This window comes from Exiguobacterium sp. UBA6309 (genome assembly GCF_002439205.1).
Lineage (GTDB): Bacteria > Bacillota > Bacilli > Exiguobacteriales > Exiguobacteriaceae > Exiguobacterium_A.
In genome coordinates, this window is record NZ_DJTL01000037.1 from 1 (window position 1) to 56,314 (window position 56,314).

Consider the following 56,314-nt stretch of genomic DNA (forward strand, 5'->3'; position numbering starts at 1 on the left):
CCCCGATCAAGCCGACTGTTGCAATCGTTAAGTTAAGGATGAGTGAACCGAGTGCTTCCGGCAGAAGGAAGCGGAAAATCGTTTGGAATGGCGTCGCCCCCATCGCTTCTGCTGCCTCAAGGACACCTTTGTCGACTTCAAGTAAGGAACTCTCGATCAGCCGTGCCATATACGGGGCGGCATAAAAGACGAGTGGAACGATGGCGGCTTCTGTTCCGATCGACGTCTGGACGATCAACCGTGTCAACGGGATGATCGCAACAAGTAAGATGATGAACGGAATCGAGCGGAAAATATTGACGATACTGTTGAAGAACGTGAACAACGGAACATTTTCAAGTAACGCTCCTTTTCGCGTGACGACAAGCAGGATACCGAGTGGTAAGCCGATCAAGGTCGAGAACAAGAGCGAAACGGATACCATCGTCATCGTCTGCAAGAATGCTGTCCAGATATCACTGTAGTTAACTAGCATCAGCGAGCACCTCCTCAACGGTTACCTGCGCCTGATCGATGTACTGTAACGTTCGTTTCACTTCTGTCGTCTCACCGATCAGTTCAACGAGTAATGTGCCGAACGGCGTATCCTGCAACTCCGTGATGCTACCGTGCAGGATATTGACATCGACGTCGAAGCGTTTTGCGACTTGCGATAAGAGTGGTTGTCCGGTGTGATGTCCAAGGAAGTGAATCTTATAGATTGGATTCGCATTCCGGGACTCGATCAACTGACGAATCGACGCTGGAATCTCGTCATGCATGACGGAGCGAACGAAATTTTTCGCTGTCTCAGTCTGCGGGTTTGAAAAGACATCAAAGACCGTTCCTGACTCGATCAACTTTCCAGCTTCAATGACGGCGACCCGGTCGCAAATCTCCCGGATGACGCCCATCTCGTGGGTGATCAAGAGAATCGTTATCCCGTACTCGGCATTGATCCGTTTTAATAACTGAAGAATATGATGTGTCGTTTGGGGATCAAGTGCTGACGTCGCTTCGTCACATAAAAGGACGGAAGGTTGCGTCGCGAGTGCCCGGGCGATACCAACGCGCTGTTTCTGCCCACCCGACAATTGATCCGGATAATGATCTGCTTTGTCCGCGAGATCGACGAATTCGAGTAACTCCGTCACCCGGCGGCGAATTTCGTCTTTCTTGACGCCTGCGAGAACGAGTGGTTTCGCGACATTCGTAAAGACCGTGTTCGCATTCAACAGATTGAAGTGCTGAAAGATCATCCCGATCCGTTGTTTTGCTTGGCGTAACTTTTTCGGAGACAGTTGCGTTAAATCTTCCCCATCGACCGTCACCGTTCCTGACGTCGGTCGTTCTAACAGATTGACGCAGCGGAGCAGTGAACTTTTTCCGGCACCGCTAAAACCGATGACCCCAAAGATTTCACCTTTTTCGATCGTCAGGTCGACACCGTCGAGCGCTGCAATCGTCTGATCTTTCGTGACGTACGTTTTTTTGACTTGATGAAATGCAATCATTCCGTTTTCCCCCTTCGTTCAACAAAAAAGGCCCCTTCTTGAGAAACAAGAAGAGACCTGGATCCGCACAGTGGCAGAATCCACTCCACTCATCTCTCAGACATCTGTCTGATGGAATTGGCACAGTGCTCATAATGAGTCTGTTGCCGAGGTTTCGTAGGGCCAGTCCCTCCACCTCTCTGGATAAGTATTGCGGTATGAAATTCGTATGTGTGTTGTTGTGTTGTTGCTTATGTCGTAAAACTAATTTTTACATTACGGGTCGAACCTTTAAAAGTCAACCAACTTTTCAAAAATAATCCATTTGGCGCATATCGATGGATGAACAAGTTATGAGTTAGCTTACTGAACGGATCATGATTCGTCAAGAACGATTTGACAAGTCATTTTCGGTCGTGCTACCATCGTTTCAATGATTAATCCGACAATTCCAATATGATATTTATCAAGAGTGAACGAGAGACCTGGCTCTATGACTTCACGGCAACCTGCAATCTGTAAGGTGCTCCGACCAGCAAAGCGCGGCTTTGGATGATACGGTGAAAAACTCGTGGGCGTCCAAGCAGTGACGTCGACGAGTTTTTTTCATGAATGGAGGAAAAATAGTAATGATGAACTATCCTGTATTGACTGGTGCTGAAGCATTTTATCTTCAAGGTGGACCGATCGGCATTCTAATCTGTCATGGTTTTAACGCCACTCCGCAGAGTGTCCGGGACGTCGGTGAGGCATTTGCTGCCGAAGGTTTTACCGTCTATGCCCCGCGCTTACGTGGACATGGAACGAACGTCCGCGAGTTTGAACAATCGACTGCTCGATGTTGGAAGCAAAGCCTGCAAGACGGCTATGCACGTTTACAAGAAACATGCGATCAAGTCTTCGTCATCGGTCAATCAATGGGCGCGACGCTCGCACTATCGCTCGCCGCTGACGGGATTCCATTTTCAGGCATCATTACGATCAATGCCGCTCTCTCCGTTCCATCCTATGAAGCACTTTCGTTCGAGGACGGTCCACAGTACTTACCGGAAGGGGCACCGGACATTAAGCGAGCAGCCTTCGAAATCATTTATGACCTCGTTCCGATCCGTTGTGCGTTCGAACTCGTCCGTCTAATGGATGAGACAAAAGGACGCCTCGGATCCATTCTCCTGCCGACATTGATTCTCTACTCGGCGACCGATCACGTCGTTCCGCCGTCGAGCTCGGATTATCTGCACCAGCACATCGGGACGAATGATAAACGAATCTACTGTCTCCTCAACTCGTACCACGTCGCGACCCTCGATCATGATCAGGATTTGATCGTGCGTGAGACGATTCGTTTCATCGAACGCTCGAGTCGTTTCTCACAGGAAACGGGATAAAAAAAACAGCTATTCGTCTTCACTTAGAAGCGAACAGCTGTTACATCAAAGGACGACCATCATCGGTTCGTCTTTTTTGTTTATCCTTTTTGGTGTTGCATCGTTTGGAGCGGCTTCGGCTTTCCTGGCACTTCATGGCAGTGGCGGCACCGTGGCTCATACGATTCTGAAGCGCCGACTAAAATGATCGGATCATCATAGTTCGCTGGTTTTCCATCAATCAAACGTTGTGTCCGGGAAGCCGGATCGCCACATGAGAGACAGATCGCCTGAAGTTTCGTCACAAATTCTGCGCGCGCCAGTAATTCCGGCATCTTGCCAAATGGCTCTGCCCGGAAATCCTGATCGAGTCCTGCACAAATGACGCGTTTTCCGTCTTGCGCAAGTGCTTCGATGACTTGAACGATCTCATCATCAAAGAATTGAACTTCATCAATTCCGACAATTTGTGTTTCTTCCGCTACTGCTGCATAGAGATCACGACTCGTCGCCATTGGAATCGCCACGATGGAATTTCCGATGTGAGAGACGACATGCTCTTCATGGTACCGGTCGTCGATTGCCGGCTTGAATACTTGAACGGGCAGTTTGCCGTACTGTGCCCGTCTGACACGACGAATCAACTCTTCCGATTTCCCGGAAAACATACTACCACAAATTACTTCGATCCAGCCGTACTGATTTATTACATGCATCATCGTCCGACACCGTCCTCTAAAAATAGTCACTTTAACGAGTATAGCTCGAAACGGTATTGAGAAAAAGGGTTGACTTCCGGAAATCAAAATTCATTTTTTCTTTACCTAGAATTTTTGTCCTTTCATTCCAACCTTCATCCATTTCCTGTACACTAAAGAAGAAGATTCTCGCGAAAGAAGGTGTCCCCGATTCCTCATCTCTTACATGACATTCTGCACCAATATGGCGCCCTTGGTCTTTCCGTCCTTCTCGCAGGTGGTATCGTGGGATTGCCGGTTCCTGATGAGACCTTGCTCGTCCTGTCCGGTTTTTGGATGCATCAAGGCAATCTACCGCTGTTCGGTACGATTCTTGCCGCTTACGCTGGCAGTTGCATCGGAATGACGATTAGCTACGTGCTGGGCTTAAAACTCGGCATGCCCCTGTTGCATCGCGTCGGACCAAAGATGCGCATCTCAGAAAAACACATTCTCTCCGCTGAAGCCGGATTTCGTCGTTACGGCAAATCGGTCTTGATCATCGGTTACTACATACCTGGTCTTCGCCAACTCTCTGCCTTTTTTGCAGGTGTTTCAAAAATGCCGTTTCGCATTTTTGCGAGTTACGCGTATACAGGTGCTTTGATTTGGGTCAGTGTGTTCTTGGGCGCCGGCTACTTTGTTGGTCGTCATATCTCGTTCCACAAAGTCGTCGACTACATCTTGGCACATCCAGAAGCCATGCCGTACTTGATCGGGATTGTCGGCGGGATTGCTTTCTCGTTCGTCTTAAAGACGTACCTTACGTACCGTTCGCAATTCAGCCTATACAAAAACAGCCTGCTTCCGTAATGGAGGCAGGCTGCTTTTTAAGAACCGGCAAGTAATTACTTGCGGCCGTATTTTTTGTTGAAGCGATCGACACGACCATCTGCCGCGTTGAACTTTTGACGACCTGTATAGAATGGGTGCGAGTCTGAAGACACATCCACACGGATGAGTGGGTACTCGTTACCATCTTCCCAAGTGATCGTTTCGTTCGAAGAACGAGTAGAACCGCTTAAGAATTTGTACTCAGTCGTTGAATCCATAAATACTACTTTGTTGTAGTTAGGGTGAATTCCTTGTTTCATGGTTGATTTCTCTCCTTCCGCCCTGGTCCATTTGCTGAGCCAGAGTAAGTTACCTTCCTATACTAAACGATTTTTTTACGCGTCGCAATAGTTATTTTTCCGTCGTCGTTTCCTTCTTGACGGTACGCGGTTTAGCAGGTGCACGTCGGACCGTCTTCTTCTTTTCTTTCTCAAGTTCAGCAAAAAATTCTTCATTATTTTTCGTGTCGCGAATCTTACGCAGGAACGTATCGACGAACTCGTTCGACTCGTTCATCGTCCGACGAATCGTCCAGAGCGCATCGAGTTGCTCTTTCGGAAGCAAGAGTTCTTCCTTCCGCGTACCTGATTTGCGAATGTCGATTGCCGGGAAGATTCGGCGTTCCGACAGCTTACGATCGAGATGTAGCTCCATGTTTCCTGTTCCTTTGAATTCCTCATAGATGACGTCATCCATGCGGGATCCCGTCTCGACGAGTGCCGTCGCAAGAATCGTCAAACTGCCACCATGTTCGATGTTTCGCGCCGCACCAAAGAACCGTTTTGGTTTGTGGAACGCTGCTGGGTCAATCCCCCCTGAAAGCGTCCGTCCGCTTTGCGGCACTGTTAAGTTATACGCACGAGTCAAACGCGTGATCGAATCCATCAAGATGACGACATCTTTTTTATGTTCGACAAGTCGCATCGCCCGTTCAAGGACAAGTTCAGAAATCCGGACATGGTTGTCCGGTGTTTCGTCGAACGTTGAACTGACGACATCTGCTCCTGGAACCGAACGCTCGATGTCAGTTACTTCCTCTGGTCGCTCATCGATCAATAGAATGATCAGCTCGACATCCGGATGATTCTCTTGAATCGAGTTCGCGATTTCTTTGAGGAGTGACGTCTTTCCTGCTTTTGGTGGTGCGACGATCAAACCGCGTTGTCCAAACCCAACTGGTGCAATCATATCCATGACACGAACCGATAAATGACGCGGCTCTGTCTCAAGACGCATTAAACGATCCGGATAGATCGGTGTCAGCGCCGGGAAGAACAAACGGTTACGCGCTGTATCCGGTGCTTCGCCGTTGACGGCTTCCACACTAAGTAACCCTTGGAAACGTTCGTTTTCCTTCGGTGGGCGTACTTTACCTGTGACGACATCACCATTACGTAGATTGAAGCGTCGGATTTGAGAAGCGGCGATATAGATATCTTCAGAGGATTGGGAATAATTGATAGGGCGAAGGAAGCCGAAGCCACCATCGTTTTGCATTTGTGGATTACCAGGGATGACTTCAAGTACCCCTTCGAGGAAATAAAGACCTGTTGATTCCGCCTGTGCTTTTAGAATCTTGAACATCAACTCACGCTTACGGGCTTCTCGATATTGCGGGACATTCTTCGTCTTTGCGATTTCATACAATTCTTTTAATGTCAGCTGGCTCAATTGAGCCAAAGTATAGGAACGTTCAGGTTTATCTTTTTTATCAGTTGTTGGCATGTTTTTCACCTATTCTTTATAAATTCAACTGCATTCAGCATACTTCCATACATACATCAGGAGGTATGTAATTTCTTTCGTGAACTAAAGGTATCATATTTTTTAAAATTCGTCGTCAACAATCCTTTGCGTTTCTTACTTTGTAATATTCAAGGATATTATTTCAGTTATGTTACAAAAGCATCTATTTTGTCTTCTAACTGAAAAAACGTTTTTAAGGGCGCACATGCTAAGATATTCCTGCAGACAAAATTCTTACACAGTTGTAAGGTTCACTGCTTAATTACACACTTAATGATTTCATCATATAACTTACGGACGCAACACTACATTAAAACGGAGGAATTCTTAACATGAAACGTTTTCTAGCATCGATCGCGACAGCAGCCTTAGTGGTTTCAGGTTTTACATCAGTGGGTACAGGTAAAGTTGAAGCAGCAACAGTCACGAAAGTCAAGATCACGGACAACGGTCTTCGTGTTCGGACAGCTCCTTCTACGAAAGCAAGCATCGTCGGGAAAGTCAACGCTGGTCAAGTCTTTACATACAAAGGCAAATCAGGCAGCTGGACAAAAATCTCATACGGCGGTAAAACACGTTATGTCTTCTCACAATACACAAAGACATACAAATCATCTTCAAGCGCTAAAAAATCAACAAGCACATCTTCTAAACGGACGAAAATCCTGAACGAAGCAGCAAAACATAAAGGTACACCATACGTATGGGGCGGAACAACGACTCGTGGATTCGACTGCTCTGGTTTCACAAGCTACGTTTACAAGAAAGCGGCTGGTAAAACATTGCCACGTACGTCTTCTTCACAATATTCTTCTTCTAAGAAAGTCCGCGTTTCAAGCGTACAACCAGGAGATCTTGTCTTCTTCTCACACGGTAGCGGCATTCAACACGTCGGGATCGCAACAAGCAAGTCAAGCATGGTTAACTCAGAAACAGGTGGCGTTAAATACTCAAGCTTCAAATCAGGGTACTGGGGTTCACGCCTTGTCGGCGCAGGATCTTACCTATAATTCATCATCTCAAAGCGGTTGAGCATTGGCTCGATCGCTTTTTTTCATCTTATTCAATTCATAAGAAGGAAATAGGATACATGTCTTCATCATAGGTGCTTCAAGAGGTCTTAGTCGTGAATTCGCTTATCTTCATGCACGATCAGGAGATCACGTCCTGCTCGTCAAACGTGCGGCAATGCTCTTCAAAACGAAGTTTCATGTCGAGCGATTCGGAGGTGCTGCAATCTTCCCATACGAATTAACGAAGCGGAAAACGTTAGCACGTTTCCTTTTCCTCTAGGAGTTGAGGATGAACGTCTTGATTCCTAGAAACATAGCAAAAAGAGTTGGTGTTTCGGAAATTATCCGAAACACCAACTCTTTTTTATCGATCAAGTCCTCACGTATGAGTCCTTCTCTTTTACTTAATGACAAGCTTCGGTTTTTTCTTAAACGAGTGAATGCCTTCAACGAAACGAACCGTTCCGGATTTCGCACGCATGACGACAGAGTGTGTCTGACCGCCTTGTGCCGTGAACTGGACACCTTTCATCAACTCACTGTCCGTGACCCCTGTCGCAGCAAAGATACAGTCGTCTCCTGCGACGAGATCGTCCATCATGAGAATCTTCGATGGATCTTCGATGCCCATCTTCTTACAACGTTCAATCTCGGCATCGTCTGCTGGTAACAAGCGCCCTTGGAGCTCTCCACCGAGACACTTTAAGGCAACGGCAGCAAGAACGCCTTCCGGTGCGCCACCTGAACCAAGCAAGATATCAATCCCTGTATGCGGGAACGCCGTATTGATCGCACCAGCAACGTCACCGTCACCAATCAAGCGAATCCGTGCCCCTGTTGCCCGAATCCGTTGAATGATTTCTTCATGACGTTCGCGATCAAGGATCGAGACGACGACGTCTTCGATTTCCTTGTTCTTCGCTTTTGCGACTGCTGCGATGTTTTCTTCAATCGTCGCATCCAGACTGATGTGTCCTGCTGCTTCCGGACCAACTGCAATCTTATCCATGTACATGTCCGGTGCATGGAGTAAATCTCCCGCATCCGCAACAGCGAGGACAGCAAGTGCGCCCCATGTTCCTTTTGCGACGATATTCGTTCCTTCGAGCGGATCGACAGCGACGTCAAGTCGTGGTCCATACCCATTTCCTAGCTTTTCTCCAATGTAAAGCATCGGTGCTTCATCCATCTCGCCTTCCCCGATGACGACGGTTCCTTTCATCGGAATCGTATCGAAGACATCACGCATCGCGCTTGTTGCCGCATCATCCGCTTCATTCTTCAATCCTTTTCCCATCCAGCGTGCAGAGGCAAGTGCTGCCGCCTCCGTGACGCGTACAAGTTCCATTGATAGACTTCTCTCCATGTGTATGTCCCCTCTCCCTTGTTACAAATCGGTCAAATCGTTTCACGCCATACGAGGGCGCCTAGTTCCTTCAACTTCTGATCAAATCGTTCGTAACTCTGGTCAAGCACTTCCGCGTGGTGCAATGTCGTCTCCCCTGAAGCGAGAAGTCCCGCCAAGACAAGTGCTGCGCCACCGCGTGGATCTGGTGCCTCGATTTCCGTACCGAGTAAGGATTCGCCACCACGAATGATGATCGAAGCGTCTTCATGCGTGATTCGGGCGTTTAAGCGCCGCAACTCCTGTACATGTCGGAAACGTTGCGGGTACAACTTATCGACAACGATACTCGCTCCTTTCGCTTGCAACAACGCTGCCGAGATGACAGGTTGTAGATCGCTTGGGAATCCACCGTAGTGGAAGACACGAATATCGACCGGCTTCGCCTCATGAAATGTCGCCGTGACGGAATCATCTGTTACTTCGATCAACGCACCATACCGCTCGAGTTTTTGGATAACGCTCTCGAGATGGAGCGGAATGACGTTATCGACGGTGACGCGCCCAAGTGCCGCGCCCATCGTCAAAAACGTTCCTGCTTCCATCCGGTCTGGAATCAAGGTATGCCGGCAACCACTCAGGCGTGAGACACCTTTGATTCGAATCTCATCCGTTCCTGCCCCTTTGACATTTGCTCCCATGTTCGTCAGCATCGTACTGACGTCGATGACTTCTGGATCATAGGCAGCGTTTTCGATGACAGACGTTCCTTCAGCGAAGACAGCGACGAGTAAAGCACTGATCGTCGCTCCGAATGACGGAAGATCGAGATAGATTCGGTTTCCGACGAGACGGTCGACGCGCATGTAATGGACGCCCTGCTCGTTACGTACGGAAACACCGAGACGCTCCAGTGCTTTGATGTGTAAATCAATCGGTCGTGGTCCGATGGCATAACCCCCAGGCAGACCGACGACTCCTTGTTTGAATCTGGCCGCCAGAACGCTCATAAGGTAGATCGATCCGCGTAACTTGCGCGTCTCCGCACCAGTTAACGGCATCGATTCAACCCGACTTGGATCAATCGTCACCATATCGCCTTGACGTGTCACGACCGCGCCGAGCGTCTCCAAAATCTCGATCATTGTCGCGACGTCGCCAATTTCCGGCACGCCTTCTAGAACGACCATCTGATCCGTCAGTAGAGCTGCAGCAAGACACGGAATGGCGCTTTGCTTCGAACCACTGATTGATACGGTTCCTTCTAGGCGTTGTTGCCCTACGATATGCAAAATGTCCACGTTCCATCAACCTTTCTCTTCGCTACGATTATTGCTGCGTTTTTTCCCAGTCCGCGAGGAACTTTTCAATTCCTTGCGTCGTGAGTGGGTGGTGTGTGAGTGACTCGATGACCGAGAATGGAATCGTCGCGATGTCTGCGCCCGCAAGAGCAGCGTTCGTCACGTGAACCGGATTCCGGACCGATGCCGCAATGATTTGTGTCGGAATATCATGTACGACGAAAATTTGAGCAATCGTCTCGACGAGCCCCATTCCATCTTGACCGATGTCATCTAGACGACCGAGGAATGGTGATACGTATGTCGCACCAGCACGGGCTGCGAGTAATGCTTGGTTCGGATTGAAGATCAATGTGACGTTCGTCGTGATCTTCTCTTTTGAAAGTGCTGCGACCGCTTCGAGTCCGGCCGGAGTCATCGGAACCTTAACCGTAATGTTCGGTGCAATCTGGGCAAGTTCCTTCCCTTCGCGAATCATTCCTTCTGCATCAAGCGCGATGACTTCAGCGCTGACAGAGACATCTCCGACGATTTCACAGATTTCACGAAGTCTTGTATGGAAATCGACGCCCTCCTTAGCGACGAGCGATGGATTCGTCGTGACACCATCTAAAATCCCCATTTTATGTGCTTTCTTGATGTCCTCTACGTTTGCTGTGTCAATGAAAAATCTCATCTTTCTCGTTCCCCTTTCATCCCTTGAAATCGCTTACGACTCTATTATAGGTTTTTTTCACGAGAAGTCCTACTATTTTCCATCGAATACACGTTCATATGATATGAAAAAAGCACGGTAGACCGAAGTCTACCGCACTTTAAAGAGGAGTCGATTAAGCTTTGTTGCTTGAACCGAACTCACGCATCTTACCGATGACAGTTTGTTTGATTGCTTCACGACCTGGTGCGATGAATACGCGTGGGTCATATGCTTCTGGTTTCTCAGCTAACACTTCACGAACGACTTTCGCGAATGAGATTTGGTTCTCTGTGTTAACGTTGATTTTTGAAGTTCCGAGTGAGATCGCTTTTTCGATATCGTGTGTCGGAATTCCAGTTCCACCGTGAAGAACGAGTGGGAGGTTTGTAGCGTCACGGATTTCTTCCATCTCTTTGAATCCGAGGTTTGGTTCACCTTTGTATGGTCCGTGAACAGAACCGAGTGCAGGCGCAAGCGTGTCGATTCCTGTTTCTTTGACGATGCGTACACACTCGTCAAGTTTCGCGTACATGACATCACCGATGACGTCGTCTTCTTGTCCACCAACTGTACCAACTTCCGCTTCTACTGAAACGCCTTTAGCGTGAGCGTATTCAACGACTGCTTTTGTTGTTTCGATGTTTGTGTCGATCGGGCTGTGCGAATCATCGATCATGACAGATGTAAATCCAGCGTCGATCGCTTCTTTACATTTTTCAACGCTCGAACCGTGGTCGAGGTGGATTGCGACTGGAACTGTTATTTTCATGTCGTGTACGAGACCTTCAACCATTTTCACGACAGTGTAGAATCCGCCCATGTGGCGTGCTGCACCTTCAGATACTCCAAGGATGACTGGTGACTGCTCTTCTTGAGCCGCACCGAGAATCGCTTGTGTCCACTCGAGGTTGTTGATGTTGAATTGACCTACTGCATACTTACCTTCGAGAGCTTTGTTTAACATGTCTGTCATAGATACTAATGGCATAATGACATCCTCCTCTGTTTTGATCGCTGCTTACACGAACTCGTGCAATTTCAGACTGATTATAACATACTGATTCATCGGAACGTACAGCATTTCGCTTGGTTTTTTGGTTTGTGACGGCGACGTGAAGGATTAACCGCTTACATCGTGAGAAATTTGCACAGTCACTTCTTTTTTTAATTCGAAGATGTCAAATGGCTTCCCGAAGAAGGCGACGACCCCTAATCGTTTCGCTTCTTCCATCGCTTCTTTTTCACCGAGTGCCGTCATTAAAATCGTCCGGACACGTCGTCCGATCCGGTCCTGATGACGTAAAACCTCGATCCCGGTCCGCCCCGGCATGTTGACATCCATCAACAGCAAATCATATGCCGCTCCTTGTAAGTAGACGATCGCTTCCTCTCCATCGACGGCGACGTCCGTTTCATACCCTTCTGCCCGGAACAACTGTGCAAGCAAATTCCGGATTCCCGGCTCATCCTCGACGATCAACAATCTGCCTTTCATCTCTGCCACTCCCCCTCTAGTTATTTCCATTCTACACTAAAGCAAAACTTACTTTATACTGTCCTTGAGAGAAACATAGAAAGGATGAAGAAAATTGATGAAAATCTTAGCTACACAATTCAACGGAAAATTGCAAACACTCGCAAAACAGGAAGACGAACTATTCGATGTCGTCCGTCTGCTCGCACAGGCGCTCGTCGGGGAAGGTACGGTCTATGTCGACGCTTACGGTGAATGTGAAGGACTCTATCCAATGCTCTCAGAAGGTCCGGATCAGATGAAACGGGTTACGAAAATCAAGGATCGAAAGACACTGCACGCTGTCGATCGCGTCTTAATCTTTACGCCAGATACGGAACGCTCCGACCTTCTCGCTTCTCTTGCCCGCTATGACGCATGGCATACGCCTTATGCGATCGTCACACTCAGTGACGTGACAGAAACGCTCGAGCGTTCGATTGCACCGCTCGCATTGAAGTTTAATAAAGGATTGCTTCCGGCAGAGGACGGTTCACGTCACGGACTGCCGAGTCTTGCCCTTTGCGCGTTCCTCTTGACACATATCTTGACGCAACTACAAGAGATGACAGAAGAGTGGGATTGACGTTTTTCTTCTATAATATGTAGTTCTTAATTTAATCAATCAAAAAAAGACGCGGTGACCTTCAATGATGCTGAAGGTTACCGCGTCTTTGATTATCTTTCCTTTCATTCACCAAGTGAAGCTTGGATGAAGTCATGGAAGAGTGCTTGTGGACGTTCTGGACGTGAGATCAATTCTGGATGGAACTGACACGCGACGAACCATTTGTGTTCTGGAATCTCGATGATCTCAACGAGACGACCGTCTGGGCTCGTACCTGAGAAGACCATGCCGTTTGCTTCGAACTGCTCACGGAATTCGTTACCGAACTCATAACGGTGACGGTGACGTTCGTAGACGAGCTCGCTTGAATACGCGGCACGTGCTTTCGTTCCATCTTCGAGTTTACATGGGTAAAGTCCGAGACGGAGTGTACCACCGAGATCCTCGATGTCTTTTTGTTCCGGCAACAAGTCAATGATCGGGTATGGTGTCGCTGGGTCGATTTCCGCTGAGTGTGCGCCTTCAAGATTGAGGACGTTACGTGCGAATTCAACTGTCGCGAGTTGCATACCGAGACAGATACCGAAGAACGGTACGTTGTTTTCACGTGCAAAACGTGTCGCTTCGATTTTCCCTTCGATTCCGCGTTCTCCAAATCCACCCGGAACGAGGATTCCGTCTGCTGAACCGAGCAATTCGTTGACGTTTTCGCGCGTCACGTCTTCTGCGTTGATCCAGTCGATTTCGATATCACTGTTGAAGGCGAATCCAGCGTGTTTCAGTGCTTCTGCAACTGAGATGTACGCATCACGCAATTCGACGTATTTCCCGACGAGTGCAATCTTCGTCGTCTTCTCGAGGTGCGTCACTGTGTGGACGAGTTGTTTCCAAGCCGTCATGTCAGCAACTGGTGTGTCGAACTTGAAGTAGTCACAGACGAGTTGGTCCATGCCTTGACGTTGCAAGTTGAGCGGTACTTCGTAGAGCGTCGATGCATCTTGTGCTTCGATGACTGCTTCCGGACGTGTGTCACAGAAGAGAGCGATTTTATCTTTCATCTCTTGTGGGACTGGGTGCTCTGCACGTAAGACGATGATGTCTGGCTGGATACCATAGCTACGGAGTTCTTTGACACTGTGTTGTGTCGGTTTCGTCTTGAGCTCACCTGCTGCTGCAAGATACGGAACAAGCGTACAGTGGACGTACATGACGTTTTCTTTTCCGATATCGTTTTTCACTTGGCGAATGGCTTCGATGAACGGAAGCGACTCAATATCCCCTACTGTTCCACCAATCTCCGTGATGACGACGTCTGCGCCCGTTTCTTTTCCAGCACGGAAGACACGGTCTTTGATTTCGTTCGTGATGTGCGGAATGACTTGAACCGTTCCACCGTTGTAGTCGCCACGGCGTTCCTTCTTGAGGATCGTCGAGTAGATACGTCCAGACGTGACGTTCGCGTTCTGGCTCAAGTTGATGTCGATGAAACGCTCGTAATGACCAAGGTCAAGGTCCGTCTCTGCGCCATCATCCGTGACGAATACTTCCCCGTGTTGGTACGGGCTCATCGTACCCGGATCGATGTTGATGTATGGGTCGAATTTTTGGATCGTGACGTTGAGGCCACGGTTTTTCAAGAGACGAGCGAGCGATGCAGCGGTGATCCCTTTACCGAGTGACGATACGACGCCACCTGTTACGAAAATATACTTTGTCATGTTAAATATTGCTCCCTTCTCTAATTCACATCTCAACAAAACAGAGGTGGTAAAAACAAAAAAGCAAAAGTGCCCCCATAATTAGGAGACACTTTTGCTGAAATAAGCACGTTGCTTAAAGAAGCCCATGACTAACTTACGTCATTCGGAAAACTTCGTCAAGCCTAATTTTTCAGAGAAAAAATTTCGCGCTCGTTCGTCAGCCGTCAACGAAAAAACTGCCATTTCTATAGGGAAATAGCAGCTGTACAGTTGTAGTTGATCGTGCTTAGACTTCCTCTTCTTCTTCGAAGTCTTCTAAGTCTTCTTCGTCGAGATCGTCATCGAGATCATCGATGGCTGCGACTTTTTTGAACGTATCATCGTCTTCGCTGTCGTCAGCTGAATCATAGTCCGCTGTCTTCGCGAATGTATCGAGATCGTCTTCGATCGTCTCGAACTCATCTTCTTCTGCATCATAGTTGAACTCTTCTTCAAACTCATCGAGTTCTCCACGTTGACGCGCTTCGATGACGAGATCCTCATCCGACTTATCAAACGGATACCAAGCGCGGAGTGACCAACGGTTCGCTCCGACGTTAACGAAGTTTCCGTCGATGTTCATGTCTGTATAGAGTTGAGCAAGTTTCTCGAACTTGTCTTCTTCATCTGTAAACGTATGGTACTTTTCGATTTCTGACGTGATGTCATCGAACGTGATTGGCTGTTCGCCAGCTTCTTGCAACATTTCATTGACGAATTCGATCAGCGAAAGATCAGTAATCTCTTCTTTACTTAAACGGCTGAGGCTCATTGTGACGGCCACTTCCTTTCATTTGCGTTCAATCCATTACTTCTCATTATACGCAAAACGGCTTTTAAAAATCCAGTCTCTATTTAAAAAAAGCTCGAATTGATTCTCGATTCGTGTTTTTCCCGCTCCCGAAAAAGGAATATCCAAGGGAGAAGAAGGAGGAATGACAGATGGAGATGACAATCGAACGGGTCAACGATTTTGATGCCTTCAACTGGTTACCAATCTTATCAAAGAGTACACAGGAAGGCTATCCCTTCATCGAACGGATGCTACGCGAACGGCGAAATGAAACGTTCCAAGAGGATGGTGAGGCATTGTTCGTCGCTTTATCTCTTTCCGGACACGTCATCGCGTGCGGGGGGTATATGAAACAAACCGGCACGAATGACGTCGGTCGGATTCGTCATGTCTATGTCTTACCAGAAATACGACACCACGGTGTTGGTACGCAACTACTTGAGAAAATCATCCCGGAAGCACTTTTGACGTATTCCGAGCTCTGGCTCTATACGGACGATGCCAGTACCTTTTATGAACGATTCGGTTTTGAGCCGTATACAGCAACTAAAGTGACACATCGCCTTCTCAAGCATGCATTCGTTCAACCATAAGTGTCTTGAATTGACATATCGAGAATCATCGATTAGTTTAAGCGTATGACAAATCAAGTGGATCTATTCAAGGCATTATCGAACGAGGTACGTCTTGATATCTTACGCTGGCTCAAGGATCCCGAGACTCATTTCAATAAGCCGACGGCCCATCTCGCGACGAATTTGTCGGACAAGGGAGGCATTTGCGTCGGAGATATCCAAGAGAAGGCGAACTTATCTCAATCGACCGTCTCCCAATATCTTACGATGTTGCAAAAAGTCGGATTGCTCGAATCCGAACGTCACGGCAAATGGACGTATTACCGGCGAAATGAAGAAAAAATCCAGGAGCTTGCAGCGTACCTCAAAGGAGAACTTTGATCCGTTCTCCTCGCCTTACATATCGACATTTCTCGATATTTGGATTTGTGAAAGGATGAATTCTGTTGAAAATCGTGTATTACGCACTCGCGTTACTTGCGGGTATCGCTTTAAGTGTCGAAGGAGCAATCTATGGTGAGCTCGGGAACTTCGTCGGAAAACTCGAAAGTAGCTTTTATAATTTCTTCGCCGGTACGATCATCATCGGATTGATTGTCCTCTTCTTCGGAAGGGGTTCACTCGGCTATACATTCCGCGCACCGAAATGGACCTTGCTCGGTGGTCTACTCGGTAGCATCTACTTGACGATCCTGATCATCAGCATTCCACTCGTCGGGGTCGGTCTCGCCATGATCAGTGTCATTCTCGGTCAAATGGTCGCTAGTATGGTCATCGAACATAACGGTTGGCTTGGTAGTCCGAAACGTCCGATCAATCGCGACAAGCTAATGGCTTCTGCTCTGATGCTCGTCGCCCTATTTCTTATCTTTTAAGGAGGTTCGCTCGTGAATATTTTATTACTTGGTTTTACATTACTCGGTGGCGTCATGCTGAGCGCACAGTCGTCCATCAACGGTGCCTTCAGTCAAAAGGCAGGGGCTCTCGAAAGTACGTTTCTGATCTTCTTCACGGGGATGCTGATTCTCGCTTTAGCCATCCTCTTCTTCGGACAAGGAAACGTCTTGCTTTTGCTTGAAGCACCTCGTTGGCAACTAAGTGCTGTCCTGTTCGGCGTCAGTTATCTATTCCTGACGATTCTTGCCGTTCCGCAGATTGGTGTCACGGCAGCTAGTATCGCGACCGTCATCGGTCAACTCGCAGCAGGTATGGTCATCGACCACATCGGTGCGTTCGGTGGCGTCGTCGTCCCGCTCGACGGAAAACGTCTGCTTGGTTTGCTTGCGATGCTTGCTGCGCTTTACTTCGTCTATCGCGGGAACACACGCAAAGACGTGTCGGCTTCATCTGATTCGATTGCATCGTGACGATTGTCCTCACGATTTGTTCACGCGCTTTTTCCTGTAGCAATCGTGTGAACAACGGAGTCCTACCACTTCTCAGAATTCATCAAGGAAACAGAAAAAACCGGAATGCTGAAGTGAATTTACTTCAACATTTCGGTTTTTTCGTGTCGAACGATTCGTTGTTGAACGTGCAAGACGAAGACTCCTTCAGGAAAAGCAGAATAAGTGAGACCTCGTAGATGCGGTACTTATACTAGAAAAAATTGCACTTTTTTCAGTCGATTGGCTTATCAATAACGACTTTACCGTCCTTGTCTAACAACGGTGTCATTCCGTTCAAGCCAATCCCACTTGTCATTAAGTAATTTACACCTGTTTCCGTATCTACGACAATTTTGATAATACCACCACTTAGATGCTGTTTTGATTTAAGTATGAATCTTTTACTCATTGTTTCATATGACCTCTCGTTCTTTCCGACTTCCACACGACTCTTACAGAAAAAAGCACGATTCATCAGAGACACACAAGACCCGGATCGGCTGTCTGTGGCAGCCGAGACCAGTTTGTGTCTCGCCCAAGGAAAGCGAATGGAACATCGCAAGGACATCGAATGAATCTATATCACTGTTCCAGCTGTTGTCTCTTAAGTAAGCGCAACGCTTCCGTCGCAAGACGATGGTCTGCTTCCTGCGATAGACCGGAAACGGTGATCGTACCAACGACACCGACTCCTTCGATCCGGATCGGGAATGATCCGCCAGCATCGACATAATCGGCTGGAGAAACAGCATACATCGTATGATACGAGCGATGTTTGCTCTCATTATACCGACGCATGTACAGCGAGCTATAGCCATGTCGCAAGACGACGTTCGATTTCCGGCGAATCCACTCTTCTTGATCCGGTGCCGTACCATCGAGCGCCGCGTAATATAAACGCTGCCCATTCCGTTTGATTTCAACGGCAACCGACAAGTTCTCTTTCATCGCCCGTCCGATCAACTCATGTCCCATCCCGATCGCTTCCGTGTTCGTCAGTGACGTCAGGACGAGTTCTTCCTCTTCCGCGAGCAGCACTTTCAATTCTTCCATGCATCCCATTCCTTTCGTAAGAGGCGTCGTCCTTCATCACTGCTGATGCGCACTGCTTCAATCAAGCGCATTGTTTTTTCAGCGTCGCGTAAATCGACAGGTACCCGTCCACCGCGAAGCCCTTCCGCCAACTGTTCGTAAAACGTCGCATAACTGCCTGGAAGTGTCGCGAGGCGCTCGACTGGCTGATCGGCGATCTGGAGATATCCATAGGAGTCCACTTCATCTTCGCCGAGCTGTCCATCGACAGCATGACCTTTCGCAAGCCGTCCTTCTTGTGGATCCATTCCGTATTTGATGTAACTGCCGCGTGTCGCATGGAACTCAAAACGCGGTGTCGGTCCTTGGATGAAGGATGCCGAGCGAAGAATGACACGCCGCGTACCGTAATGTAGCGTGACATGGAAACCGTCATCGACAACAGCACCGTCACGTTGCAGGTAAACATCGCCCGTCAGAGCATCCGGTTCTCCAAACAAGGCAAGTGCTTGATCGAGTAAGTGTGAGCCGAGATCAAACAGGATGCCGGCACCATCACCCGTTTGTTCCCGCCAACGCTCTCGAACAACCGGGCGATAGCGATCAAAGCGTGACTCAATGACTTGCCAGTCCCCAATTTCATTCATTTCCATCAATTGTTCAAGTGTCAGGAAGTCCCCGTCAAAGCGACGGTTTTGATAGACGGCGACCTGCACCCCGTGTTGTTTTGCTAACGTTTGCAGCGCCAGTGCTTCTTCGATCGTCACGACGGCCGGCTTTTCGAGTAAGACGTGCTTTTTTGCTTCGATCGCTTGTTTTGCCATTTCGAAATGCAGTGCCGTTGGTGTCGTGATGACGACAAGTTCCGTACTCTCATCTTGCAAAGCTTCAGCGAGTGTCGCGACGACTGTCGCCTCACTGAAATGTTGTGCCACCTGCTCCGGTCGACTCGAGACGACTTGCGTCACTTCGAATGCCGGTAATGCCTGTAAGAACGGAACGTGAAACGTCACCGCTGAAAAACCAAATCCGACGAGCGTCGTTTGAATCGAGTTCATGTTGTTTCCTCCTCTGTCACGTCGAGATCGACATGATAATGATCTAGTCGTTCTTGCCACGTTGCGTCTGGTACTTGATCGGTGACGAGCATATCGATTTGTCCCCAGTCGCAGACCTTATGCAAAAAGCGTTTATTGAACTTCGTATGGTCTGCGAGGACGATGACACGGGTCGCACTTCGAATCATCGCTTTCTTTACGACCGCTTCTTCGAGTTGTTCCGCAAAAAGTCCTTCTTCCGTCAACCCACATGCTCCAAGAAAAACACAATCGACTTGATAATTCAGGATGTCGTCTGCCGTCTTGATCCCACTCAAGCTTCGCGCATGCCGGTCGAAACGCCCTCCCGTGACGTACAGCTCAATATCCCTCCGCGCTCCGACGTGATCGGCGATATCGAGTGAGTTCGTGATGACCTGTAGTGAATACGGTGGAAGTGCCCGTGCCATCTCAGATACCGTCGTTGCAGCGTCGAGCAATAAGCGATCATTCGCTTGGACGTGACGCGCTGCGCGCTGTCCGATCCGCCGTTTTTCTGGTTTCTCTGTCCGCTGTTCATATGCAAGCGTCCCACCAGCACGGACTAATCCATTCTTAACACGAATGATCTCCCCTTCTTGTTCGAGGACGATGACGTCACGACGTGCGGTATCTCGTGAAATCTGATACTCCTGCATCAGTTGATCCAGCGAAATTTCAGGACTCGTCTTGATCCATTCCCGCATCTGTTGCAGCCGTTCGATTTGCCCCATCGATTCCTACCTCCTTTTTTCTTTATATTAAGTTTTTTCATTACTATATGCAATTTTATTGCAAATAATTCGACGATAATTCGGGTAAATAATAGAAGACAACTACTTTCAGAACGGAGGAATTGATATGCAAACGATATTGATCACGGGCGCTTCTTCCGGTATCGGTCTGGCGACGGCGCAGCGGTTTGCGGAAGCCGGCTGGTCTGTCTACGCTGGTGTTCGGAGTCCGGGTGAGATGACTGTGTCGTTACCGACGCTCACCTTCTTGTCGCTCGATGTCACAGATGAAACAAGCGTGAAGGCAGCCATCCGGCAAATCGAACAAGAGGTCGATCACCTGGACGTTGTACTCTGCAACGCCGGTCACGGTTTACTGCGCGCACTCGGTCAAGCGACAAGTTATGAAATCAAGCAACTCTTCGAAACGAACGTCTTCGGTGTCATCCGAACGATTGAAGCCTGCCTCCCCTTACTCAAACAAGCACCGGAAGGTAGTCACTTGATCGCTACTTCAAGCGTCAGTGGTCTCGTCGGTCAACCGATGAATGAATTGTATTGTGCCAGTAAGTTTGCGATCGAAGGGCTGTTCGAAAGTCTTGCGACCTACTATAAACCGTACTTCAACATCGACGTCACCCTGATTGAACCGGCCGCCGTCGAGACGAACTTTACCGCAAATGTTCTCGATCAACTCGAACGGACGGGTGGCTTACACGAAGACGACTTCAAACCGATCATCACCGCTTATTTGCAGACGTACCGAACGCGACATACCGACCGCCAATCGGCAGAAGCTCTGGCTGAGGTGATCTTCGAGGTCGTCCACCGTGACGAACGTCCGTTACGAATCCGGACGACGGAAGCCGATGAACATTTCGTCGCCCATAAGACGCATCATGATCCGTCAGGACTCCAAGGTGTCGCTAAAATACGACGACTGACATTAAATCTCGAATGATTCCCCTTTTTTAAAAATTTCAATCCGCCTAAGCAATCTTCGCCTACTATACTGAGACTATCTACCTAAAAATTATCTCGAAGGGCGGAACGTATGCCGTCCTTATTTCTTTTTACGATCGTCTATCTGATTCCGACCTTCATCATGTTCTATATGTCGATTGATATATTTTTACGCAATCCATCACATCCGCAACACCAACTGCTTAGCTTATTCACGTTCACTTACTTATAGGATGTTCTTCCTCCATTCAAGAAAAATGCCTCTTCGCTTGAACTTACAGGTTGATCAGGTGATAGATGGTGTCAAACATGCCGGAAAGAATGATTATCTTATTCATGATACGATGGACTTGACGCACCGATCTTAAAGGAGAGATTCGATGATATCTGTACTGACGATTTTTTCACGCCTATTCAAGGGATTGCGCCGCGCCTTTCACTTGTCTTACTTCCGCGGACTACTGATTCTTTGTTTGTTGACACTCGTCTCTGGGACGATCTTCTACAGTACGGAAGAAAACCTTTCGGTCATCGATGCGCTTTACTTTTGCATCACGACACTGAGTACGGTCGGGCATCCGACATTCATCCCGACGACGACGCTCGGTAAGGTCTTCACGATGGCGTATATCACGATCGGCTGCGGGTTGTTCTTGACGTTAATTGCTACCTTGTCATACGTTTTGATTAAACAACCGGAAGAGGATTAAGGGGGAATCAAATATGCGTCAATCTGCCATCCAAAACAATTTCGATTGGTGTCGCCTTGTTTGTGAACAAGTCGGATGCCAGGTGACAGAAACCGAATCGACCTGGCTCGCTAAAGGAAGCGTTCCAAGTTATTATCCGGAACTGATGGTTCGCCTTCCTCATCAGCGAATTAATGCAACCGACGTGTACAGCATCAAGGACTGTACGGCGAGCTATGATTTCTCAAGCGCTGGTCTCAGTCACCTGTTCACAGCGGAATGGATGACCCGTTCCGCCATACTCGATCGTCGCGCTCTTCCCGTCGATTGGTCTGTCGTCACGGATGCCACGCAGTTTACTCGCTTCCAAGCAATCCAAGCGACACCGGAGTTACCGGAATCGTTATGGCAACATCCGGACGTCCGCTTTTTCTATTGCGAAGCACAACAGGCAAGTTGCATCGCCTACTCGAACCAAACGACGACCGGATTGATGTACGTTAGTTCCGACTATCTTGATGAACGCTTATGGGATGATATCGCACGCTTGTGCTCCGCACACTTCCCCGGTCAACCGCTCGTCGGATACGAATACGGTGATCACCTGATCACGGCGCTCGAAGCAGGCTTTGACGACGTCGGTCCACTGGCGGTCTGGATTCGCACGACGCATGAGAATGCATGAAAAAAACCGAACCAATTCCCTTTCTCTTGAAGAGAAGGCGAATCGGTTCGGTTTTTTTACATCAAGCGACTGATGAACGCGGTCGCGATCCCGAAGTAGACGAGGAGCGACAAGATATCGTTTAACGTCGTGATCAGCGGTCCGGACGCAATCGCCGGGTCGATCTTTAAGCGATGTAAGATGAGCGGAATGATCGTTCCAGCCAGTGTTCCAAAAATCAGCGTGATGACGAGTGAGCTGCCGACGACAAGACCTAAGACGGCACTTCCTTGCCAGACGTACGCAATGATAGCAATCAAGACGCCACAAATGACACCAATGATCAAACCAACCCAAAGTTCTCGTAGGATTAATCGCGTCGCGACCCGCTTATCGACTTCACGCGTGATCAATCCACGGACGACGACCGCGAGCGATTGGGTACCGGTATTTCCGGTCATCCCAGCAATCATTGGCATGAAAAAGGCGAGCGCGACAACTTTTGAAAGCGTCTCTTCGAACTGACTGATGATTGATCCGGAGACGAGCCCGATGAACAGTAACAAGACGAGCCATGGCAAGCGCCGGGTTGCAGCAATCCACGGCTTCGTCTCGAAATCAATTGATTTACCGGATGCTGAGAGTTTCTCGATGTCTTCATTCGCTTCTTCCCGTAAGACATCTAGTGCATCATCGACCGTAATCAATCCGACGAGAACATCGCCTTCGACGACCGGTAGCGAAACGAGATCGTAGCGTTCGAACAATTGCGCGACCTCTTCCTGATCGGTCTCTGCTGCGACCCGAATCACCTTCGTCTCCATGACATCGCTGATTCGTTCCGTATTTTCAGCTAAGATGACGTCCCGGTATGAGATGACACCGACGAGTTCACTGAGTTGATTGACGACGTACACGTAATTGATCGTCTCCGAGTATTCGATGTAGTCACGCATCTTCTCGACCGTCTCACCGACCGTGAAATCCTCTCCCACCCAGATGAACCGGTTCGTCATCAAACGCCCTGCCGTCTCCGGTGGATACGTCAAGAGATTGCGGACGATCAGTGCCTCGTCTGTCCGCATGCTACCAAGCAAACGGTCAGTTTCTTCTGGTCCCAGTTCCTCCAGTAAATCCGCGACATCATCGTTTTCCATTAAATCGAGGACATGCCCGGCGCGCTCGACGTCTAAACGACGCAAGACGGCAAGACGTTGCTCTCCTTCGAGCTCCTCAAGCACATCTGCCAATCGTTCGTGATCGAGATAATCGAGGAGTCGTGCCTGATCGTCTTCTCCTAATTCTTCATATACTTGCGCGATGTCATACGGATAGACTTCTTCGATGACTTGCTGTGCTTGCTCTCGCTTTTCCTTCGCAAGCGCATCGAGCAATAGCCACTTCCATTGTTGTTCTGCTGTCTGACGCAATCTCCTCACCCCCATACGATTCTGCCTTTTCATCTTAGCACGAGTTGATTCGCGATCGATATCGAAAAACAGTTGACAACTGTTTCTTACGGCTTTAAAGTTTGCCTTAAGGAAACATTATTAGTAGACCGAATCTTTCTCTAGTAATGAATGATCAAAAAATTTTAAGCTGTTTTTTGCCATAAGGAAACTTTCCTTCTCTACACCACAAAACCAAAGGAGTGAGCATTCATGTACGCCCTTGATGTTAACCGTCTCACGGTCTCCTATTTTGATACACATGCACTCGCCGATGTATCCGTCCGTCTTCCGGTCGCTTCGCTGATTGGTATCATCGGACCGAATGGTGCCGGTAAATCCACTTTCTTAAAAGCCATCCTCGGTCTGATTCCCGCTCGGATCGAGCAGTTACGCGTACTCGATCAACCACTCGAAGCTGTCCGGTCTCGTGTCGCCTATGTACCTCAGCGTAGCGCGATCGATTGGGATTTTCCTGTGCGTGTCCAAGATGTCGTACTGATGGGGTGTTATCCGAAGCTCGATCTGTTCAGACGTCCATCAAAGGAACAAAAGCAGTTCGCGATACATTGCCTTGAGCGCGTCGATATGGCCGATCATGCCAAACGGCAAATCGGTGAACTGTCAGGTGGACAACAACAACGGGTCTTTCTGGCGCGTGCCCTTGCCCAAGAAGCAGAACTACTGTTGCTGGACGAACCGTTCGTCGGTATCGATGTCGCCAGTGAGCAGATGATCATCGAACTCTTACGGACACTCCGAGCCGAAGGGCGGACGATTGTCGTCGTCCACCATGATCTGCATAAAGCAGAGGACTACTTCGACACGTTGATGCTGTTGAACAAACAACTAATCGCTGTCGGTCCTCCGTCTGATATCTTGACGCCGGAGTGGCTCGAACCAGCGTATGGCTTACCCCTATTCGAACGACGTAAGGAGGGACAAGGATGACGTTCATCGAGGCATTATTTCAGTATGAGTTCTTACAAAAAGCGATGATCACCGCCGTCATGGTCGGCATCATCTGCGGCGTGATCGGCTGTTTCATCATCTTACGCGGGATGTCGTTAATGGGTGATGCGATTTCGCACGCCGTTTTACCTGGTGTCGCGATTTCTTATCTACTCGGGATCAACTTCTTGATCGGTGCCATCGTCACAGGTCTCGTGACGGCACTGGGAATCGGCTTCGTCAGCCAAAACAGTCGCATCAAGAACGACACGGCGATCGGCATACTATTCACGTCCGCCTTCGCCCTCGGGATCATCTTGATTTCGTTCTTGCGCAGCAGTAGCGATCTCTATCACATTTTGTTCGGCAACGTCCTCGCGGTCCGTCCGAGCGATATGTGGATGACCGTCATTATCGGATTGATCGTCCTCGGGGGAATCTTCTTGTTCTACAAAGAGTTGCTGATCAGTTCCTTTGACCCGACAATGGCGCAAGCCTATGGACTATCGACACGCTGGATTCATTACGGACTGATGACGTTACTGACACTCGTCACCGTCGCTTCCCTTCAGACGGTCGGCATCATCCTCGTCGTTGCGATGCTGATCACACCAGCTGCGACAGCGTATTTACTGACGAATCGTCTCTCGCGGATGCTGTTCCTAGCAGCAGGTTTCGGTACGCTGTCCGCCATCGTCGGACTGTATTTCAGCTTCACCTACAATTTATCCTCTGGGGCATCGATCGTTCTTGTCGCGACGACGCTGTTCGCGCTCGTCTTCGTCTTTTCACCACGCCATGGTCTAATGCGTCACCGGAAACGAAAGGAGTCTACTGTATGAAATTAAAATTTTTTCTGTTCGTCCTCCTCAGCACGGTCTTGCTTGCTGCTTGTTCGACACCAGCAGAAGATAACGGAAAGCTGAAGGTCGTTGCGACGTATTCAATCCTCGCTGATCTCGCCCGCGAAGTTGGTCGTGAACACGTCGATGTTCACAGCATGGTCAAGATCGGGGCAAATCCGCATGAGTATGATCCACTTCCGGCAGACGTACAAGCGATGGCGGATGCGGATGTCGTTTTCTATAACGGTCTGAATCTTGAAGCCGGCGGTGCCTGGTTCGACAAACTTCGGGCAACGACCAGTAAAGATGCGTCTGACGCGCCAGTCTATCGTTTAAGTCAAGGCGTCGAACCAAAGTACCTGACGACGAAAGGCAAGGAATCAGAAACCGATCCGCACGCGTGGCTCGATGTGAGCAACGGCATTCAATACGTCGAAAACGTCAAGCAGGCATTGATCAAGGAAGATCCGAAGCACAAAGCGGACTACGAGAAAAATGCCGAGGCTTACATCAAACAACTGCAGACGCTTGATCAGGAAGCGAAAAAGCAGTTTGCCGACATTCCGAAAGCAGAACGTCACCTCGTCACGAGTGAAGGTGCCTTCAAATACTTCGGAACTGCCTATGACGTCAAAGCGGATTATATTTGGGAGATCAACTCGGATAATCAAGGAACGCCGGCACAAGTTCGCCGGATCGTCGATACGATCAAGGAGCAAGACATCCCTGTCCTATTCGTCGAAACAAGCGTCGACCGGCGGAGTATGGAGACTGTCTCTCGTGAGACCGGTGTTCCGATCGCTGGTACGCTTTTCACCGACTCGCTCGGAGCACCGGGTAAAGACGGCGACACGTACTATAGCATGATACAAGCGAACATCAAGACGATCACACAAGCACTCACGAAATAAGCGTCAATAAATCGTCATGCTTTCATCGTTTTACTTTCCTTATAATGAAGGTAAGACAATGAAAGAGAGGCCGACTATGCAAAGACGACTGTATCGTTTTGGACTTCCACTTAGTCTCAGCCTGTTGCTCGCTGCATGCGGGACAGCTGAACAGACGGATACTCCAAAAACAGAACACACGAATCACGAAGATCACGCTGACCATGCCAGTCATGGTGCCGGTGATCAACTCGAGAAGACCGCGGGACCGGACACGTTACCTGCTTTTCTCGATGAGCAGGATCAATCGATTCAAACAATCTATCGGTCCGTCGCTAAACATCCTGATTTATTGAAGAAGATGCCATGTTATTGCGGTTGTGGTGAATCTGCGGGTCATACGAGTAACTATGACTGCTTCATCGAGGAACAAACTGCTACGTCAACGACCTGGACGACGCACGGCATTACGTGTGGTACGTGTCTCGATATCGCGGCACAGTCGATCGTCGCTTATCAAAAAGGTAGCTCCGTCAAGGAAATTCGGACTGCAATCGATCAAACTTACGCGAAGACCGGTGTCACACCGACGCCAACGCCAGCACTTTAAAAATAGCCTGCTTCTTTTCACGAACCATGTGATCAGAAGCAGGCTATTTCGTTTAGATGATCACGGCGACTTGTGCCGTCAACGCCATCGTATTCTGTTCCGAATCTTTAAAGAACGCCATCCATGTCTCTTCTGTCTCGGAACGCGTAATCATGTGGGGTTCCCCGAGAAAAACAACACCTTGCTTTTGCATCCGCTTATATTCTGCTGGCAGCGAATCGACTTCAAAATACAAGACGGAACTCGGATGATCGAATGCCTCTGTCTCTGGTAAAGTCAACATCAATCGAATATCGCCACACTGAAAGAAAACCATCGTCTCAAGTTCAAATAAGACCAATAATTGCAAAACATCCCGATAAAATGCTGTACTACGCTTAATATCCTTCACTGGAATTCCAATCTGTTGAATACGTTTCATTTCATCTCCTCCGTCTGTTTTGCTCGCAAGACGAGCGGTCGACCCGACAACAGTTCATCCAGTTGATAGTACGTATGTGCGCGAATCGGTCGATCCGTTCGTGGCAGATGACGGAGTTCGTATGCCACTTCGAGTAAGTAAAATTTGTATTCCTCCCCTTCATCAAAACCGAAGCTCGCGCGCCGTTCCTCGATATACGCTAGAACACGCTCCTGTTGCGAGCACGAGAGACGCTCGACTTGCGGGGCGAGCGCCTCGTGCGGAAAGAGCACGATTTCCCGCTCCGTACGATACAGTCGATGCATGACACCACCACTTTGACGTAAGGCAATCAAACGTGCGGGTCGATACGGACGGGGGTGCGGATGCGCATGGACGAGGAAACGTTCAATGGTAACCTGAGTCGGTCCTGCCGGTAGAGAGATGACGTCATACATATAAAATCGCTCCTTCTCGAAAATGGATAGCTACTCTCATATGCTACCATAGCTATCCAAGGTTCTTCCGTTGACGACAGAAGGGGAATCCGTTTTCAAAGTTTCGCAACTGGTTTTAAGACGGAACGCGCGTGGAACAGATGGAGAGAAACGATTCATATCTGGAAAGGATGATTGTCGATGTCGAATATGTCCGCTGTCGGTTTTCACCGACACTTACCACTGACGGAACACGAAAGTCTGATTGATTTAGAACTACCACGCCCGGAAGCAACGGGGCACGATCTACTAGTTGAGATCAAAGCTGTCTCCGTTAATCCGGTCGATACGAAAGTCCGCGCTCACGGAAAAGATGAAGACGCTCCGAAAGTGATCGGCTATGATGCAGCCGGAGTCGTCGTTGAAGTTGGCGATGATGCCTCCCTCTTCCAAGTCGGTGATGAAGTCTATTACGCCGGTGCGATTCAGCGCCCAGGGTCAAACAGCGACTTCCAACTCGTCGATGAACGAATCGTCGCCAAAAAGCCGGAACGGTTGACGTTCAGTGAAGCGGCTGCTCTCCCGTTGACGACGCTGACAGCTTACGAAGCATTGACCGATCGTCTTGGATTGACGTTTGATGCTAAGTCGAATCTCGAGAAGACGATCCTCATCATCGGAGCTGCTGGTGGTGTCGGTTCAATCGCGACACAACTCGCGAATCACGCTGGGCTGACCGTCATCGGAACGGCGTCGCGTGACGAGACGATTGATTGGGCGAAGGAACACGGTGCACATCATACGATCAATCACCACGACGCATTCCGTCCTCAGCTGGAAGCCCTCGGCTACAAATACGTTGACTATATCTTCTGTCTCAATGCGACGGACCAACATTTCGAGACGATGGTCGATGTGATCGCACCGCAAGGGAAAATCTGTAGCATCGTCGAGACTGATCAAAAACTCGATTTAAGTGCGCTCCAACAAAAGAGTGCGACGTTCGTCTGGGAATTCATGTTCACCCGTCCACTGTTTATGACAGATGATATGATTCGTCAACATGAGATTCTGACGCAAGTCGCAGCATGGATCGAAGAGCATACGCTCGAGACGACGGTCAAGCAGACATTGATCGGCATGAACGCCGACAATCTAAAAGAAGCACACCGTCTCGTCGAAAGTGGAAAAACGATTGGAAAGATTGTCGTTGAACATCATTAATAGGTATCGAAGCAGGATGAGACTAGGCTCTCGTCCTGCTTTTTTGTCGTTCTTTATTTTCTTGTGAACGTGAATCTCTTACTTTGAAGATATTTTAAGTATTATGACTATATTTATCCGTCTAAAAAATGTACGATTACGGTAACAAATATTCCAATGTCATACATCTAATCGACCCTCGACTCACATGTACAAAGGAGCATCCATAATCCATATGCGAAAATGGTTCAATCAAAAGATCAGTCGACAGATCATGTCGTCATTTTATCTCATTCTTATTACACTATTGATCTCTTCCCTGGCTGCTTATTTTTATACGAACCATCAAGTCATGGATGCGAAACAAGAGCTCGATGCGATCAGCATGCGTGAAGATCGAGCGACGAAACTGTGGGACGATTGGCAGTCCCTTCAATACGAGATGCGGGGCTATATCGTCTTCGGAGATGACGCCGTGCTCGACGTGATTGATGAAAAGAAGGCATCACTCGAACAACAGACGGCTTGGTTTGAAAAGAATCGTCTCTACAAGGCGGATCAAATCTATGCGTCTGATATCCGGTCGCTCTATAATTCTTATACCAATTTCGTCATGCCGAGCTTGATTAAATACGTCCAAGCAAAGCAATCGGGCACGATTGACGAGCGTTTCCTGCAGATGCCGAGTCTAAAAGCGATGATGCCACAAGTACCTCAGGACCCGAATCGGAAGTTCAAGATGAATGCCTCGAACAGTGAAACGATGCGTAAAAGTGTCAACACGATGGAGAGTACGTTCACGAACTACCGGAGTAGTCTCCGCGCGAAAGAACTCGGTGCAAAAGAACAGCTTGTCATGCAGACGAAGTACGCTGAGTGGATTTGGCTCGTCAACCTGATCGTGTTGTTCCTCGTCATCTTGCTGATCGTCCGCCCGTTCATCGAACGGACGACGCGACAGATCCATCTTCTTAGCAAGGAGAGCAAGCTCCTTGCAAGTGGTGAGCATACGTTACCGTTGATTCCGCTGAACCGTGCTGACGAGATCGGTGAATTGAGTAAATCGTTCCATCAGATGGCGACAGCCTTGATTGAAAACAAACACCAATTGATGTCGACGAACGTCACTCTCGAAGATGCGTTGAAACTGACGCAACGGAACGAGTCCCATTTACGGCTACGTAATCAATTGACGGAGACACTAGCGTCGCGTGATAGCATCAGTGCCTATCCTGCCGTCATTCAAAAGATGGTTGAAATCACGAATGCGACGCAAGGTGCCTTGATTTTCAAAGATGGTACGAAAGTCATCGATATCGTCTTTTATCCACAGACACCGCTCACAGTCGAGGATTGGATGCCAACGATTGAGCCGTTATTGCGTGAGTCGCGACAAGATAAACGACCGCATACGCAGTTCGAAGATGAAGTCGCGCGCGCTGTCACACCGGTTCTTGATCCGAGTCAAAATGAGATCATCGCCTATATCTTCTTGTCCCGTAATCAGGATCGGTTTGATCGTTACGAGCAGGAAGAACTCGCTGCCTTCGCGCGTCAGCTAGCGTTGTCACTCCTACGGATGCGGACGTTCGACGAGATTGAACGCGAACGGGAAAAAACAGCGCGACTGTTGAACTCGATCCGTGAATCGATCGTCTATATCGAACCAGAAGGTGACATCCAGTTGATCAACCGACCATTACTCGATCTGTTCGACCATCCGGTTGATGACAGTCTCGATGAGAATGGGCTGATGAACATCACTCCGTCTATCGTTCAACTCAAGCATCGCGTCGACCAACTACCGGAATTCGAACGTTACTTGAAAAAGACGTTCGTGAAACGAGAAATCGGTGAAGGAATCACCTTCTCGATCGATCACGAGCGACGCTTCATCAAGACGTATTCCGAAAGTATTCATTATGGTGGACAGTTCCGCGGGATTCTACTCGTCTTACGTGATGTGACGAACGAAGTTGAGATCGACCGGATCAAAAATGAACTTGTCTCGACGATCTCGCATGAACTACGGACACCACTCTCGTCGATCTATGGCTTTACCGAGCTGATGATTCAGCGGGACCTGCCACCGAAGCGACAAAAGAAGTATCTCGAAGCTGTCCATTCGGAAACAGAACGCCTATCACTGTTAATCAATGATTTCCTCGACTTGCAACGGATGGAAGCGAATCGTCAGGAATACGAGATGGCACCATTTGATATCGTCGCGATGATCCGCGATTTGAAACAGTTGCATAGCCTATCCTCTTCGTCCCACGCGATTCAGATTTCACGGAATGTCGAACCGCTGATCGTCGAAGGGGATGCGAAAAAAATTCGCCAATTGTTCAGTAACCTGATCAACAATGCGATCAAATATTCACCCGCTGGTGGAACGATTGACATTCAACTGACGCGACACGCGTCACGTGTCACGGTCGCGATTCAAGATGAGGGTATCGGGATTCCATTTTCTGCGATGAGTAACCTGTTCCAAAAATTCTATCGTGTCGACAACTCGGATACCCGTAAAATCGGTGGTACCGGACTTGGACTTTCAATTTGTCGTGAAATCGCCCGTGGACACGACGGGGAGATTCACGTCGAATCAATCGAAGGTCAGGGCTCGACGTTCACAGTCGAACTTCCGTTGATACAACATACATGATGTATACGAAAAAGCGCCAGAATGCGAATCAGCATTCCGGCGCTTTTAACATTAGGTAATTTTATGAGTTGAGACGGCTTGCCACTTCAACCGTCCGTTTTGCTTGATGGCGTACAGCCGGTTCGACCGATTCAACCATGTTACCGTCTTGGTCGACAGTCACCGATGTACCATATGGATTTCCGCCCGCTGCGAACAAAACAGGATCCGAATACCCCGGTGCTGCAACAATCGCGCCCCAGTGGAACATCGTCGTATAGACCGCGAGAACAGTCGCTTCTTGTCCACCATGTGGATTCTGTGCCGATGACATCGCGCTGACGACTTTATTGACGAGTTTGCCTTGTGCCCAAAGTCCGCCTGTCGTGTCGAGGAACTGTTGGAATTGTCCCGGTACATGACCGTAACGTGTCGGGACACTAAAGATGATCGCATCTGCCCAATCGAGTAGATCCGGTGTCGCTTCTTCAATATCACGTGTAGCATCCGCATGCTTTTGCCATAGCGGGTTCGAAGCAATCGCTTCTGCTGGGGCTGTCTCCTTGATTTTCGCAAGACGGACTTCTGCTCCTGCTGCTTCTCCCGCTTCTTTTGCCCATGAGGCAAGTTGATGGTTCGTTCCGGTTGAGCTGTAATAGATGACTGCTAGTTTCACGTTTGACATGACTTCGCTCCTTTTTTTAAAGACAGTGACAGACGATGGACGTACACGCTTTCTATTCCCGCTTTTCGCTTAAATTAACGTCAATTGTTTGAATTCAAGAGGAAATTCCGCCCAATTCTTTAACCAAATGCTTGAACTAACGACCAATTTAAAATAAAACAGGAATCCCGTAAGACAACGTCTGCCGTGAAGGATTCCTGTCCGATCAATTATTTAACCGTTAAACTAAAGGTCTTACTCTTACGCAGCTTGATCGACTCCGCATGTACCGTGACCCGGGTGCCTCGTTTTTGTTTCGGGAACGTCATCGTTTGTGTCTTACCGGTTGCGAGTTTCGTGTATCGCTTCTTATTGATCGTGACGACGATCGTCTTTCCTTTCGTCGCTTTGACTTTCCACGATGTACTCGTCGGACTGAGTGACGTCGTGTACGACTTGAGTTTTGGATTAGCTGCCGCCACGACTTTCTGCCCGGAGACTTGAAGTTGTGTTCCTTTACGGGCAACGAACGTCACGACTTGACCCATCTTTAGCGGTTTTGTCTTAATCGCAAAACTCTGCGTTTTCTTCCGATCGATATATGCCGTATATTTCCCATCAATATACAGCTTTCCGTAATCGGCATCTCCATCAAGAATTCCTTCAATCGTCGTGTGTTCATCCGTTAGGGGTGCGGATAGATTACTGTAAATCATCACGCTATCTTTCAAAGAGAGTGATTTCGTAGGATACTCACCACTTCGTGTAACACGATATGACGCTAAATCATTCGTATACGGAATCGTGATCTCTGTCTTTTTCGTTGCTGGAACAGATTGAATTTGTCGTTTACCTGCATAGACTTTATAGATACCGCCTTCTTTGGCACTTTCTAAGCGGTATGTGATGAATTTAAAATTATCGTTTTTCGACTGGGTAATGCGTGGTACTTCATAACCTGCGACGGTCCGGTTCACGGATGCTTCTTGATTGAAGTCTCGTGTATTTCCGAACGTCCAACGCATCACCTGACCGACAAGATTTTTCGTCGACACGTTGATTTGGACACGTCCTGTCTCATCGGAGGCAGCTCTTCCGATGAGGACACCCTCTTTTCCATAGACCGTCACCGGAACATCGCTTTGATTGATGTTAAAGCTATAGGATGTTGTACCTTCCTTAATGGTTGGAATCGCTGAACCCTGAGCTGTTAAATAACGCTGGTATTGATAACGTGTCAGGTCCTCCAAGACCTTACCGGTTTCAGTCGTGTATATCGTCCGGTACTCACTATACGGTAAACGTTTCGGAATCGTCGTGATCGTGAACAGCTCGTTTTTCAGTTCGACATTCCCAGTGAACGATAATTTACTGGGCTCAACGATACCTGTCGTTCCATCTATACGCGTCAGCTCAACGCTAGGAGCTAGAACCGTTCCTTCGAGCAACGTCGTATCATCCTTCGTCAAGTCATTGATTGCGATCGGTTGGCGCAAATAAGACGCAAACGATAACATCGTCGCTTGATCCTTGCTCCGGTAGATGGCTTTTCCATCCGCTAACAGTTCATTCGCTAATTGCTTTGAATGGTCAACGAGTGTCTTCAATTGTCCACTTGCTGTATCTAAGTAGAATAACGATGACTCGTTTGACGAACTAGAATCGACCAGTTGAACGTACAATCCGTCTTTCGTTTCGTAAGCTCCCTGGACGTAGTATCCTCTTGAGACTTTCGGTAAGGTGATTTGTTGATTGGTGACGACGTGACGCAACATGTCCTGTTCATCATCTAAGATCCAGTCATTGATTAAAGGCGAGAACCGCTTCACGTCAACGGAACGGACTTTTGAGAATGTACCGTCCGGATTCACATCATACCAATCAGCACTGTCCTCTCGTTGGATCGAGAAACGATTCGCACCAATCCATTGCAACCGATCTTGAGAAGTCACTTTCATCGTATCTTGCTCAACAAATTGATCCCCTTCGCGAATAAAGACTGATAACTTATCAAACGAGGTATACCCTATCACCATATCGCGATTCAAGACACGCAGGTACTCCTTGTCTTCTGGAAGCGTCAGCAGTTCCGAAGTTCCCGTCTTCGCATCAATCAAATAATAAGGATGCTCGGTTTCGTCTCCATAATAATCTTCATACAAGAACAACGTTTTATCGGCTGACGTCGCCCGCATCACCATATACGGTGAGACGTCTTTCGGATAAGGTGTCGTCTCTTTTGTCTCTAAATCATAAAATCCAACGATTGCTTGATCTTTCGTTTTGACGTCATACGGTGCAGCATCCGCACTTACAGTGAGCGTCATCCATGTACCGTAAATCAGCGCGGCACTTCCCATCCAATGTTTCCAGTTCATCTATGTAGAACATCCTTTCAAAAATAAGTGATTACTTCTATTTTATTCCATATACAGTGATTTTTCTAATGCTTTTTGAAGAAAACACTCAAGCGTTCGATACGTTTCGATTCAGGGTAAAGACCGATTGACGACACACGTAAGGAGTACTGACCATGGCGATTCGTTACACACTTTATCTGTTACTTGGCATGCTCAAGTTCATGCTATTTAGTTATTTTACAAAGACCGATCTTTCGCTCCATTTAACACTCATGAACCTGGCCGGCATGCTGATCCTGTCGAGCTGGACGTTACTGATTCCGTGGAATAAACGCCGCTGGGTCTGGCTCGGTCTATTGCTGGCACACAGTTTTCTACTTGCTTCCGACATGTGGTACTACCGTTACTTCGAGGACTTCCTCTCCGTCTCGCTCCTTTCACAGATGACGCAGATGAGTGACGTCAGTAGCGGCTTCACTGCCTTGATCGTACCGCAAGACTTCCTCTTGTTCGCTGATAGTTTGATTTTCATGGTACTGCTCTTTGTCTTCCGCAAACGACCGGAAGTAACGACAGCGCAAACACGACGCCGGACAGCTGGACTCCTTGCAGTCAGTGGCATTATTTTGTCTGCTTCACTGCTGACGTACCGGACGCTAACAGAAGATCGTCAACCGACGGCAACAATCTCCGATATGCGTGACTACTACCTGTTCGGCTTTTGGGGTTATCACGGGTGGGACGCTTTCAAAGGCGTGACCGGGCGACCAAGCGACGGATTGACGGCTCAGGAGCAACAGCGCATCAATCAAAAGGAACAGACGAATCCAACCGGTCCGAAGCAGACACCAAATATCATTTTGGTACAGCTCGAATCGTTCCAGGCTTCAGTCATCGACCAGACCATTAATGGCGAAGAAGTAACGCCGAACCTGAATCAGTTGAAAAAGGAATCGCTCTACTTCTCGTCGTTTTACCACCAGACACATGAAGGACGGACTTCGGACGCCGAGTTCATCACGAACACATCGCTTTATCCATTAAAATCAGGCTCTGTCTATACGCAATATCCGACGAATGAATTCGAGCCGCTCCCTGCATTACTTGAGAAAAACGGGTACGATACAGCAGCAATGCACGCTTACGAAAAAGGTTTCTGGAATCGTGACGATGTTTACAAGAACATCGGTTTCAAGCACTTCTTCAGTCAAAAGGATTATTCAAAAGAAAAAAAGATCGGCATGGCGTTGAACGATCAGCAGTTTTTCCTCGAATCGATTGATCACATGGAGACGCTGCAAGAACCGTTCTTCTCGTTTTTAGTCGCGTTGACGAGTCATACACCGTATGAGATCGATAAGGAAGATCAGAAGCTTGATCTGTCTGGATATAAGGATCCAATGTTGAAACGGTATTACCAGACTGTCCATTACGTCGATACCGGTATCGGGAAGATGATCGACGAGTTGAAACAACGCGATCTTTGGGACCAGTCCCTCGTCATCTTTTATGGCGATCACGATAGTGGACTCGTCAATGAAGGCAGTGAGATGCGCAAAAAAGCAGATGTCTCGTCTCCAGTAGCAGCTTTCGAACTCGAACGACGCATTCCACTCTTCATCAAAAAACCCGACCAACAAACCGGTCGGGTCATGAAAAAGAATGGCGGACAAATTGATATCGCACCAACGATCATTGATCTGTTGAATCTCAAGACATCCTATATGATGGGGCAATCCCTCATCGACGACAAACCGAATCTGACGGGCTTCCGTGATGGTTCGTTCCGCTATAAAGACTATTACTATGAAGCGGATTTGACGAAAGCATCAGGCGAAGGCACTTGTTATGATGTATCGACTGAGAAAAAGGTCGAGCTGAAGTTCTGTCGAAATCAAGTGAAGGATGTGAGTGAGCAGTTAAAGCTGTCGGATAAGATAGTCAAACAAAACAGTTTAAGTAAACAACGATAATATTCCAATAAATGTTTTTATTATCTTTTTGTATCCTAAATTAAATAAATTCAATAATTATATTTGTTTGATTTAGGATGCATAGTTTCTTCAATACCTTTTGTAATCACAGATTCTTGAACAGCTTTATATATTCTTTTAAAACTAGGAATTTCAAATAATCCTTTTTTATTGTAGATTTTTTTATGCTTACAAATTCTGAGAAGGTTATCCTCATTTAAACTAAAGGGAAATTGATTAGATCTATCATATCCAATTTTCAACAAGATATTTTTTCTTTTTCTTAAAATATTTAATATTGTAGATAGTAACCATCTATCTAACTCTTCCATCTGCTTTTCATCATCTAGCAAAGGATAAAACGACATAATCCCCTTAAAATTAAGACGTTTATATGACCCATTCAGATAATTTCTTAACATGTTTTCATTTAAATTTCCATATAGATATCTCCGTACTTGCATAATCGCAGTTAAAAAATCTTTATCCATATCATTACTCGGAATTTCTACTGATCTTAAAGGTGATGTATTTATTGGTTGTATCAAATTTGTATATAGTAAATAGCTAATATGTTTTTTAATTTTAATAACAGATTGTTCTTTTATACTTATGTTATCTCCCGAAAGGCTATATCCCAAAAAATCAATATAATTTTTATAGTTAGGAAACTCATTAGGCATATCCTTTTTCGTAAGTAAACTAATGCCATGAGATTTATCGAAATTTATTTCAACACCGGTTTCTACAGAAAACTCCTGAATTATTTCATAGGCCCTACAAATCTTTTGATAACTCCCCGCCCAAATAACTGTATCATCTGCATATCTTGCAAATCTGAGTCCCTCTATCTCAAGCTTCTTGTCCAGAGACCAACAAGCCATGTTAGCTAAAAATAATGATATAGAGGTACCTTGATCTATACCTTTAGTAAAACAACTCAAGAATTTTTTTATTAATCCACTCTCAAAATCACTGATTAAAAATCCATTTTTATTAAATTGATCGATTAAGTATTCATGATTAATCGAACCAAAAAAGTCTCTAAAATCAAATTCTGCTACAAATAACCTAGGATTCATTTTTATGTCCAAAGCAATATCTTGGATAGCGTAATGAACATTTCTATCGCTTCTATACGCATATGAGAATGAACTAAATCTATGTTTATTTTTACTTAAAAGTCTACTATACAAATAATTCGATACCGCTTCGTCAGGTATTTCATAAATAAATACAGATCTTGTTTTTTCACTATTTTTTTTCTTAATTTTCTTCTCATAAGGATTATGAGGAACATATGTACCATCAATTAATTTTTTAAATATTGAATTAGCAATTTTCTTTTTATTTTTCAGAACATAAAAGGGGTTAAACCTTTTACCTACACTCCATTCTTCGGGAGTTTTTATTACTTTAGGTTTCGGGTTTAAGACTCTTCTATTTTCTCTTTTATGTATTATATCCATGTTATTATGATATTTTTGAAATTCTTTTGCTTTTCTTTCAGCTAATTTCTCAATATGATTTTCAATTTCGTTTAATAACAAATTAAACAAACCTCCTTATAAAATAAGAAAAAGTCTTATCTATTAGACAAGACTTTCCACGCAAATCATAATTAAAAATAAGTCCTCACTTGAGATCCCATTTTAAGGAGATGGGACCTTCCAACTCGAGCATAATAAATACACCCGAATATATGATTTCCGTTCGCCACCTAATGGCCTATAAATATTTTACAAAATTTTCTTCATATTGTCTATAGGGATTATTTTTAGAGTTTCTAAACAAAAAGCATTAACTTTCTAAATACCGGAAAGTTAATGCTTTAGAGCTAGTTAGTTTTTTACATCATTCCGCCCATTCCACCCATGCCGCCCATATCAGGCATTGCAGGAGCAGATCCAGCTGGTTCTGGTTTATCGGCGATAACGGCTTCCGTTGTTAAGAACATCGCTGAAACAGATGCTGCGTTTTGAAGTGCTGAACGCGTTACTTTCGCTGGATCGACGATTCCTGTTTCAATCATGTCGACATACTCGTCCGTTGCCGCATTGTAGCCCATTCCTGGTGCTTCATGCTTGAGACGCTCGACGATGACTGAGCCTTCTTGACCTGCGTTTTCCGCAATTTGACGAAGTGGTGCTTCAAGTGCACGAAGAACGATGTTGACACCTGTTGCTTCGTCGCCTGTTGAGACCGACAGAATCGATTCGACAGCTTTCGTGACGTGAATGAGAGCTGTTCCCCCACCTGCTACGATGCCTTCTTCGACTGCTGCGCGTGTCGCGTTGAGTGCATCTTCGATCCGGAGCTTACGTTCTTTGAGCTCAGTCTCGGTTGCTGCTCCGACTTTGACGACTGCTACGCCACCTGCGAGTTTCGCCAGACGCTCTTGTAATTTCTCACGATCGAAGTCGCTTGTCGTCTCTTCGATTTGCGCACGGATCGTACCGACGCGTGCTTCGATCGAATCTCCGTGTCCATGTCCTTCGACGATCGTCGTGTTGTCTTTTGAGACGACGACCTTCGACGCACGACCGAGTTGCGTGATTTGTGTTTCTTTCAGATCAAGACCGAGGTCTTCTGTGATCAACTCTGCGCCTGTGACGATCGAGATGTCCTCAAGCATCGCTTTCCGGCGATCACCAAAGCCTGGTGCTTTGACTGCTACCGCGTTGAACGTACCACGTAGTTTGTTGACGACGAGTGTCGCGAGTGCTTCACCTTCGACATCTTCTGCGATGATGAGGAGTGGTTTGTTTTGCTGAACAACTTGCTCGAGGACCGGAAGAATCTCTTGGATGTTCGAGATTTTTTTGTCCGTGACGAGGATGTACGGGTTCTCAAGGACCGCTTCCATCTTATCTGAATCTGTGATCATGTATGGTGACGCGTAACCACGGTCGAACTGCATCCCTTCAACGACGTCGAGTTCTGTCGTGAAGCCGCGTGATTCTTCGATCGTGATGACACCGTCTTGACCGACACGTTCCATCGCTTCTGCGATCAATTGACCGACTTCTTCATCCGCTGCTGAGATCGCTGCGACTTGGGCGATTGCTTCTTTACCTTCGATTGGTTTTGCGATCGTGTGCAACTCTTCGACAGCGCGACGGACTGCTTTTTCGATTCCTTTACGGATGACCATCGGGTTTGCGCCCGCTGTGACGTTTTTGAGACCTTCCCGAATCATCGCTTGTGCGAGGACTGTCGCTGTTGTCGTACCATCCCCTGCGATCTCATTCGTTTTTGAGGCAACTTCTGCAACGAGTTTTGCACCCATGTTCTCGAAGTGATCTTCGAGTTCGATTTCTTTCGCGATCGTCACGCCATCATTCGTGATGAGTGGTGAACCGAACTTTCGCTCGAGGACGACGTTGCGTCCTTTTGGTCCGATCGTGACTTTGACTGCATCCGCTAATGCGTCGACCCCTCGGAGCATTGCCCGACGTGCTTCTTCACTGAATAAAATGTCTTTTGCCATGACTGAAATCCCCCTTTAGATGATTAACTGAATTACTCGGCTACTGCCAAAATATCGCTTTCGCGTAAAATTAAGTATTCATTGCCGTCGACTTTGACCTCTGAACCGGCATATTGTGCATAGATGACGTGATCTCCGACACTCACTTCAAGTGGTACACGTACGCCTTGCTCTGTCACACGGCCTGTACCGACAGCGACGACTTTACCCTCTTGTGGTTTTTCTTTCGCTGACCCAGGAAGAACGATTCCTCCGAGTGTTGTTTCTTCTTTTTTAACGACTTCGATCACGATGCGATCACCAAGTGGTTTTAACATGCGAAACATCCTCCTTGAAAATGACTGTTTTTTTAGCACTCACTTTAGTTGAGTGCTAACATATTTTTATCTTATACGCTTTCTCTTCTGAATTCAAGCCTGAACCTTTATCCGTTTTCCCGAAATCGACACCTTTGAATCATCGTCAATCGTGCGCCAAGACCGTTTGTTTGTTACAATCGGGACAGTACCTTCATTACAAAGGAGTTGTGTCCTGTACGATGAAAAATCCAATCAGTCTGCCTTTCGTGATGGCGGAGAAGTGGCAAAAGCGTCACGTCATCCCGATCATCATCTATCTGATCGTCCAATTGGTTCCGGGTTCGTTCCAGTATTTCCTTCCGAAGAACGTCATTGCTGACGTCGCCGGTTGGTGGCTTGCGATCGGCTTCACGGTCGCCGTCATCGTCTCCTACTACTGCCTGCGTCCCGATTGGCAGAAGTGGAAGGCAGAGGGACGTCAAACCGATCCGATGGATACGTTGAAATGGATCGGAATCGGGATCGTGCTCTTGTATGCGCTCTTGATCGGTGTCAACTTGATCGATGCCTGGATGGCAGGCGGGATCGAGAATGTCGCGAAATCGCAAAATACGGATCAAATTATTCAAGCGATTCAAGTCATCCCACTCCTGCAAGTCATGGTCGTCCTGCTCGGACCAATCATGGAAGAGTTCTTGTTCCGGCATATCATGTTCGGCAATCTCTCCTCGAAGCTCGGTTTCTTCTTCAGCTTCATCTTGACGGGTGCCTTGTTCGGACTGATCCACCTAGACAACAAATTTTTGATCTATGTCGCGATGAGTTTTGTCTTCTCGCTCGTCTTCGTCAAGACGCGCCGGATCATTGCTCCGATCGCCATCCATGTCTTTAACAACGGAATCGTCGTACTTGCCATCTACGCGATGTCTTAATTTACGAAAGGTCGTGTTTTCATGCGTCAAAGCTCGAACTTCATGGCATTGTTCTATGCCATCTTTGGTGTTCTTTTCATGTTTCTTGCCTACAACAACTCAGTCGAGGCAGGAACGGTCTTCAACTTCTGGACGATCCTCCTGACCTTGTTCGCCGCAATCGACTTCTATCGTCTTTACCTGATCTTCCGCTTCCGCTCAGCAGCAAAGAAGATGATCAAGAAGGAACAGGATAAAAAGAACGATAAACAATAAAAAAAACGAGATTTCCGTCCGGCGGGAATCTCGTTTTTTGGCTTATTCTTTCGCTTGACCCTTGCGGTAAGAATCGATGATCGTTTTCGCCACATCAAGACTCAACCGTTCATCTAAGACCAGGTTCTTGATCATATTGATGAATTCGACATCTTCCTGTTGCACCGAATCAATCCGCTCAATCAACTGGTTCAACTTCGCCCGGACAGTCGGATAGGATACTTGATAGGCAGCTGCCATATCCTTCAACGAACCGGAGCTCAAGACGAACTTTCGGATGAACTCGAGATGCTCCTGTTCGAGTGCCAGTACCCAAGCGGGCACGTCTTGTCGTTCCATCGTGTTCCCTCACTTCTCTTACAAATCTTGAATCTCCATTCGATCTTTTTCACGCTTCAGTTGCTTACGGCGCGAGTCGACACCCACCTCACCCATTGAAATTATGAGTGATAAACAGGCAAACGTTCCTATCCGAATCACCGATTCTCGATCCGATGAGTGTGGACCTGTTCCGAAATAGACGTAAATTCCGAGACCAATGATGATCACTGGAATGATAAGACTAAAGAGTCTTCCGCGCCTCGCTAAATAAAATTGTACGATACAGACTGCGACAATACCAATGACGATTCCTACTGATTCCATCTCATCGCCTCTCCCTTATGATTATATCAATAATATTAACTTTAAAATTAATAATATTCAACTAAATTTTAACTATAATCGAAAATAAGGTATTTTCTTTAAAAACAATCAACTTTAATCTATTTTCTTGGACGAAAAAAAGAAGGACTGACGATTCAGTCCTTCCCCATACTTACGACAATCACGCACTGCGGATGTCGTCTTTCTTATTTTCTGTCGACATGAACGTCTCGAGTTGGTCTTCGTCCAGGACACCTTCCCACTTCGCGATGACGAGTGAAGCGAGCGTGTTTCCTGTGACGTTGACGACCGAGCGCATCATATCCATGATTCGGTCAATCCCCGCGATGAAGGCAAGTCCTTCTGCCGGGATACCGACCGTACCGAGTGTTGCGAGCAACACGACGAATGAGACGCCAGGAACGGCAGCCATCCCTTTTGATGTCAGCATTAAGACGAAGACAAGCGTCAACTGTGTTCCGATCGAGAGATCAATCCCGTACATTTGTGCGATGAACAAGGCTGCGAGCGCTTGATACAGCGCAGATCCATCAAGGTTAAACGAATAACCCGTCGGTACGACGAAGCTAACAATTGATTTCGGAACACCCATCTTCTCGAGTTTTTCCATGATCCGTGGCAGTACCGTTTCAGACGATGCCGTCGAATACGTCAGCAATAACTCGTCTTTGAAGATACGCGTGAAATCAGAAACGCGAATCCCGACCCATTTCATGATCGCACCGAAGACGATCACCATGAAGAGAAGCGCTGTGACGTATAACGTCGCAATCAGTTTAAACAATGAACCGAGCGATTCAATCCCGAACGTCGAGACCGTGACACCGATCAAGGCGAAGACACCGATCGGCGCGAACTTCATGACGATGTTAACGAGATTGAACATCGCTGCTGCGACGCCTTCAAAGAAACGAACGACCGGTTGGCCCTTCTCTCCTGCAAAACCGACACCGAGTCCGAATAAGACCGAGAAGAAAATGATGGCAAGCATATCACCGCGGACCATCGCGTCCAAGATGTTCGTCGGGACGATGTTGACGATTTTGTCGACGAGTCCTGCATCTTGTGTCGTCTCTTCCGTTTCGACATACGTCGAGATGTCCGTTTTATCAAGTGTCGACATGTTAATACCAGCACCCGGTTCAACGAGATTGGCTGCGAACAGCCCCGTGAAAATCGCGATCATCGTTACGATCGTGAAGTAACCGAGTGTCTTGACGCCGAGACGTCCGAGACTTTTCGGACTACCGACTGATGAGACACCGAGAACGATCGTCGTAAAGACGATCGGAACGACGATCATTTTCATCATCCGGATAAAGATGTCACCGATTGGCTTAAGCCACTCCGCGACATGGGGATTCCCATAAAATACACCACCGACTGTGATCCCGAGAATCAAGCCGATTAAAATTTGCCAGGCAAGGCCAATTGGCTTACGTTTCGTAGTTGTCATACCCTTCCTCCTTATTACATCCGTCTTACTTGTATCCTACATGTAGTGGAACATAAGTAGAATTTTGTCCTAAATACAGTACGTTGTCAAATCGTTCTGTTATAGCACAAAAATGAAATTCATACAAAAAAACGTCCAAAATCCGCTTGTTTCCAAGCATTTTGGACGTTTAAACATTATTCAAGATTGTTGATTGACGCGTTCCTCAATCAACGCACGATTGCGTTTTTTAAAGACTTCGTTATGTGACGAGACCATCGCCACTTTTGGCGCTTCCGGCTCAATGAAGCGTTTTGCCCGGTTGACGGCATTCGCCGCATCTTGAAAGGCACCTGAGATCAAATGGACCTTCCCGTCGTGTGAAAGAATATCTCCGGCAGCATATAGTCCCGGTACACTCGACTCGCTCGCCGCGTTCCCCGCGATATAGAAGTCATCGACCCGTGCGATATCGAGATCACAGGCGTCAAGCAGTGCCGCGTCCTGCTCGTAGCCGTGATTGATGATGACTTCATCAATTGGAATCTCAACGATTTCCTCTGTTTGACAGTCGATCAATTCGACCGATGCGATCCGTTGATGATCAGGACTTGCGATCAGCTTGTGAATCGTCGTATTAAGGAGACAGACAGCAGAACTTTTGACGAGCTGGTCGACTTGCGCCTCGTGCCCCGAGAAACAATCCCGGCGATACGTGACGTAGACTTTTTTTGCGACCGGTTCGAGCTCGTTCGCCCAGTCGATCGCCGAGTTTCCACCACCTGAGACGATGACGGTCTTTCCTTTAAAGCGTTCAATCGATTTGACCGTATAGTTCAAGTTCGACACTTCAAAGCGTTCCGCACCTTCGACTTTTAATTTTTGTGGATTGAGGATGCCGCCGCCTACCGCGACGATGACCGTCTTCGAATAATGGATCCGACCCGATTCTGCTTCTAAGACGAAGTTGCCGAAGACGTCTTTTGCGATCGAGATGATCTTTTCATTCAATTGAACGGTCGGTTGAAATGTCAGTCCTTGTTCGACGAGTTGAGCCATGAGTTTTTCACCAGTGATCGGTGGCTGTCCGCCGACGTCCCAGATCATCTTTTCCGGATAGACGTGCAATTTTCCTCCGAGTTCTGCTTGATACTCGATCAATTTCGTCTTCATGCCCCGAAGACCACTATAGAACGTCGAATATAACCCTGCCGGTCCTCCGCCGATGATCGTTACGTCGAACAACTCCTGTTCCCTCATCTCACTCACTCCTCGTCTTTGATTACGATTGATTATCATTCTCACTCCCTCATGATAACGTGAACATCTCTTGAACACAAGAAAAAATGTTGACAGCGTTTTTATAGGACTGGTATGGTTAATGAGACGATAGTGATAATCATTATCATTGAAACGGAGAGAACAACGAAGGAGTCGTCGCGTATGGTACGTCTAGCAACAGAAGAAATCAATATCGGCTACGGTGATCGTCCCATCGTCAAAGATTTGTCCGTCCAAATTCCCGATCGTCAAATCACAACGATCATTGGGGCGAACGGATGCGGCAAATCAACTTTGCTGAAAGCGATGACACGGATCATTCCCCATCAATCGGGACGTGCGTTGCTCGATGGTCTTGATATCGCGAAGGAAAGCACGAAGCTGCTTGCTCGGAAGATGGCTATCCTGCCACAAACTCCGGAAAGTGCAAGTGGTCTAACGGTCGCAGAGCTCGTCTCATACGGTCGTTTCCCGTACCAAAAAGGATTCGGACGCTTGACGAAACACGATTATGAAATCATCGATTGGGCACTCGAAGCAACGGATACGATGGCGTTCAAACATCGTCCGGTCGATGCGCTGTCCGGTGGTCAACGTCAACGGGTCTGGATTGCGATGGCACTCGCTCAAGAGACGGATATCATCTTTCTCGATGAACCGACGACTTATCTTGATCTCGCCCACCAACTCGAGGTGCTCGAACTGCTCGAATATCTCAACCGGACCGAAGGACGGACGATTGTCATGGTCCTGCATGACTTGAATCAAGCGGCACGCTTCGCCGACTATATCATCGCCATGAAAAACGGCGAAGTCGTCAAAGCCGGAACGTGTGAGGAAGTCATCGCAAAAGATGTCTTACAAGAAGTATTTCATATCGATGCTGAAATCGGACGCGATCCGCGGACGAACAAGCCGATGTGTATCACCTACAACTTAATCAAGGGAGATTAAATCATGAAGAAACTACTTGTACCGGTTCTACTCATTCTCACGCTCGTCATCGCAGCGTGTGGCAATACAGAGAAAAAAGACGACGCAGCATCTGGTTCGAAAAACGAAACGATCACATATAAATCAGAAAATGGAAACATTAAAGTTCCAGCTCATCCAAAACGAGTCGTGGTCCTCGCTGGTTTTGCCGGCAACGTCATGGCACTCGGCGTTCCTGTCGTTGGTGTTGATTCGTGGTCAAAAGCGAATCCGAAGTTCGATAAACTAAAGGATGTCACGGAAGTTTCGGAAGAGAACGTTGAAAAAATCATCGAACTCGATCCTGACTTGATCATCGGCTACTCGACAACGAAAAACCTCGACAAAATCAAAAAAATCGCTCCGACGGTCACGTACACATACGGAAAAGTCGACTACTTGACGCAACATATCGAAATCGGTAAATTGCTCAACAAAGAACAGGAAGCGCGCGATTGGGTCAAAGACTTCAAAACACGTGCCGCTGCTGCCGGTAAAGACATCAAAGCAAAAATCGGTGAAGATGCTACCGTTTCTGTCATCGAAAGTTTCGATAAACAACTCTACGTCTTCGGCAACAACTGGGGTCGTGGAACAGAGATTCTCTATCAAGAAATGAAATTAAAAATGCCGGATAAAGTCACGAAGATGGCATTAAAAGATGGTTACTATGCGTTGTCACCAGAAGTCCTCCCTGAATATGCAGGCGACTACCTCGTCTTCAGCAAGAGCGCAGAAGCGGACAACTCATTCACGAAAACGGATACGTTTAAAAACATTCCAGCCGTCAAAAACGATCATGTCTTCGAAGTCGATTCGAAGGAATTCTACTTCAATGATCCTCTCACACTCGAACGTCAACTCGAGTTCTTCAAGAAAAGTTTCCTTGGTGCATAATAAATAAGGGAGGGAACCTGCGGGAACCCTTCCTTTTTTTGCGGCTCACTCCCTGAATCAGAAATGGAGGCGACATTCATGTCAGCTGGTCGAATTCCGTTCGGCATAAAAATCACACTCGGTCTTGTCCTCTTTTTCGGGATGTTCTGGATCGCGATGACGTTCGGCGCTGCCGATACGACGATCCGCGAAGTCTGGAACGCCTTGACGTTCGGACCGTTGAATGAAAAAGCAAAAATTGTCCAGGAAATCCGTCTTCCACGAGAATTAGCAGCAATCCTAGTCGGAGCAGCACTCGGTGTATCGGGTGCCATCATGCAGGCGATGACACGCAATCCCCTCGCCGATCCTGGTCTACTTGGTCTGACGGCGGGTGCGAACGCAGCACTTGCACTCGTCATCGTCCTGTTCCCGAAAATTGAGTACTTCGGTATCATGATTGCTTGTTTCGTCGGCGCAGCACTTGGGGCAGCACTTGTCTTTGGAATCGGTGCTTCGAAAAAAGGTGGTTTTTCACCACTCCGGATTGTCCTTGCCGGTTCTGCAATCTCAGCCTTTCTGTATGCGATTGCGGAAGGCATCGGCATCTACTTCAAGATCGCTCAAGATGTCTCACAATGGACGTCCGGTGGACTCGTCGGGTCGACATGGGGACAACTGCAAGTCATCACTCCGGTCATCGTGATCGGGATTGTGATTGCCTTCATCTTCTCCCGACAATTGACGATTCTCAGTCTATCGGAAGAAGTCGCGCTCGGACTCGGGCAGAACATCCAGCGGATCAAAGCAGTACTTTATGTTGTCGTCATTCTGCTTGCGGGTGCTGCTGTTGCACTCGTCGGTAACATGGCGTTCATCGGGCTGATGATTCCACATATCGTCCGCGCGATCGTCGGGACGGACTATCGGTTCATCCTGCCGATGACCGCGATCTTTGGTGCGACGTTCATGTTACTTGCCGATACGATCGGTCGGACATTGTATGCTCCCTACGAGACTCCGGTCATCGCGATCGTCTCAATGCTCGGACTACCATTCTTCCTCTTGATCGTTCGGAAAGGAGGGCGTGCTTTCTCATGATGGAATCTCGTTTACGTCGTCGCCAGCAACTGACGTTTTGGACGTTACTGGCACTATTGATCGCAACACTCGTCGTCAGCATCGGTCTCGGACCTGCTTCCCTATCCTATGATCGTTTGTTGCCGACGTTACTTGGAAACGGCTCGTTCAAAGAGGAGTTCGTCCTCTATTCGCTCCGCTTACCACGACTGCTCATCACCGTCATGGCAGGAATGGCACTCGCTTTATCCGGTTCGATCCTCCAAGGGATCACGCGCAATGAACTCGCTGATCCTGGTATCATCGGCATCAATACCGGAGCTGGTGTCGCCGTCGCCTTGTTTTTCCTGTACTTCCCGGTCGATGTCGGATCATTCATTTATCTGTTACCGATCGCTGCCTTTCTCGGTGCACTCGTGACCGCGACGGCGATTTATCTATTCTCATACGACCGTGTGCAAGGACTGCAACCGATTCGCTTGATTTTGACTGGTGTTGGCTTCTCGATGGCGCTCTCCGGAATCATGGTCATCCTGATTTCGTCGACGCGTCGTGAAAAGGTCGACTTCATCGCTAAGTGGCTCGCTGGTAACATCTGGGGGACGGACTGGATCTTCGTCTACTCACTCTTACCGTGGTTACTCGTCTTGATTCCGCTGACGTTCTATAAGGCGAATAAGCTCAATCTGCTTGCCTTGAATGAACCGGTCGCAATCGGCGTCGGTGTCGCGATTGAAAAAGAACGGATCCAACTCTTGTTGACAGCCGTCGCACTCGCCGCTGCTGCCGTCTCCGTCACGGGTGGGATTTCCTTCATCGGTCTGATGGCGCCACATATCGCCCGCGCGCTCGTTGGACCACGGCATCAGTTCTTCTTGCCGATTGCCCTTTTGCTCGGCGGATGGTTGCTTGCGTTCGCTGATACGATCGGACGCAACATTGCGGGACCGGATGGCGTGCCAGCTGGGATCGTCGTCGCCTTGATCGGAGCACCTTATTTTATCTATCTCTTGTTGAAGAAATAATCAAAAATCTGATATGCTCCCCAAAAAGTATACAGTTGAAATAACAAAAACTGTCTACTTTTTGAAGGGAGCTTTTTCTATGACTAAATCTAAGTTTTCGTCAGATGAAAAACTACGAATTATTAAGATGTGTGAAGACCGAATCGACTCGATCAAATCGATTGCCTCGCTCTTCGAGCTTTCAGTCACCACCTTAAATAGATGGAGGACAAAATATCGTACGGGCGGCTCCATGGCACTTCGTAATCGAACAGAGTGGACGCGTTATCCGGAAGAACTGAAGATGAAGGCTATACGTGCAGTACTCGACCAAAAGGAATCGCTTATTAGCGCTACGGCACGGTTTGGTATCTCGGATAGAAGCTACTTGCGAAGTGGATAGAGAGGTATACTAGTCATAGTACTCAAGGGAAACCATTGAAGGAGCGATCCACTATGACTAAAGGTAGAACCACTACATTCGAAGAGCGTTTCCAGGCAGTCATGGACTGTATACAGAACAGAAAAGACTATCAAAGCATCATGAAGACCCATCGGGTCTCGTACCAACAAATTTATAGCTGGGTAAGAAAGTTCGAGAAGGACGGAATCGACGCACTGATGGACCGTCTCGGACGTCAGAAGCCAGTAGAAGAATTGACGGATACAGACCGTTTGGCGTTGGATCTGAAACGACTCGAGAAAGAAAATGAGCGTCTACGCATGGAGAACGATTTCTTAAAAAAGTTAGAGGAGATCGAGAGGAGGTCACGTTAAGTCAAATTCGTCTTCAAGATAAATATGAAGCCATTCAATCATCGGTAGAGCAATTTGGTTACCCGATCATCGCCCTGTGTCACCTCACTGGAGTATCGCGCGCTGCCTACTACAAGTGGTTACGCCGGATTGGTATACCACAGACTCGTGAGACGGAGAACATGAAAATCATCGAAGAGATGAACGAGATCCACCTTACGGTGAACGGAATCTATGGCTACCGACGGATGCATTGAACCTGAAACGTCGTTTCGGAAGAAACGTCAACGCGAAGCGTGTCCGTCGCCTGATGCATGTCGCCGGTATTCATTGCGTCATACGCCGGAAACGTCCTTTGTATATTCGTAATCGCCCTCAACAGACTGCAGAGAACATTCTGAACCGTGATTTCAACGCCGCAGGACCGAACCAAAAATGGGTGACGGATGTCGCGGAACTGAAGTATGGCGCCTCTCAGAAGGCGTATTTGAGCGCCATTCTGGACCTATATGATGGATCCATCCGTGCCTTCGTTCTTGGGCATTCCAATAATAATCAGCTTGTGTTCGATACTCTTGAACACGCCCTACAGGGCGCATCCGGAAGTCGTCCCTTGCTTCATAGTGATCGAGGATTTCAATATACTTCTCATCCGTTTCGTCATATGACACGCGTGGCAGGCATTACACAAAGTATGTCTCGGGTTGGAAGCTGTATTGATAACGGACCGATGGAGTCCTTTTGGGGAGCGTTGAAGTGCGAAAGTTATTATCTACATAAGTTTGCGGAGTTCGACGAACTCCGACTCGCAATCCAGAAATATATTTACTTCTACAATGAAGAACGATATCAACAACGATTAAACGGCTTGGCTCCATTAGAATACAGAGCGCAAGCCGTTTAAAGGATTTTTATTATTTGTCCTGTCTACTTGACAGGGAGCAGTTCACTTTCGCTGATTGATGCGGATTTTTTGCTTTACCGTTTCCACCACGCACGTTCGATTTCCCCCATCGAGACGTAGGCTGGATCGATTTGTTTGGCTAACCGATTCAGTCGAGTGATACCAAGACTAAACCCACCAATCCAAAAGAGGAAGACGACGAATAAATAACCAGGAGCACTTGGAATCGACAGCATGACGACGGCGATCAGCCATGCCACGACATACCCGATGATTGTCAGACGAGCGACCTTTTGAACGGTTTGTTGATACATAGTTGGTGTTAAATATGACTTCATGAGCCGTAGACGGACAATTTCTCGAGAGACTGCTGTCGCGCAAAGACAAAAGAGCATGATCTGAAGAAAGACGGATGTAATTGTCGGCATAAACCAAGCAGGTACCGCAAAAATCAATCCAGGGACCAAAAAGAAATAGGCGACGGAACGCACAGGACGTACCAATAGGTTCAGACGTGCTTGTCGCTCGAATAGGTGTTCCATTGTGATGTTCCTTTCTGTCTGACGAAGCGGGCAACTTCAACGTCACTGATATAATCTGGATCACGCTTTCCATCACGTCGGATGATCCATTCACTGATGAAATAGAGTGGTGTTAAAATCGCAAATATCGCAACAAACATCTGCCAAAATGGTCTATCGATCGTCTGAATGATGACGATCGTCAATACGGCATACAGCAGGACGTGACTGCCGGTACGAAGTAAAAATTGCCGACGAACCTGTGCGTTTGAGAGATAGCCGTCTAAAATTTTTCGTTTTTTTAGTTGGTAGCGAAAATCGGATCCGAGAAAAACGGCTGGAATCGTCAAAATCAAAATCGGGAGATCCGTCCACTCAATCAAAACACCGACTGTTATGAATAGAAACACGTTCCAATACCAGCGTGTGCCGAGCCATTCGACATCCCGATACGCGAGGGCAAGTTTTTGTAGGCGTTCTTCACGAGCCGTTTGCATAGTACCTTCTCCTTTAGCGAGCTTGATGAATTTCTTTTTCCGTCACATATGTTGGATCGATCTTTCGTGAGACGAACTCTAACGTTTTTCGGCAGATCCAGTAGAACGGAATGACGACGATGACGAGACCGATCAAGAAAGATGTATTCGGGCGATCGACTGCCCAAACGATCAGACCAGCGAGTGCTCCGTATTGTAAGATCCCGATCAACACATGCACGTGATAAAGCCGTCTTGCAGAAGTCTCTGATGTATATTCCGCAACAAGCGCGAACCGCTTGCGTTGTACGAACATGTCGTAGCCAAAATACAATAACGGGACGATCATCGCGTAGATTGGTTTCTCGAGTGTGTTACTGAGCGCTAAGAATGCCGCAAGCATGACCCACATGCCGGTCTGTGTCTTTTGGTGCATCTCTTCGTATAACGTCGCTAATGCTTTCGTTTGTGTATGTACGTGTTCCATGATCTCCCACCTCTTTATACTGTCATATACTTACATTTTACTGCATCGGTTTCATATCTAGTATGATTTTTTGAAAAAAAGATGTCTTGTCGCTTCGGACAAGACATCTTTCATTAGAGACTATGCACTGACCTGGATGATCAGATAGATGACACTATAGGCAACGATCGCGAGCGGTATCAATGCGACACCGATCAGCCAGCCGTTTTTGTCACGGATACCGAGATATAAGACGAGACACCCCACGATGAAGGCGATTAATGTCGTAAACGGATTCATGGTTGTTCCCCCTCTAATTGTTTCTGCTCTTAAATTTCCCGCTCCACTCGTCTCATAAACCCTTCAAGGCGCTTCGACACACAACGAAAAGCCAGACGGATTTCCGCCTGGCTTGTTCATTGTTACCTTATTTTTTCGTGATGACGACTGTTTTCGTAACGACGTGTCCACCCAGATCCTTCAGTTTCAAGTTGTACGTGTTTTTTCCTTTTTTGAGCGTCACTTTTTTCGTGATCGTCTTTTTGAAGGCTTTCATGACGTACGGTTCTTTGAACGTCCGGCGGTATTCCGCGCTACCATTGAAGTCGAAGCGTAATTCGCTGTAGTTATCGCGAAGTACGATCTTCATCTCAGCTGTTTTTGTTTTACTTGAGACGGTTTTTGGTGCTGTGACACGAATCGTTGGTAATTCTGTGTCGATGATGACTTGACGGTTGAACGCCACACGATTCCCTTTTCCATCGTATGCTTCGACCTTGAATGACTTGACGCCATCCGTCGTGTACGTCACGTCATGGCTGAACGCATAGTTTTGTTGGGCTGCATCGAAACGCAGTTTAACAGTTTTTCCGTTGATCTTGAACGATTTGATACCTGACTCATCAGAGACATGACCCGCGATGTTGATGACTTTTGATGTTGCAAGACCAAGAGCGACCGGTGTATCGATTTGAACATTTGGTACGGCTTTATCAACGCCTGTCGTGTTGACGTCTTTTTTCACACTGTTTCCAGCATAGTCTTTGACGACGAAGGCAATCTTCGCGCGCTCCGGCAGATCCGTCAACGTGTACGCTTTTTCTGTTGCGGCAAGTGGTTGCTTTAAGACACTCTTTCCATTGACGAGGATATCGTATGACGCAACTCCTGTTCCTTGGTCGCCTGCTGTCCATGAAAGTGTTGATTTCGCAGCATTCCATTTCACAGTCGCTGCTGGCTTTTTCGTATCGACATAGACTGGGAAGAGATTCGTCTGCCATTTTGCGTTCGGATAATCGATCACCGATTTGACTTTGTAGTAGTAAAGACCATCTTTGACCGGTTTCCCGTTGATCGTTCCGTCCCAAGCAGCGCTTGTGACTGGTGTGTAGCCGTTCTCTGAACCGCTATCATAGTAGTTCTTGACGACGTCCGTTTGCATATCAAGCTTCTGAAGTGTTGTTTTATTCCGGTCAAGAATCGAATACTCGACTTTTTTCGCATTTCGAAGGAACGAGATGATCGGGAAAGCTTCATCTGCGCTACCGTCGTTGTTCGGTGAGAACGAGACTTTGTTCGCGACAACTTTTCCAGCGGCATTCGTACCAAGGAATTCGAAATCGTCCTTCACTTCAGTCGCTAGACCTGTCAATCCGTAGAACGTGTTGTTTTTATCGTACAATGGTGCATCTAAAATCGGAGCTTGATCCCATTTTCCTTTGAATCCAACATAAGGAACTGTCAGTTCTGGATTTTTGCTCTTCGTATCGATCAGACGGACGAATCCTTCGACGAAGTAGCCGTTTTTAAAGACTTGTTCAAGCGGAAGCTCGTTCGCCCAGTCAGTCGTGTTCTTCAAATCGACTGACACGCTGACTTTCGTTGAGCTCTTCGGATTAATCGAGACTGAACTCGCTTTCTTCGAGCCGACTGCAAATGAGATCGGGTATGTGCCTATGTTGGCATCTACCGTACCAATCGTTCCTTTTTTGAAGATTCCATTTGCTTCAAGGAAGTTCGATCCTTGTGCACCGAGATCTGATTGAACCGTTCCCGCTAGCTTATACGTCACTTTTTCATTGCTGTAGTTTTTTAAATCAAGCGTGAATGTGAACTTCTCGCCGACTTCCTTCAAGGATGCCTTGCCTTCACCTGACTTTGTCTCTGTGATGACGACTGGTGTCTTCATCGCAGCACGAAGATCCATCAGTCCAGCTCCCTCACGACGTGGGGAGTAGAAGTTGCCTGTTTTCAGTTCTGCGTTGTATTTTCCTTGATCGAGTTGCGGACGCGATGTATTCATCAAGATGTTTTTGGCGAGTTTAACGCGTGTTGCACCAGTGACTTTGAAGTCCTTCGCAATCCGTTGCATGACGAGTGCTGTTCCACCAGCGACGTGTGGTGCTGCCATCGATGTACCGCTCATGACGCCATACTCGTTATCATTAAGCGTCGAATAGATTTTCCCACCTGGTGCCGTGATTTCTGGCTTGAAGTCAAGGCTTGGCGTGACACCCCATGACGTGAAGTCAGACATTTGTCCTGCGACCGGGTTATCGGTTGAGACCGCTTTTCCGTCAAATGTCACTGCGATTGCCTTGCCTTCTTTTGCTTTTGCTTCGAGATCATTCCCGTCCGCGATGCTAAGCGTGACGAGTGGAATCGTCGGATTGTTGAGCGCCATGCTGACGTAATCCCCGTGATCGACTCGACCGCGGACGATGACACCTGCTGCCCCTTGCTTCTCAGCTTCTGCTTGGATCATACCGTAGTTGAAACCACCGTTACGCACGACGAAGACGACTTTCCCTTTGACGTCTTTACCTTCATAGTTCGAAGCTTGACCGTCACCGACATACACGACATCCTTCTTCTCTTTATCGAAGACGGCAATCGGATTCGGCGAATCTTGTTTTTGGTATGCCAAATAACCGGCATCCTGACCGTCGATCGTCAGCGCCATGCCTTCAAGCGTCAATTTCGTATTTTCGAGTGACGCGACTTGGAGCGCCTGGCTCGTCAATCCTGGTGCACCAACGACACCGATATCCGGGTTTGCTGTATATGGATTACCCGCACCATGACCTGCAAACGCCGAGTTACCAGCAGAGATCGCACACAAGATACCGTTGTTCATCGCGTTGACGATTGCGCGTTGTTCTGGAGCATCTGAATTGACGAACGATGCCGTCGAACCGAGACTCATGTTGATGACATCGGCTCCGAGTGCAATCGCATCATCGATCGCTTTAATGTAGATATCGCTGAATGTCGATGGCATTCCTGGATCGTTTCCGAAGACTTTCATCGCGAGGAGCTGTGTTTCCGGCGCGACCCCTTTGATACCACCGTTTGCTTCATCGCCGTTTGCTCCGACCGTACCTGCGACGTGCATCCCGTGCATCGATGCCCCCGCACCTAAGTCACGGATTTCGCTGTCGTGATCGGCATAGTTATAGCCGTACGGTACTTTTTCCGTGAAATACTTTCCTTTTAAACCTTTTGTTTCTTTCGCACTATCGACCTTCGAAGAGGTTAAATCCACCTTTGTCTCTGGACTCAAGACCATGTCTTTGTGCGATGGATCAATCCCCGTATCGATGACCGCGACGACGGTTCCTTCCCCTTTAAAGCCATAGTCCTGCCACGTTTCCTTCGCATTGACCATGTCCTTGCTGTACAGCATGTCTGGCTTGGCACCTTTATCGACGGTTGGGCGCGCATATTCGTGCGCGATATGTACACTTTTGACTCCTTCGAGTTGTTTGATATCTTCGATGTCACCGAACTTCACTTCACCACTGAATCCATTGATGACGGTTGTGAAGCTTTCTTTATATGTAACAGGAATCGCCTTTTTAGCGATAGCTGACTTGACTGATTTTTGGACGCTGACGAGTCGATCCTTGATCGATTCCTTTTCGGCATTGCTCAATGTGCTATACCGCTTGTTTTGAGATTGGGCGATTTGAATCGCCGGTTTTTGTTCCATCTCGATGACGACTCGGACTTTATCCGATTGTTTGTAGTTCTTTTCTTGTCCCGATTTCTTCAGTGAGAGCGCCTGCGGTTTTTGACCCGTCGCTTTGTCTTGCGAGGACAGTGCACCTTGCGCACTGACTAGATTGGAAGACGTCATTAAGACGGCTGCCATAAGTGCAATCTTCTTCTTCATGCGTTCGTTTCCCCTTTTCTGTAAAACCATAGTAGTAATACTAATAAAACAGT

At 47.6% G+C, this 56,314-nt stretch carries 60 protein-coding genes, 1 pseudogene and 2 riboswitches; of the genes and pseudogenes, 28 read left to right on the forward strand and 33 right to left on the reverse strand.

Annotated elements, in window-relative coordinates:
* Positions 1 to 475: methionine ABC transporter permease (locus tag B3M90_RS12825; protein WP_290784366.1), on the reverse strand; the 475-nt coding region annotated here is incomplete at its 3' end.
* Positions 465 to 1,493, reverse strand: coding sequence for a methionine ABC transporter ATP-binding protein (locus B3M90_RS12830; protein WP_290784368.1), 1,029 nt, complete (start codon positions 1,491 to 1,493; stop codon positions 465 to 467). The genes B3M90_RS12825 and B3M90_RS12830, both read right to left, overlap by 11 nt.
* An 86-nt stretch (positions 1,494 to 1,579) precedes the next feature.
* A riboswitch (SAM riboswitch) is annotated at positions 1,580 to 1,683 on the reverse strand.
* Positions 1,684 to 1,932: 249 nt separating this feature from the next.
* Positions 1,933 to 2,034, forward strand: a riboswitch (SAM riboswitch).
* Positions 2,035 to 2,101: 67 nt separating this feature from the next.
* Between B3M90_RS12830 and B3M90_RS12835 the strand changes: the two genes are divergently transcribed.
* Positions 2,102 to 2,860, forward strand: coding sequence for an alpha/beta hydrolase (locus B3M90_RS12835; protein ID WP_290784370.1), 759 nt, complete (start codon positions 2,102 to 2,104; stop codon positions 2,858 to 2,860).
* 80 nt (positions 2,861 to 2,940) lie between these two features.
* Here B3M90_RS12835 and B3M90_RS12840 read toward each other — a convergent pair whose 3' ends face one another.
* On the reverse strand, positions 2,941 to 3,555 hold the full coding sequence (locus B3M90_RS12840) for a thymidine kinase (RefSeq protein WP_290784413.1): 615 nt from the start codon (positions 3,553 to 3,555) through the stop codon (positions 2,941 to 2,943).
* Between the two features lie 183 nt (positions 3,556 to 3,738).
* Here B3M90_RS12840 and B3M90_RS12845 point away from each other — a divergent pair, with 183 nt between their 5' ends.
* Positions 3,739 to 4,389, forward strand: a complete 651-nt coding sequence (locus tag B3M90_RS12845) for a DedA family protein (RefSeq protein ID WP_290784372.1) — start codon at positions 3,739 to 3,741, stop codon at positions 4,387 to 4,389.
* A 35-nt stretch (positions 4,390 to 4,424) separates the two neighbouring features.
* On the opposite strand, the gene B3M90_RS12850 is transcribed toward B3M90_RS12845, so the two are convergent.
* Complete coding sequence (locus B3M90_RS12850; protein ID WP_023469546.1) at positions 4,425 to 4,670, reverse strand: type B 50S ribosomal protein L31; 246 nt, start codon at positions 4,668 to 4,670, stop codon at positions 4,425 to 4,427.
* A 91-nt stretch (positions 4,671 to 4,761) separates the two neighbouring features.
* Positions 4,762 to 6,135: a transcription termination factor Rho gene (rho, locus tag B3M90_RS12855; protein WP_035410716.1), complete on the reverse strand. Its 1,374-nt coding sequence runs from the start codon at positions 6,133 to 6,135 to the stop codon at positions 4,762 to 4,764.
* A 353-nt stretch (positions 6,136 to 6,488) separates the two neighbouring features.
* On the opposite strand from rho, the gene B3M90_RS12860 reads away from it, so the two are divergent.
* Complete coding sequence (locus B3M90_RS12860; RefSeq protein ID WP_214728403.1) at positions 6,489 to 7,166, forward strand: C40 family peptidase; 678 nt, start codon at positions 6,489 to 6,491, stop codon at positions 7,164 to 7,166.
* Positions 7,167 to 7,569: 403 nt separating this feature from the next.
* Here the strand turns inward: B3M90_RS12860 and glpX are convergent, their stop codons facing one another.
* The 5 genes from glpX to B3M90_RS12885 form a co-directional block, all read right to left on the reverse strand.
* Positions 7,570 to 8,535: a class II fructose-bisphosphatase gene (glpX, locus tag B3M90_RS12865; protein ID WP_035410722.1), complete on the reverse strand. Its 966-nt coding sequence runs from the start codon at positions 8,533 to 8,535 to the stop codon at positions 7,570 to 7,572.
* A gap of 32 nt (positions 8,536 to 8,567) precedes the next feature.
* A complete protein-coding gene (gene murA / locus B3M90_RS12870; protein ID WP_290784374.1) occupies positions 8,568 to 9,815 on the reverse strand; it encodes a UDP-N-acetylglucosamine 1-carboxyvinyltransferase in 1,248 nt (415 codons plus the stop codon).
* 28 nt (positions 9,816 to 9,843) lie between these two features.
* On the reverse strand, positions 9,844 to 10,491 hold the full coding sequence (gene fsa, locus B3M90_RS12875) for a fructose-6-phosphate aldolase (protein WP_023469552.1): 648 nt from the start codon (positions 10,489 to 10,491) through the stop codon (positions 9,844 to 9,846).
* A gap of 154 nt (positions 10,492 to 10,645) precedes the next feature.
* Positions 10,646 to 11,500 carry a class II fructose-1,6-bisphosphate aldolase gene (gene fba, locus B3M90_RS12880; RefSeq protein WP_058704156.1) on the reverse strand — a complete coding sequence of 285 codons (855 nt, stop codon included), beginning with the start codon at positions 11,498 to 11,500 and terminating at the stop codon, positions 10,646 to 10,648.
* 132 nt (positions 11,501 to 11,632) lie between these two features.
* Positions 11,633 to 12,007, reverse strand: coding sequence for a response regulator (locus B3M90_RS12885; protein WP_214852070.1), 375 nt, complete (start codon positions 12,005 to 12,007; stop codon positions 11,633 to 11,635).
* 97 nt (positions 12,008 to 12,104) lie between these two features.
* Here B3M90_RS12885 and B3M90_RS12890 point away from each other — a divergent pair, with 97 nt between their 5' ends.
* A complete protein-coding gene (locus tag B3M90_RS12890) occupies positions 12,105 to 12,611 on the forward strand; it encodes a DUF2529 family protein (RefSeq protein WP_241492556.1) in 507 nt (168 codons plus the stop codon).
* Between the two features lie 104 nt (positions 12,612 to 12,715).
* On the opposite strand, the gene B3M90_RS12895 is transcribed toward B3M90_RS12890, so the two are convergent.
* Both B3M90_RS12895 and rpoE read right to left on the reverse strand, forming a co-directional pair.
* Positions 12,716 to 14,311 (reverse strand): CTP synthase, encoded by a 1,596-nt coding sequence (locus B3M90_RS12895; protein ID WP_047394418.1) that lies wholly within the window; start codon positions 14,309 to 14,311, stop codon positions 12,716 to 12,718.
* 268 nt (positions 14,312 to 14,579) lie between these two features.
* Complete coding sequence (rpoE, locus tag B3M90_RS12900) at positions 14,580 to 15,104, reverse strand: DNA-directed RNA polymerase subunit delta (protein ID WP_023469562.1); 525 nt, start codon at positions 15,102 to 15,104, stop codon at positions 14,580 to 14,582.
* A gap of 170 nt (positions 15,105 to 15,274) precedes the next feature.
* Here rpoE and B3M90_RS12905 point away from each other — a divergent pair, with 170 nt between their 5' ends.
* From B3M90_RS12905 to B3M90_RS12920, 4 genes are all read left to right on the forward strand, one after another.
* Positions 15,275 to 15,718: a GNAT family N-acetyltransferase gene (locus B3M90_RS12905; RefSeq protein ID WP_056064132.1), complete on the forward strand. Its 444-nt coding sequence runs from the start codon at positions 15,275 to 15,277 to the stop codon at positions 15,716 to 15,718.
* Between the two features lie 45 nt (positions 15,719 to 15,763).
* On the forward strand, positions 15,764 to 16,081 hold the full coding sequence (locus B3M90_RS12910) for an ArsR/SmtB family transcription factor (protein WP_035410742.1): 318 nt from the start codon (positions 15,764 to 15,766) through the stop codon (positions 16,079 to 16,081).
* Positions 16,082 to 16,146: 65 nt separating this feature from the next.
* The gene (locus B3M90_RS12915; protein WP_035410744.1) at positions 16,147 to 16,575 is read left to right on the forward strand and encodes a DMT family transporter; all 429 of its coding nucleotides are present in this window, start codon (positions 16,147 to 16,149) and stop codon (positions 16,573 to 16,575) included.
* A 12-nt stretch (positions 16,576 to 16,587) separates the two neighbouring features.
* The gene (locus B3M90_RS12920) at positions 16,588 to 17,067 is read left to right on the forward strand and encodes a DMT family transporter (protein WP_290784378.1); all 480 of its coding nucleotides are present in this window, start codon (positions 16,588 to 16,590) and stop codon (positions 17,065 to 17,067) included.
* 253 nt (positions 17,068 to 17,320) lie between these two features.
* On the opposite strand, the gene B3M90_RS12925 is transcribed toward B3M90_RS12920, so the two are convergent.
* From B3M90_RS12925 to B3M90_RS12940, 4 genes are all read right to left on the reverse strand, one after another.
* Positions 17,321 to 17,497, reverse strand: coding sequence for a DUF6440 family protein (locus tag B3M90_RS12925; protein ID WP_290784380.1), 177 nt, complete (start codon positions 17,495 to 17,497; stop codon positions 17,321 to 17,323).
* A 173-nt stretch (positions 17,498 to 17,670) separates the two neighbouring features.
* The gene (locus B3M90_RS12930) at positions 17,671 to 18,141 is read right to left on the reverse strand and encodes a heme-degrading domain-containing protein (RefSeq protein ID WP_290784382.1); all 471 of its coding nucleotides are present in this window, start codon (positions 18,139 to 18,141) and stop codon (positions 17,671 to 17,673) included.
* Positions 18,129 to 19,178 (reverse strand): Gfo/Idh/MocA family oxidoreductase, encoded by a 1,050-nt coding sequence (locus B3M90_RS12935; RefSeq protein ID WP_290784384.1) that lies wholly within the window; start codon positions 19,176 to 19,178, stop codon positions 18,129 to 18,131. The genes B3M90_RS12930 and B3M90_RS12935 overlap by 13 nt, the downstream gene beginning before the upstream one ends.
* The gene (locus B3M90_RS12940) at positions 19,175 to 19,930 is read right to left on the reverse strand and encodes a DeoR/GlpR family DNA-binding transcription regulator (RefSeq protein WP_290753064.1); all 756 of its coding nucleotides are present in this window, start codon (positions 19,928 to 19,930) and stop codon (positions 19,175 to 19,177) included. The genes B3M90_RS12935 and B3M90_RS12940 overlap by 4 nt, the downstream gene beginning before the upstream one ends.
* Before the next feature lie 127 nt (positions 19,931 to 20,057).
* On the opposite strand from B3M90_RS12940, the gene B3M90_RS12945 reads away from it, so the two are divergent.
* The 4 genes from B3M90_RS12945 to B3M90_RS12960 all read left to right on the forward strand — a co-directional run bounded on the left by B3M90_RS12945 (position 20,058) and on the right by B3M90_RS12960 (position 22,267).
* The gene (locus tag B3M90_RS12945) at positions 20,058 to 20,891 is read left to right on the forward strand and encodes an SDR family oxidoreductase (protein WP_214852065.1); all 834 of its coding nucleotides are present in this window, start codon (positions 20,058 to 20,060) and stop codon (positions 20,889 to 20,891) included.
* A 93-nt stretch (positions 20,892 to 20,984) separates the two neighbouring features.
* Positions 20,985 to 21,125, forward strand: coding sequence for a hypothetical protein (locus B3M90_RS12950; RefSeq protein ID WP_290756335.1), 141 nt, complete (start codon positions 20,985 to 20,987; stop codon positions 21,123 to 21,125).
* Between the two features lie 148 nt (positions 21,126 to 21,273).
* Positions 21,274 to 21,603: a potassium channel family protein gene (locus B3M90_RS12955; RefSeq protein ID WP_035410757.1), complete on the forward strand. Its 330-nt coding sequence runs from the start codon at positions 21,274 to 21,276 to the stop codon at positions 21,601 to 21,603.
* 13 nt (positions 21,604 to 21,616) lie between these two features.
* Complete coding sequence (locus B3M90_RS12960; protein WP_290784386.1) at positions 21,617 to 22,267, forward strand: hypothetical protein; 651 nt, start codon at positions 21,617 to 21,619, stop codon at positions 22,265 to 22,267.
* Positions 22,268 to 22,323: 56 nt separating this feature from the next.
* On the opposite strand, the gene mgtE is transcribed toward B3M90_RS12960, so the two are convergent.
* Entirely contained in the window at positions 22,324 to 23,676 is a 1,353-nt protein-coding gene (gene mgtE / locus B3M90_RS12965; RefSeq protein ID WP_035410763.1) for a magnesium transporter, read from the reverse strand.
* 231 nt (positions 23,677 to 23,907) lie between these two features.
* On the opposite strand from mgtE, the gene B3M90_RS12970 reads away from it, so the two are divergent.
* The 4 genes from B3M90_RS12970 (at position 23,908) to B3M90_RS12985 (ending at position 26,990) form a co-directional block, all read left to right on the forward strand.
* Positions 23,908 to 24,645 (forward strand): metal ABC transporter ATP-binding protein, encoded by a 738-nt coding sequence (locus B3M90_RS12970; protein ID WP_290756331.1) that lies wholly within the window; start codon positions 23,908 to 23,910, stop codon positions 24,643 to 24,645.
* Positions 24,642 to 25,487, forward strand: coding sequence for a metal ABC transporter permease (locus B3M90_RS12975; RefSeq protein WP_290756329.1), 846 nt, complete (start codon positions 24,642 to 24,644; stop codon positions 25,485 to 25,487). Before B3M90_RS12970 ends, B3M90_RS12975 begins: the two co-directional genes overlap by 4 nt.
* Entirely contained in the window at positions 25,484 to 26,401 is a 918-nt protein-coding gene (locus B3M90_RS12980) for a metal ABC transporter substrate-binding protein (RefSeq protein ID WP_290784388.1), read from the forward strand. Before B3M90_RS12975 ends, B3M90_RS12980 begins: the two co-directional genes overlap by 4 nt.
* A 76-nt stretch (positions 26,402 to 26,477) precedes the next feature.
* Entirely contained in the window at positions 26,478 to 26,990 is a 513-nt protein-coding gene (locus B3M90_RS12985; RefSeq protein ID WP_290756325.1) for a PCYCGC motif-containing (lipo)protein, read from the forward strand.
* Positions 26,991 to 27,042: 52 nt separating this feature from the next.
* On the opposite strand, the gene B3M90_RS12990 is transcribed toward B3M90_RS12985, so the two are convergent.
* Positions 27,043 to 27,411 carry a VOC family protein gene (locus B3M90_RS12990; RefSeq protein WP_214852057.1) on the reverse strand — a complete coding sequence of 123 codons (369 nt, stop codon included), beginning with the start codon at positions 27,409 to 27,411 and terminating at the stop codon, positions 27,043 to 27,045.
* Positions 27,408 to 27,848 carry a hypothetical protein gene (locus tag B3M90_RS12995; RefSeq protein ID WP_214852056.1) on the reverse strand — a complete coding sequence of 147 codons (441 nt, stop codon included), beginning with the start codon at positions 27,846 to 27,848 and terminating at the stop codon, positions 27,408 to 27,410. The genes B3M90_RS12990 and B3M90_RS12995 overlap by 4 nt, the downstream gene beginning before the upstream one ends.
* A 189-nt stretch (positions 27,849 to 28,037) precedes the next feature.
* Here B3M90_RS12995 and B3M90_RS13000 point away from each other — a divergent pair, with 189 nt between their 5' ends.
* Both B3M90_RS13000 and B3M90_RS13005 read left to right on the forward strand, forming a co-directional pair.
* On the forward strand, positions 28,038 to 29,051 hold the full coding sequence (locus tag B3M90_RS13000) for a zinc-binding alcohol dehydrogenase family protein (protein WP_214853173.1): 1,014 nt from the start codon (positions 28,038 to 28,040) through the stop codon (positions 29,049 to 29,051).
* Positions 29,052 to 29,304: 253 nt separating this feature from the next.
* The gene (locus B3M90_RS13005) at positions 29,305 to 31,698 is read left to right on the forward strand and encodes a HAMP domain-containing sensor histidine kinase (RefSeq protein WP_290784390.1); all 2,394 of its coding nucleotides are present in this window, start codon (positions 29,305 to 29,307) and stop codon (positions 31,696 to 31,698) included.
* Between the two features lie 61 nt (positions 31,699 to 31,759).
* On the opposite strand, the gene wrbA is transcribed toward B3M90_RS13005, so the two are convergent.
* Positions 31,760 to 32,362, reverse strand: a complete 603-nt coding sequence (gene wrbA, locus B3M90_RS13010) for an NAD(P)H:quinone oxidoreductase (protein ID WP_290784392.1) — start codon at positions 32,360 to 32,362, stop codon at positions 31,760 to 31,762.
* A 209-nt stretch (positions 32,363 to 32,571) separates the two neighbouring features.
* A complete protein-coding gene (locus tag B3M90_RS13015) occupies positions 32,572 to 34,719 on the reverse strand; it encodes a hypothetical protein (protein ID WP_290784394.1) in 2,148 nt (715 codons plus the stop codon).
* Positions 34,720 to 34,874: 155 nt separating this feature from the next.
* On the opposite strand from B3M90_RS13015, the gene B3M90_RS13020 reads away from it, so the two are divergent.
* A complete protein-coding gene (locus tag B3M90_RS13020; RefSeq protein WP_290784396.1) occupies positions 34,875 to 36,674 on the forward strand; it encodes an LTA synthase family protein in 1,800 nt (599 codons plus the stop codon).
* 50 nt (positions 36,675 to 36,724) lie between these two features.
* On the opposite strand, the gene B3M90_RS13025 is transcribed toward B3M90_RS13020, so the two are convergent.
* From B3M90_RS13025 to groES, 3 genes are all read right to left on the reverse strand, one after another.
* Positions 36,725 to 38,224 carry a reverse transcriptase domain-containing protein gene (locus B3M90_RS13025; RefSeq protein WP_290784398.1) on the reverse strand — a complete coding sequence of 500 codons (1,500 nt, stop codon included), beginning with the start codon at positions 38,222 to 38,224 and terminating at the stop codon, positions 36,725 to 36,727.
* Positions 38,225 to 38,523: 299 nt separating this feature from the next.
* Entirely contained in the window at positions 38,524 to 40,164 is a 1,641-nt protein-coding gene (groL, locus tag B3M90_RS13030; RefSeq protein ID WP_023469586.1) for a chaperonin GroEL, read from the reverse strand.
* 32 nt (positions 40,165 to 40,196) lie between these two features.
* Complete coding sequence (gene groES, locus B3M90_RS13035) at positions 40,197 to 40,481, reverse strand: co-chaperone GroES (protein ID WP_023469587.1); 285 nt, start codon at positions 40,479 to 40,481, stop codon at positions 40,197 to 40,199.
* Positions 40,482 to 40,702: 221 nt separating this feature from the next.
* Here groES and B3M90_RS13040 point away from each other — a divergent pair, with 221 nt between their 5' ends.
* Positions 40,703 to 41,395 carry a CPBP family intramembrane glutamic endopeptidase gene (locus tag B3M90_RS13040; RefSeq protein WP_133207865.1) on the forward strand — a complete coding sequence of 231 codons (693 nt, stop codon included), beginning with the start codon at positions 40,703 to 40,705 and terminating at the stop codon, positions 41,393 to 41,395.
* Positions 41,396 to 41,437: 42 nt separating this feature from the next.
* Positions 41,438 to 41,650, forward strand: a complete 213-nt coding sequence (locus tag B3M90_RS13045) for a DUF4305 domain-containing protein (RefSeq protein WP_290784400.1) — start codon at positions 41,438 to 41,440, stop codon at positions 41,648 to 41,650.
* 42 nt (positions 41,651 to 41,692) lie between these two features.
* Here the strand turns inward: B3M90_RS13045 and B3M90_RS13050 are convergent, their stop codons facing one another.
* From B3M90_RS13050 to B3M90_RS13065, 4 genes are all read right to left on the reverse strand, one after another.
* Entirely contained in the window at positions 41,693 to 41,989 is a 297-nt protein-coding gene (locus B3M90_RS13050) for a DUF2089 family protein (protein ID WP_214852030.1), read from the reverse strand.
* Between the two features lie 18 nt (positions 41,990 to 42,007).
* Positions 42,008 to 42,295 (reverse strand): hypothetical protein, encoded by a 288-nt coding sequence (locus B3M90_RS13055; RefSeq protein WP_214852028.1) that lies wholly within the window; start codon positions 42,293 to 42,295, stop codon positions 42,008 to 42,010.
* Between the two features lie 181 nt (positions 42,296 to 42,476).
* Positions 42,477 to 43,772 carry a cation:dicarboxylate symporter family transporter gene (locus B3M90_RS13060; protein WP_214852026.1) on the reverse strand — a complete coding sequence of 432 codons (1,296 nt, stop codon included), beginning with the start codon at positions 43,770 to 43,772 and terminating at the stop codon, positions 42,477 to 42,479.
* A gap of 180 nt (positions 43,773 to 43,952) precedes the next feature.
* Positions 43,953 to 45,011 (reverse strand): NAD(P)/FAD-dependent oxidoreductase, encoded by a 1,059-nt coding sequence (locus tag B3M90_RS13065; protein ID WP_023469593.1) that lies wholly within the window; start codon positions 45,009 to 45,011, stop codon positions 43,953 to 43,955.
* Between the two features lie 183 nt (positions 45,012 to 45,194).
* Between B3M90_RS13065 and B3M90_RS13070 the strand changes: the two genes are divergently transcribed.
* From B3M90_RS13070 to B3M90_RS13100, 7 genes and pseudogenes are all read left to right on the forward strand, one after another.
* Positions 45,195 to 45,986, forward strand: coding sequence for an ABC transporter ATP-binding protein (locus tag B3M90_RS13070; RefSeq protein ID WP_214852023.1), 792 nt, complete (start codon positions 45,195 to 45,197; stop codon positions 45,984 to 45,986).
* Between the two features lie 3 nt (positions 45,987 to 45,989).
* Complete coding sequence (locus B3M90_RS13075; protein ID WP_035410799.1) at positions 45,990 to 46,901, forward strand: iron-hydroxamate ABC transporter substrate-binding protein; 912 nt, start codon at positions 45,990 to 45,992, stop codon at positions 46,899 to 46,901.
* Positions 46,902 to 46,979: 78 nt separating this feature from the next.
* Positions 46,980 to 47,981, forward strand: a complete 1,002-nt coding sequence (locus tag B3M90_RS13080) for a FecCD family ABC transporter permease (RefSeq protein ID WP_290756297.1) — start codon at positions 46,980 to 46,982, stop codon at positions 47,979 to 47,981.
* On the forward strand, positions 47,981 to 48,985 hold the full coding sequence (locus B3M90_RS13085) for a FecCD family ABC transporter permease (protein WP_290756854.1): 1,005 nt from the start codon (positions 47,981 to 47,983) through the stop codon (positions 48,983 to 48,985). The genes B3M90_RS13080 and B3M90_RS13085 overlap by 1 nt, the downstream gene beginning before the upstream one ends.
* Before the next feature lie 79 nt (positions 48,986 to 49,064).
* Complete coding sequence (locus B3M90_RS13090; protein WP_290784403.1) at positions 49,065 to 49,367, forward strand: transposase; 303 nt, start codon at positions 49,065 to 49,067, stop codon at positions 49,365 to 49,367.
* 101 nt (positions 49,368 to 49,468) lie between these two features.
* Positions 49,469 to 49,741 carry a helix-turn-helix domain-containing protein gene (locus B3M90_RS13095; protein ID WP_290784415.1) on the forward strand — a complete coding sequence of 91 codons (273 nt, stop codon included), beginning with the start codon at positions 49,469 to 49,471 and terminating at the stop codon, positions 49,739 to 49,741.
* 205 nt (positions 49,742 to 49,946) lie between these two features.
* Positions 49,947 to 50,624 (forward strand): annotated as a pseudogene (locus tag B3M90_RS13100) (IS3 family transposase); the annotation flags it as partial.
* 74 nt (positions 50,625 to 50,698) lie between these two features.
* On the opposite strand, the gene B3M90_RS13105 reads toward B3M90_RS13100, so the two are convergent.
* From B3M90_RS13105 to B3M90_RS13125, 5 genes are all read right to left on the reverse strand, one after another.
* Positions 50,699 to 50,962, reverse strand: a complete 264-nt coding sequence (locus B3M90_RS13105; RefSeq protein WP_290784405.1) for a hypothetical protein — start codon at positions 50,960 to 50,962, stop codon at positions 50,699 to 50,701.
* Between the two features lie 170 nt (positions 50,963 to 51,132).
* The gene (locus B3M90_RS13110; protein ID WP_214852020.1) at positions 51,133 to 51,642 is read right to left on the reverse strand and encodes a hypothetical protein; all 510 of its coding nucleotides are present in this window, start codon (positions 51,640 to 51,642) and stop codon (positions 51,133 to 51,135) included.
* A gap of 13 nt (positions 51,643 to 51,655) precedes the next feature.
* Entirely contained in the window at positions 51,656 to 52,108 is a 453-nt protein-coding gene (locus B3M90_RS13115) for a hypothetical protein (RefSeq protein ID WP_214852019.1), read from the reverse strand.
* 120 nt (positions 52,109 to 52,228) lie between these two features.
* Entirely contained in the window at positions 52,229 to 52,387 is a 159-nt protein-coding gene (locus B3M90_RS13120; protein WP_034801002.1) for a hypothetical protein, read from the reverse strand.
* 127 nt (positions 52,388 to 52,514) lie between these two features.
* Positions 52,515 to 56,261: a S8 family serine peptidase gene (locus B3M90_RS13125; protein ID WP_290784408.1), complete on the reverse strand. Its 3,747-nt coding sequence runs from the start codon at positions 56,259 to 56,261 to the stop codon at positions 52,515 to 52,517.
* Positions 56,262 to 56,314: the final 53 nt, after the last annotated feature.

Coding starts and splice junctions, on each gene's coding strand:
- B3M90_RS13065 (WP_023469593.1), bottom strand. CDS start 45,011: ATGAGGGAACAGGAGTTGTTCGACGTAACGATCATCGGCGGAGGACCG.
- fba (WP_058704156.1), bottom strand. CDS start 11,500: ATGCCATTAGTATCTATGACAGACATGTTAAACAAAGCTCTCGAAGGT.
- fsa (WP_023469552.1), bottom strand. CDS start 10,491: ATGAGATTTTTCATTGACACAGCAAACGTAGAGGACATCAAGAAAGCA.
- wrbA (WP_290784392.1), bottom strand. CDS start 32,362: ATGTCAAACGTGAAACTAGCAGTCATCTATTACAGCTCAACCGGAACG.
- B3M90_RS12950 (WP_290756335.1), top strand. CDS start 20,985: ATGCCGTCCTTATTTCTTTTTACGATCGTCTATCTGATTCCGACCTTC.
- glpX (WP_035410722.1), bottom strand. CDS start 8,535: ATGGAGAGAAGTCTATCAATGGAACTTGTACGCGTCACGGAGGCGGCA.
- groES (WP_023469587.1), bottom strand. CDS start 40,481: ATGTTAAAACCACTTGGTGATCGCATCGTGATCGAAGTCGTTAAAAAA.
- B3M90_RS12985 (WP_290756325.1), top strand. CDS start 26,478: ATGCAAAGACGACTGTATCGTTTTGGACTTCCACTTAGTCTCAGCCTG.
- B3M90_RS12885 (WP_214852070.1), bottom strand. CDS start 12,007: ATGAAAGGCAGATTGTTGATCGTCGAGGATGAGCCGGGAATCCGGAAT.
- B3M90_RS12945 (WP_214852065.1), top strand. CDS start 20,058: ATGCAAACGATATTGATCACGGGCGCTTCTTCCGGTATCGGTCTGGCG.
- B3M90_RS13055 (WP_214852028.1), bottom strand. CDS start 42,295: ATGGAATCAGTAGGAATCGTCATTGGTATTGTCGCAGTCTGTATCGTA.
- B3M90_RS13095 (WP_290784415.1), top strand. CDS start 49,469: ATGGACTGTATACAGAACAGAAAAGACTATCAAAGCATCATGAAGACC.
- B3M90_RS12925 (WP_290784380.1), bottom strand. CDS start 17,497: ATGAGTAAAAGATTCATACTTAAATCAAAACAGCATCTAAGTGGTGGT.
- B3M90_RS13040 (WP_133207865.1), top strand. CDS start 40,703: ATGAAAAATCCAATCAGTCTGCCTTTCGTGATGGCGGAGAAGTGGCAA.
- B3M90_RS13080 (WP_290756297.1), top strand. CDS start 46,980: ATGTCAGCTGGTCGAATTCCGTTCGGCATAAAAATCACACTCGGTCTT.
- B3M90_RS12905 (WP_056064132.1), top strand. CDS start 15,275: ATGGAGATGACAATCGAACGGGTCAACGATTTTGATGCCTTCAACTGG.
- B3M90_RS12910 (WP_035410742.1), top strand. CDS start 15,764: ATGACAAATCAAGTGGATCTATTCAAGGCATTATCGAACGAGGTACGT.
- B3M90_RS13020 (WP_290784396.1), top strand. CDS start 34,875: ATGGCGATTCGTTACACACTTTATCTGTTACTTGGCATGCTCAAGTTC.
- B3M90_RS12935 (WP_290784384.1), bottom strand. CDS start 19,178: ATGAACTCGATTCAAACGACGCTCGTCGGATTTGGTTTTTCAGCGGTG.
- B3M90_RS13000 (WP_214853173.1), top strand. CDS start 28,038: ATGTCCGCTGTCGGTTTTCACCGACACTTACCACTGACGGAACACGAA.
- B3M90_RS12930 (WP_290784382.1), bottom strand. CDS start 18,141: ATGGAAGAATTGAAAGTGCTGCTCGCGGAAGAGGAAGAACTCGTCCTG.
- B3M90_RS12835 (WP_290784370.1), top strand. CDS start 2,102: ATGATGAACTATCCTGTATTGACTGGTGCTGAAGCATTTTATCTTCAA.
- B3M90_RS12975 (WP_290756329.1), top strand. CDS start 24,642: ATGACGTTCATCGAGGCATTATTTCAGTATGAGTTCTTACAAAAAGCG.
- B3M90_RS12860 (WP_214728403.1), top strand. CDS start 6,489: ATGAAACGTTTTCTAGCATCGATCGCGACAGCAGCCTTAGTGGTTTCA.
- B3M90_RS12840 (WP_290784413.1), bottom strand. CDS start 3,555: ATGCATGTAATAAATCAGTACGGCTGGATCGAAGTAATTTGTGGTAGT.
- B3M90_RS12940 (WP_290753064.1), bottom strand. CDS start 19,930: ATGGGGCAAATCGAACGGCTGCAACAGATGCGGGAATGGATCAAGACG.
- B3M90_RS12955 (WP_035410757.1), top strand. CDS start 21,274: ATGATATCTGTACTGACGATTTTTTCACGCCTATTCAAGGGATTGCGC.
- B3M90_RS12990 (WP_214852057.1), bottom strand. CDS start 27,411: ATGAAACGTATTCAACAGATTGGAATTCCAGTGAAGGATATTAAGCGT.
- B3M90_RS13105 (WP_290784405.1), bottom strand. CDS start 50,962: ATGAAGTCATATTTAACACCAACTATGTATCAACAAACCGTTCAAAAG.
- B3M90_RS13045 (WP_290784400.1), top strand. CDS start 41,438: ATGGCATTGTTCTATGCCATCTTTGGTGTTCTTTTCATGTTTCTTGCC.
- B3M90_RS13120 (WP_034801002.1), bottom strand. CDS start 52,387: ATGAATCCGTTTACGACATTAATCGCCTTCATCGTGGGGTGTCTCGTC.
- rpoE (WP_023469562.1), bottom strand. CDS start 15,104: ATGAGCCTCAGCCGTTTAAGTAAAGAAGAGATTACTGATCTTTCGCTG.
- B3M90_RS12960 (WP_290784386.1), top strand. CDS start 21,617: ATGCGTCAATCTGCCATCCAAAACAATTTCGATTGGTGTCGCCTTGTT.
- groL (WP_023469586.1), bottom strand. CDS start 40,164: ATGGCAAAAGACATTTTATTCAGTGAAGAAGCACGTCGGGCAATGCTC.
- B3M90_RS12980 (WP_290784388.1), top strand. CDS start 25,484: ATGAAATTAAAATTTTTTCTGTTCGTCCTCCTCAGCACGGTCTTGCTT.
- B3M90_RS13075 (WP_035410799.1), top strand. CDS start 45,990: ATGAAGAAACTACTTGTACCGGTTCTACTCATTCTCACGCTCGTCATC.
- B3M90_RS13070 (WP_214852023.1), top strand. CDS start 45,195: ATGGTACGTCTAGCAACAGAAGAAATCAATATCGGCTACGGTGATCGT.
- B3M90_RS13125 (WP_290784408.1), bottom strand. CDS start 56,261: ATGAAGAAGAAGATTGCACTTATGGCAGCCGTCTTAATGACGTCTTCC.
- B3M90_RS13085 (WP_290756854.1), top strand. CDS start 47,981: ATGGAATCTCGTTTACGTCGTCGCCAGCAACTGACGTTTTGGACGTTA.
- B3M90_RS12970 (WP_290756331.1), top strand. CDS start 23,908: ATGTACGCCCTTGATGTTAACCGTCTCACGGTCTCCTATTTTGATACA.
- B3M90_RS13015 (WP_290784394.1), bottom strand. CDS start 34,719: ATGAACTGGAAACATTGGATGGGAAGTGCCGCGCTGATTTACGGTACA.
- B3M90_RS12830 (WP_290784368.1), bottom strand. CDS start 1,493: ATGATTGCATTTCATCAAGTCAAAAAAACGTACGTCACGAAAGATCAG.
- B3M90_RS12850 (WP_023469546.1), bottom strand. CDS start 4,670: ATGAAACAAGGAATTCACCCTAACTACAACAAAGTAGTATTTATGGAT.
- B3M90_RS13115 (WP_214852019.1), bottom strand. CDS start 52,108: ATGGAACACGTACATACACAAACGAAAGCATTAGCGACGTTATACGAA.
- B3M90_RS12895 (WP_047394418.1), bottom strand. CDS start 14,311: ATGACAAAGTATATTTTCGTAACAGGTGGCGTCGTATCGTCACTCGGT.
- B3M90_RS13110 (WP_214852020.1), bottom strand. CDS start 51,642: ATGCAAACGGCTCGTGAAGAACGCCTACAAAAACTTGCCCTCGCGTAT.
- B3M90_RS13090 (WP_290784403.1), top strand. CDS start 49,065: ATGACTAAATCTAAGTTTTCGTCAGATGAAAAACTACGAATTATTAAG.
- B3M90_RS12890 (WP_241492556.1), top strand. CDS start 12,105: ATGAAAATCTTAGCTACACAATTCAACGGAAAATTGCAAACACTCGCA.
- B3M90_RS13005 (WP_290784390.1), top strand. CDS start 29,305: ATGTCGTCATTTTATCTCATTCTTATTACACTATTGATCTCTTCCCTG.
- rho (WP_035410716.1), bottom strand. CDS start 6,135: ATGCCAACAACTGATAAAAAAGATAAACCTGAACGTTCCTATACTTTG.
- B3M90_RS13050 (WP_214852030.1), bottom strand. CDS start 41,989: ATGGAACGACAAGACGTGCCCGCTTGGGTACTGGCACTCGAACAGGAG.
- B3M90_RS13060 (WP_214852026.1), bottom strand. CDS start 43,772: ATGACAACTACGAAACGTAAGCCAATTGGCCTTGCCTGGCAAATTTTA.
- B3M90_RS12995 (WP_214852056.1), bottom strand. CDS start 27,848: ATGTATGACGTCATCTCTCTACCGGCAGGACCGACTCAGGTTACCATT.